Origin of the sequence: Bacillus zhangzhouensis (assembly GCF_000715205.1) — a bacterium.
In the GTDB taxonomy this organism is placed as follows: Bacteria; Bacillota; Bacilli; order Bacillales; family Bacillaceae; genus Bacillus; species Bacillus zhangzhouensis.
Genome location: NZ_JOTP01000017.1, coordinates 1 through 54901, shown reverse-complemented (window position 1 = coordinate 54901; position 54901 = coordinate 1). Strand labels below are relative to the sequence as shown.

Here is a 54901-nt window from a genome sequence, read left to right as displayed (position 1 = left end):
GGGTATATTAATGATGCTTTTTGTTTTCTGTTGATCATGATAGAAAACTTAAACATATATCAATGTTAGATGAAGGTGGATTGACAGATGAAAAATAAAGGAGGTGAAGGTATGTTAAAAAGAATCGTTCAGGCGTTTTTTATCATTTTTGGTGCAGTTGTAGGGATTTTTATCATTCCAGAGTTATTTCTGCTGTTAAATGTAAAGGACATACCTCTCATAACAAATGCTTACTCTTCAGCACTAATAGGAGCCGCTGTGTTCTTTATCATCGGCCAATGGTGCACAGGCTATGTTGTTAATTGGGTGAAATGGATCGAGGATTCTCTATTAAAGGCGCCTCTTCCTGATCTTATATCTGGAAGTTTCGGTTTAGTATTTGGACTTATTCTAGCATATCTTATTGTAAACGTGATCCCGCTAAACAATATCCCATATCATATTTTTGGTACCATTATTCCGATTTTTCTGGCTTTCTTTTTAGGATACCTTGGATTTCAGGTAGGGTTTAAGAAGAAGGATGAAATGATGGGGCTGTTCTCTCGATCTGCAAAGGTCAGCAAGAAAAAAGGCGCAGCTGATGATGAACCTGAAATAGAAGATAAAAAGCTGAAAATTTTAGACACAAGTGTTATCATTGATGGAAGAATCGCAGATATTTGTCAAACTGGATTTTTAGAAGGAATTATGGTAATTCCTCAATTTGTTCTCGAGGAACTACAGCATATTGCAGACTCTTCTGATGTATTAAAGAGAAATAGAGGCCGAAGAGGTCTTGATATTTTAAATCGTATCCAAAAAGAATTGGATATCAAAGTTGAAATTTACGAAGGTGACTTCGAAGACATTCAAGAGGTTGATAGCAAGCTTGTGAAGCTCGCTAAATTAACTTCAGGTGTTGTTGTGACAAATGATTTTAATTTAAATAAAGTATGCGAACTTCAAAAAGTAGCAGTGTTAAACATCAATGATCTAGCCAATGCGGTCAAACCGGTTGTACTGCCTGGGGAAGAAATGAAGGTACAGGTCATTAAAGATGGGAAAGAGCATAACCAAGGTGTTGCCTACTTAGATGACGGTACGATGATTGTGGTCGAAGAAGGACGCAATTACATTGGAAAAGATATTGATGTGCTTGTCACAAGTGTGCTGCAGACTGCTGCTGGAAGAATGATTTTTGCGAAGCCAAAACTTCTGGAGAAGGCGCTCTAAAGGGAGAACGAACATGTATTATGAAGTAGTTATTCCGGCTGCGGGGCAGGGGAAACGAATGAAGGCCGGTCGCAATAAGCTTTTTATTGAATTGAAAAGAATGCCGGTCATCATTCACACACTAAAGGTGTTTGACGCCCATTCACAATGCAAACGCATGATCTTAGCGATCAATGAAGAGGAGCGTCGTGACTTTGAAAGGCTACTAAAGGTACACGCTTTTCAAACGCCTGTTTCACTTGTCACTGGCGGTGAAGAACGTCAGCAAAGTGTATACGAAGGATTGAAGGCTGTGAAAGATGCGGACATCGTGCTTGTTCATGATGGAGCAAGGCCTTTTATTAAGCATACACAGATCGACTTGCTCGTTAAAGCAGCGATTGAAAAAGGCTCCGCAGTCGTAGCGGTACCAGTGAAAGACACAATCAAACGCGTTCAAGAAGGCAAAGTGGAGCAAACCATTGAACGTCAAAGCTTGTGGGCAGTCCAGACCCCACAAGCTTTTCGTCATTCTATTTTAAAAGAGGCGCATGAATATGCGGAGCGGACAGGCTTCCTTGGAACAGACGACGCCAGCCTTGTGGAACAATTACATGGTAAGAGTGTGTATATTGTCCAGGGAGACTATACCAATATTAAACTGACAACACCAGATGATTTACTGGTTGCCAAGGCAATTATGGATGCGGAAAGAGGGTACTAGATCATGTTGAGAATAGGACAAGGCTTTGATGTACATCAATTAACAGAGGGAAGACCTCTTATTATCGGCGGGGTTACCATTCCCTATGAAAAGGGCCTGCTTGGGCATTCAGACGCTGACGTACTGCTTCACACGGTGGCAGATGCCTGTCTAGGTGCGATTGGTGAAGGAGATATCGGCAGACATTTCCCAGATACTGATCCCGAGTTTAAGGATGCAGATTCTTTTAAATTACTTCAGCATGTGTGGGCACTTGTGAAAGACAAAGGCTATACACTGGTGAATATTGACTGCACCATCATGGCGCAAAAGCCAAAAATGGCACCTTACATTCAACCAATGTGCGAGAAAATCGCAGAAGCGCTTGAGGCAGATGTCACACAGGTAAATGTCAAAGCAACAACAACTGAGAAACTCGGATTTACAGGTAGAGGCGAAGGAATTGCTTCTCAGGCGACGGTGCTTCTTCAGAAAAAGTAAAATCCATTTTGATGAGAATGGTATTTGATGATAAAATACGTTTATAAAAAAATGGTGTCAGACAACATGATGCAGATGAAAGGAAGTTAAACTCATGGGAAATGAAGTGCGTGTTCGTTATGCACCGAGTCCAACTGGGCATTTACATATTGGGAATGCTAGAACGGCTCTTTTCAACTATTTGTTCGCCCGCAGCCAAGGCGGCAAATTTATTATTCGAATCGAAGATACGGATCAAAAGCGTAATGTAGAAGGTGGAGAAGAAAGCCAGCTTCGCCATTTGCAGTGGCTCGGCATTGATTGGGACGAGAGTATTGATAAAGATGGCGGCTACGGCCCTTACAGACAATCAGAGCGTAATGATATTTACAAAAAATATTATGACGAGCTGCTAGAAAAGGACTTGGCTTATAAGTGCTATTGTACGGCTGAAGAATTAGAAGAAGAGCGTGAAGCACAAATCGCCCGCAGTGAAATGCCTCGATATTCTGGTAAATGCAGTCATTTATCAAAAGAAGAAGAGGATAAGCTCATTGCTGAAGGAAGAGAGCCAAGTATTCGCTTCCGTGTTCCAAAGGGAGAAATCATCAAATTTGGCGATATGGTCAAGGGTGATATTTCGTTTGAAACAGACGGCATCGGTGACTTTGTTATTGTGAAGAAAGATGGTACACCAACTTATAACTTCGCTGTAGCAGTGGATGATCATTTGATGAAAATGACTCACATTCTTCGCGGAGAGGATCACATTTCGAATACACCTAAACAAATCATGATTTTCAATGCATTCGGCTGGGATGTTCCGCTGTTCGGACATATGACGTTGATTGTGAACGAGAACCGTAAGAAATTAAGTAAGCGTGATGAATCGATTATTCAATTCATCGAGCAATATAAGAACTTGGGCTATTTACCAGAAGCCCTGTTTAATTTCATTGCATTACTTGGATGGTCTCCAGTTGGCGAAGAAGAACTATTTACAAAAGAGCAATTCATCGATATTTTCGATGTAAACCGACTTTCTAAGTCACCAGCTCTATTCGATATGCATAAACTAAAATGGGTGAATAACCAATACGTGAAAGCACTTGATCTTGATCAAGTCATTGCATTAACACTTCCACATCTTCAAAAGGCTGGCAAGGTAAGCGAGCAACTGACAGAAGAAGAAAACACGTGGGTACGCAAACTTATTTCTCTATATCACGAACAATTGAGCTACGGAGCAGAAATTGTTGAGTTAACAGAGTTGTTCTTTAAGGAGCAAATTGAGTATAATCAAGAGGCAAGGGAAGTTCTAGCAGAGGAGCAAGTACCAGAAGTCATGGCCTCTTTTGCAAGTCAGCTCGAACGTCTTGAGTCTTTCACACCTGATGAAATCAAGGCTGCCATTAAAGCGGTACAAAAAGAAACAGGGCATAAAGGCAAGAAACTATTCATGCCAATTCGTGTGGCTGTCACAGGACAAACGCATGGCCCAGAACTTCCGCAAAGTATTGAACTACTAGGTAAAGAAACGGTATTAAACCGCATTAAACAAATATAAGGAAAATCGTTGCGAGGGAGAAGTACAATGTTTTCGTCCATCACAGAAAGAGTCTTCACCGGCTGAAAGAGACTTATGGGCAGACGTTGGAAATGCACCCTCAAGACCCTTGAGGAACACGTACGTTAGTATGCAAGGGCGGTACCCTCCGTTACGGGATTAAGTTGAGAAAGCTTGCAAGATAAGGAGCTTTCTAAACAGAGTGGAACCGCGTTTTCAAAACGTCTCTGTCATATGGCAGAGGCGTTTTTTATTTGTCCAAAAAAGAGAGCAAGTCCTAAGAGAGATTCATGGGGAAGAACGGGGGGAGCATGTGTTTTTCAAAATGCTGAAAGAAGATATTGATACTGTGTTTGATCAAGATCCTGCTGCTAGAAGCTATATTGAAGTAGTGCTAACCTATTCAGGGCTTCATGCGATTTGGGCTCATCGTATCGCGCACGCATTTTATAAACGTAAGCTATATTTTCTTGCGCGGATCATTTCTCAGGTCAGCCGATTTTTCACAGGGGTTGAAATTCACCCAGCGGCAACCATTGGCAGGCGATTCTTCATTGATCACGGCATGGGTGTCGTGATTGGGGAAACATGTGAAATTGGAGACAACGTCACTGTTTTCCAAGGCGTGACATTAGGGGGAACAGGGAAAGAAAAGGGAAAGCGGCATCCGACCATTTTAGACGATGCCCTCATTGCGACAGGTGCAAAGGTGCTTGGTTCCATTACAGTGGGAAAAGGGTCCAAGATTGGTGCAGGGTCGGTTGTGTTAAAGGACGTCCCAGACCATTCCACCGTTGTAGGTATACCAGGGCGCGTGGTCGTTCAAAATGGAAAGAAAATCAATCGCGATCTCAATCATCAAGATTTGCCAGATCCAGTTTCCGATCGTTTTAAAGAATTGGAACGAGAAATGGAAAAGCTAAAACGTGAGCTAGCTTCATTGAGCAGAAAGGAAGAACAATCATGACGATCAATATTTATAATACATTAACGCGTAAGAAGGAAGAATTTGTCCCGCTTGAACCAGGAAAGGTCAAGATGTATGTGTGCGGACCGACCGTTTATAACTACATTCATATCGGGAATGCAAGACCGGCGATTGTATATGACACCGTACGTAAGTATTTAGAATACAGCGGTTATGATGTAAATTTTGTATCAAACTTTACAGATGTAGATGATAAACTCATCAAAGCAGCCAATGAGCTCGGAGAAGATGTCCCGACCATTGCTGATCGGTTTATCCAAGCCTACTTCGAAGACGTCAGTGCACTAGGTTGCAAAAAAGCAGACCTTCACCCGCGAGTAACAGAAAATATGAATGACATCATTGCGTTTATTGCCACATTGATTGAAAAAGGCTACGCCTATGAAGCGGATGGTGACGTGTATTACAGCACGCGTTCTTTTGAAGGCTACGGAAAGCTTTCTCACCAATCGATTGATGAACTGAAGACAGGTGCTCGTATTCGTGTAGGTGAAAAGAAACGAGATGCACTGGACTTTGCTTTATGGAAGGCTGCAAAGGATCAGGAAATCTCATGGGATAGCCCGTGGGGCGAAGGACGTCCAGGCTGGCACATCGAGTGCTCGGCAATGGTCAAAAAATATTTAGGTGATACGATCGACATTCATGCTGGCGGACAGGATTTAACGTTCCCTCACCATGAGAATGAGATCGCCCAATCTGAGGCTTTGACAGGGAAACCTTTTGCGAAGTATTGGATGCATAACGGGTATATTAATATTGAGAATGAAAAAATGTCAAAATCACTTGGTAATTTTGTGCTGGTGCATGACATTATTAAAGAACAAGATCCAGATGTACTTCGATTCTTTATGTTATCTGTTCATTACCGTCACCCTATTAATTACTCAATTGATTTATTGGACAGTACAAATAGTGCTTTTAACAGACTCAAAACATCATATGCCAATTTACATCATCGTCTTGAGAGCAGCACCAATCTAACAGACAATAATACCGAATGGCTGACGAAGATTGAAGAGCAGCGCGCGACATTTATTTCTGAAATGAATGATGACTTCAATACTGCGAATGCCATCTCTGTCTTATTTGAACTAGCGAAGCAGGCAAATTACTATATGGAGAATGATCATACTTCTAAGGAAGTGATCAATGCATTTATCAGCTTGTTCCAAGAAATCACAACTGTTCTTGGCTTCTCATTAGAAGAAAAGCACACGCTTGACGAAGAAGTAGAAGCGTTAATTGAGAAACGAAATGAAGCTAGGAGAAATCGTGACTTCGCACTGTCTGATCAAATTCGTGACCAGTTAAAGAGCATGAATATTGTATTAGAGGACACTCCTCAAGGTACTCGCTGGAAAAGAGGAGAATAGGCATGTTGAATTTTGAAAAGCTGAAAGACGGTAAACAGTTGAACGGACTTGCGCTTGCTTATATGGGTGATGCCATATTTGAAGTATATGTGAGGCATCACCTCCTCCAAACGGGGGCGACAAAACCAAATGAGCTGCATAAACGAGCAAGCAAGATTGTTTCAGCTAAATCTCAGGCCGCTATTTTATTTACTCTTCAGCAGCAGGGCTTTTTCACTGAGGCGGAAGAAGCGGTGCTGAAAAGAGGAAGAAATGCAAAATCAGGCACAGTGCCTAAAAACACAGACGTTCAAACGTATCGTTATAGTACGGCGCTTGAAGCGCTTATGGGTTATTTATTTATTGAACAGCAGGACGAACGCTTAGAAGAGCTGATTAGTCAGGCGATTGAAATCGGAACGTCAGGGAGGAAGACAAATGAGTCAGCAACATGATTATGTGATTGGGAAAAATGCAGTGATTGAGACACTGAAGTCAGATCGAGAGTTATACAAGCTCTGGATGGCTGAAAACACTGTAAAAGGACAAGCCCAGCAGGTCATTGAACTCGCTAAAAAGCAAAATATCACCATTCAGTATGTTCCGAGGAAAAAGCTTGATCAAATGGTATCAGGTCAGCACCAGGGAATCGTTGCACAAGTAGCGGCATATGAATATGCGGAATTGGACGATCTGTATCAAATCGCTGAAAAGCGGAATGAACAGCCATTTTTCCTTATTTTAGATGAAATCGAAGATCCTCATAATTTAGGGTCCATTATGCGTACGGCAGATGCTGTAGGTGCGCACGGGATAGTCATTCCAAAAAGGCGAGCAGTCGGCTTGACGACAACCGTTGCCAAGGCATCTACCGGGGCTATCGAGCATATTCCTGTCGCAAAAGTGACCAATCTCTCAAGAGCTCTTGATGAGATGAAAGAAAGAGGAATCTGGGTCGCAGGAACAGATGCGTCTGCTAAGCAGGATTACAGACAATTTGATGGAACAATGCCTCTAGCTCTTGTGATCGGCAGTGAAGGAAAAGGAATCGGTCGATTGATCAGGGAAAAATGTGATTTCCTGATTAAACTGCCAATGGCCGGGAAGGTCACTTCATTAAACGCATCAGTTGCCGCTAGTCTATTGATGTATGAAGTGTATCGAAAACGTTATCCGTTAGGAGAATAGAGATGGACATCCTCTTAGTCGATGGATACAACATGATAGGTGCATGGCCTCGTTTGCAGCACTTAAAGGAAAACAGCTTTGAAGAAGCCAGAGACGTATTGATTCAAAATTTAGCAGAATATCAAGCATACACAGGGTATCGAGTCATTGTCGTATTCGATGCCCATATGGTTAAAGGAATCGAGAAAAAGCGGACAAACCACCGAGTAGAGGTCATCTTTACGAGAGAGAATGAAACGGCTGATGAGCGGATTGAAAAGCTGGCGCAAGATTTAAATAATATTCGGACGCAAATTCATGTAGCGACCTCTGATTTTACGGAACAGTGGGCGATCTTTGGACAAGGTGCTCTTCGCAAGTCGGCTAGAGAGCTTTTAAGAGAGATTGAAGTGATTGAACGAAAGATTGAAACACGGGTCAAAAAGATTACTTCTGATAAACCAGCATCCAAAATTGAATTGTCAGAAGATGTATTGAAAACGTTTGAAAAATGGCGGCGTGGGAATTTGGAATAGCTTGACGATATTTCAACCATTAATGTATAATATTTCTATCTAGGTGCGGTCGGGGGGATCGAAGTGAATCTAAACAACAGCAAGGGTAAGTCCATCAGAGAGCAATTTTGCCAGTTGGAAGATGAACAAGTCATTGAAAGGGTTCATGTCGGAGATAGTGATGCGCTAGATTATTTAATTACGAAATACCGCAATTTTGTACGTGCGAAAGCAAGATCTTATTTCTTGATTGGAGCGGATCGAGAGGACATTGTCCAAGAGGGGATGATCGGACTTTATAAGTCTATCCGCGATTTCAGAGAGGACAAGCTTACTTCATTTAAGGCTTTTGCAGAATTATGTATTACCCGCCAAATTATCACCGCAATTAAAACAGCTACTCGCCAAAAACATATCCCGTTAAATTCCTATGTATCATTAGACAAGCCGATATACGATGAAGAATCGGACAGAACATTGTTGGATGTCATTTCCGGTGCTAAAGCGCTTAACCCAGAAGATTTAATCATTAGCAAAGAAGAATTTGATGATATTGAAATGAAAATGGGTGAACTATTAAGCGAGCTGGAAAGAAAGGTACTTGTGCTTTATCTTGATGGTAGATCCTATCAGGAGATTTCTGAAGATTTAAACCGTCATGTGAAATCAATTGATAATGCACTCCAAAGAGTAAAGAGAAAATTAGAGAAATATTTAGAGCTGCGCGAGATCAGTCTCTAGTCAAACCTATATTGACAGCTTTTTCGACACTGTGATAAGGTACTAAGGAAATGATGTCGAGAAAATAGGTGTAAATATGAGGAAAAAAATCACTCTAGCCTGTAAAGACTGCGGAAGCCGCAATTATACGACAATGAAAAGTGTTGCTTCAGCAGCTGAAAGATTAGAAGTTAAGAAATATTGCAAGAATTGTAATTCACATAAAACACATTTAGAAACGAAGTAAGATTTGCGTTCTTTAATCTGTGGAGGTCTTTTACATGCGTATTATCAGTTTCTTAAAAAGTGTCGGGAAAGAAATGAAAAAGGTCAGCTGGCCAAAGAAAAACGAAATGGTCCGCTACACAATCACTGTTATTTTAACAGTTGTATTCTTTGCAATCTTTTTCTCTTTTCTTGATATAGGAATCTCACAATTAATCGAATTAATTCATTAATACTTGAATAATGATCTGCTGAACGTGCTATAATAGATCATAATATGACTTGCCAAAAAACCCGTTTTACGGGTTTTTTCAATTGCTTGAAAATATTTACGGTACTCGATATTCGTCAAATAGACATTATGAAATGTGGGGAGGGAAGGACTGAATAGTCCTGATCTAAAATGGAAAAGAATTGGTATGTTGTGCATACGTACTCTGGTTATGAAAACAAAGTAAAAGCGAACTTGGAAAAGCGTGTTGAATCAATGGGCATGCAGGATAAAATCTTCCGCGTAGTCGTACCAGAAGAAGAAGAAACTGATTTTAAAAACGGTAAGAAAAAAGTGGTCAAAAAGAAAGTATTCCCTGGCTATGTCCTAGTGGAAATCGTCATGACTGACGATTCTTGGTATGTTGTTCGTAATACACCAGGTGTGACAGGGTTCGTTGGATCAGCTGGATCAGGCTCTAAGCCAACAGCTCTATTACCAGGCGAAGCGGAAACCATTCTGAAGAGAATGGGCCTTGAAGAGCGTAAAACAGAAATCGACTTTGAACTGAAAGAAACAGTCAAGGTCATCGATGGACCATTTGCTAACTTCACAGGATCTATCGAAGAGATTGATTACGATAAAAGCAAAGTCAAAGTATTCGTTAATATGTTTGGTAGAGAAACACCTGTGGAACTTGAGTTCACGCAGATCGATAAATTGTAATTTAAAAGAGCTTGAAATGAGTGTATAGAAGTGGTAATATAGCAAAGGTACGTCTTGAGTTCACTCAAGATCGCTAGCTAGTTATTTCGTCATTCATATAAAGAATGAAGTTGTTGAGTGGGAGGGGGATTCCCCTATTACCACATCACGGACTTTAAGGAGGTGTGTCTCGTGGCTAAAAAAGTAGTAAAAGTTGTTAAATTGCAAATTCCTGCTGGAAAAGCTAACCCAGCTCCACCAGTTGGACCTGCACTAGGTCAAGCCGGTGTTAATATCATGGGATTCTGTAAGGAGTTTAACGCTCGTACAGCTGACCAAGCTGGTCTTATCATTCCTGTTGAAATTTCGGTTTTTGAAGACCGTTCATTTACATTTATTACTAAAACTCCACCTGCTGCAGTATTACTTAAAAAAGCAGCTGGTATTGAGTCTGGTTCTGGTGAACCTAACCGTAATAAAGTGGCAACTGTTAAGCGTGATAAAGTACGCGAAATCGCGGAAACAAAAATGCCTGACTTAAACGCTGCTAGCGTTGAATCAGCTATGCGCATGGTTGAAGGTACTGCACGCAGTATGGGTATTGTCATCGAAGATTAATTTTTTGTCTTGTTGGGTTGCGAGTTTGGTTTTGACAAGTTCGCAACCCTTATTCGTGGGAGGTTATTCCGCTAAAACCACATAAGGAGGATTTTTATAATGGCTAAAAAAGGTAAAAAGTATGTAGAAGCTGCGAAGCTAATCGAACGTACTAAAGCGTATGATGTAGCTGAAGCTGTTTCTCTTACAAAAAAAGCAAATACAGCGAAATTTGATGCGACTGTAGAAGTTGCTTTTCGTTTGGGCGTAGACCCTCGTAAAAACGATCAACAAATCCGCGGTGCAGTTGTACTTCCTAACGGAACTGGTAAAACTCAACGCGTTCTTGTGTTCGCTAAAGGCGAAAAAGCAAAAGAAGCAGAAGCTGCTGGAGCAGACTACGTTGGAGATTCTGATTACATCACAAAAATCCAACAAGGTTGGTTCGATTTCGATGTAATCGTTGCGACACCTGACATGATGGGTGAAGTTGGTAAGATCGGTCGTGTACTTGGACCAAAAGGTCTTATGCCAAACCCTAAAACAGGAACTGTTACATTCGAAGTAGAAAAAGCAATCAATGAAATCAAAGCTGGTAAAGTAGAATACCGCGTTGATAAAGCTGGTAACATCCACGCGCCAATCGGAAAGGTTTCTTTCGAGGACGAAAAGCTTGTTGAGAACTTTGCAACAATCTATGAGACAATCCTTAAAGCAAAACCTGCAGCGGCTAAAGGTGTATACGTGAAAAACGTTTCTGTTACATCTACTATGGGCCCTGGCGTGAAAGTGGATCCATCTTCTTTCTCTGCAAAATAATTCTTGACTTATCACAATCGTTTTGATAATATCAAAATGTTGTAAAATAGAATAATGTCCATTTATACCGTAGACAGCAGGGGCCTTATGGCTTAATTAACCCGCCGAGGTGTATATGTCACAGTCTTACGTTAACGTATGCTTGTATATACAGCCTCCATGTCTTAATGGAGGCTTTTTATATGGAGAACCGTTCGCTAGGAACGTGATGGCCTGATCGGTATAAGTGTTACACAAAGAATGTACAGGAGGTGTAACCATGAGCAATGCAATCGATACTAAAAAAGTAGTCGTTGATGAAATTACTTCTAAATTTAAAGACAGTATGTCTACTGTAATTGTAGATTACCGTGGTCTTTCAGTTTCTGAAGTGACTGAACTTCGTAAGCAACTTCGTGATGCTGGCGTAGAATTCAAAGTTTACAAAAACACTTTGACTCGCCGTGCAGTTGAACAAGTTGAACTAACTGGTTTAAACGATTTCTTAACAGGTCCAAACGCTATCGCATTCAGTAACGAAGATGTTATCGCACCTGCGAAAATCATCAACGAATTTGCGAAAAGCCACGAAGCTTTAGAAATCAAAGCTGGTGTCATCGAAGGAAACGTAGCGACTGTAGAAGAAGTGAAGGCTCTTGCGGAACTTCCGTCTCGCGAAGGCTTACTATCTATGTTGCTTAGCGTTCTTCAAGCTCCAGTTCGTAACCTTGCTCTTGCTACTAAAGCAGTTGCAGATCAAAAAGAAGAACAAGGCGCTTAATGCGTACTTTACGTAAAATAACTTTAAATGGAGGAATTACAAATGGCTTTAAATATCGAAGAAATCATTGCTTCAGTTAAAGAAGCAACTGTACTTGAGTTAAACGACTTAGTAAAAGCAATCGAAGAAGAATTTGGCGTAACTGCTGCTGCTCCTGTAGCTGTAGCTGCTGCTGGTGGTGCTGCTGCTGAAGAAAAAACTGATTTTGATCTAGTACTTTCTGGTGCTGGAGACCAAAAAATCAAAGTTATCAAAGTGGTTCGTGAAATCACTGGTCTTGGCTTGAAAGAAGCTAAAGAACTTGTTGACAACACTCCAAAACCACTTAAAGAAGGTATTGCTAAAGAAGAAGCTGAAGAACTTAAAGCTAAGCTTGAAGAAGTTGGCGCTTCTGTAGAAGTTAAGTAATCTTCGCCTAATCTTTTGGGAAAGCTCGCTTTTACTGGCGGGCTTTTTCTTTTCTAATCTCCTGAAACGATTGAACCCAGAGGAGGTCCATTCATCGTGAGTGACCACTATTATACGGAAAAGCCATCAGTGAAAAGCAATAAACAGACATGGGACTTCACCTTGAGAAACCGTACCTTTACTTTTACAAGTGACAGTGGAGTGTTTTCTAAGAAAGAAGTCGACTACGGTTCAAGGCTATTAATTGAAGCTTTTGAAGAACCTGAATTGGATGGCGATGTCTTAGATGTCGGTTGCGGTTATGGACCGATCGGCTTATCGTTAGCAAACGAAATGACTAGCCGCACCATTCATATGATTGATGTGAACGAAAGAGCAGTCGAACTTTCAAAGGAAAACGCTAAGCATAATCGCATCGATAATGTCCGCATCTATCAAAGTGATTTATTCTCGAATGTTCATTCATCAGCTGCTTTTGCCTCTATACTGACCAATCCCCCAATACGGGCAGGGAAGAAAGTTGTACATGCGATCTTTGAAAAAAGTGCTGATCATTTATTGCCAGAAGGTGAGTTGTGGGTGGTTATTCAGAAAAAGCAAGGTGGACCATCTGCGATTGAAAAATTAGAGCAGCTCTTTGGAGAAGTCGCGGTCGTTATGAAAAAAAGGGGCTACTATATTATCAAAGCTAAAAAAGTTTGACGCAGTTTCCTAGCTGTGTTAACATTATAAAATGCCAATGTGTATATTTTGCTTGATAGGCTTAAAAAACAACTATTTTGTATAAATTATGCATACTTGGGAAAACTAATAAAATCGGTATTTGTTTTTGGATGTGGTTTTCTTATTTTAGAAACCCTTTTTTCTTTTGTCTTGTAAAAGTATTTCTTTACTGACATTTGAAAGACAGAAATACTTTTTACACATATAATACGCATGATTTGAGGGGTGAATCAGTTGACAGGTCAACTAGTTCAGTATGGACGACACCGCCAGCGCAGAAGCTACGCACGCATAAGCGAAGTGTTAGAATTACCAAATCTCATTGAAATTCAAACCTCTTCTTATCAGTGGTTTCTTGATGAGGGTCTTAGAGAGATGTTTCAAGATATATCCCCAATTGAGGATTTTACTGGTAACCTTTCTCTTGAATTCATTGATTACAGCCTAGGGGATCCTAAGTATCCTGTAGCAGAATCAAAAGAACGTGATGTAACTTACTCTGCTCCACTAAGAGTGAAAGTTCGTTTAATTAACAAAGAAACTGGAGAAGTAAAAGACCAAGATGTGTTCATGGGTGATTTCCCAATCATGACAGACACAGGTACTTTTATCATTAATGGTGCGGAACGTGTAATCGTTTCTCAATTAGTGCGTTCTCCGAGTGTATATTTCAGTGGTAAAGTAGACAAAAACGGTAAAAAAGGTTTTACTGCGACTGTCATTCCAAACCGTGGCGCATGGTTAGAATACGAAACTGATGCGAAGGATGTAGTTTATGTACGCATCGATCGCACACGTAAGTTGCCGGTTACGGTTCTTTTGCGTGCTCTCGGCTTCAGCTCTGATCAAGAGATTCTTGACCTCATTGGCGAGAATGAATACTTACGCAACACGCTGGAAAAAGACAATACAGAGAATGCGGATAAAGCACTTCTCGAAATCTACGAGCGCCTCCGTCCTGGAGAGCCGCCAACTGTTGAAAATGCGAAAAGCTTGCTAGACTCTCGCTTCTTTGATCCGAAGAGATATGACCTAGCAAATGTTGGACGCTACAAGATTAATAAGAAGCTTCATATTAAAAATAGACTGTTCAATCAAAAGTTGGCTGAAACACTAGTTGATCCTGAAACAGGTGAAATTCTAGCAGAAAAAGGTCAAATTTTAGACAGAAGAGTTCTTGATAAAGTTCTTCCATACTTAGAAAACGGCATCGGATTTAGAAAACTTTATCCGAACGGTGGCGTAGTAGAAGATGAAGTAGAACTTCAATCTATTAAGATTTATGCACCAACTGATCAAGAAGGCGAGCAAGTGATCAACGTGATTGGTAATGCATATGTAGAGGAAGCTGTGAAAAATATCACTCCTTCTGACATCATTGCATCGATCAGTTATTTCTTCAACCTGCTTCATGGTGTAGGTGACACAGATGATATCGATCACCTTGGTAACCGTCGTCTACGTTCTGTAGGTGAACTTCTGCAAAACCAATTCCGCATTGGTTTAAGCAGAATGGAGCGTGTTGTTCGTGAAAGAATGTCGATTCAAGACACAAACACGATCACACCTCAGCAGCTGATTAACATTCGTCCTGTGATCGCTTCTATCAAAGAGTTCTTTGGTAGCTCTCAGCTTTCTCAGTTCATGGATCAAACAAACCCGCTTGCTGAATTGACGCACAAACGCCGTCTGTCGGCGCTTGGACCGGGTGGTTTGACACGTGAGCGTGCAGGAATGGAAGTTCGTGACGTTCACTACTCTCACTATGGCCGTATGTGTCCAATTGAAACACCAGAGGGTCCAAACATCGGTTTGATCAACTCTCTATCTTCATTTGCAAAAGTGAATCGCTTCGGATTTATTGAAACACCTTACCGCCGGGTTGACCCTGAAACAGGTAAAGTGACACCGAGAATCGATTACTTAACTGCTGATGAAGAGGATAACTACGTTGTAGCACAAGCGAACGCTATATTAGGTGAAGATGGTTCGTTTATCGATGATAATATCATTGCTCGTTTCAGAGGGGAAAACACAGTTGTTCCTCGAAACCGCGTTGACTACATGGACGTTTCGCCAAAGCAAGTTGTTTCTGCGGCGACAGCATGTATCCCATTCTTAGAAAACGATGACTCTAACCGTGCTCTAATGGGAGCGAACATGCAACGTCAGGCTGTGCCTTTGATGCAGCCGGAATCACCGATTGTTGGTACAGGTATGGAGTATGTATCAGGGAAAGACTCTGGTGCTGCTGTTATCTGCCGCTATCCAGGTGTTGTAGAACGTGTTGAAGCGAAAAACATTTGGGTTCGTCGCTATGAAGACGTTGACGGACAACAAGTCAAAGGAAACCTAGACAAATACAGCTTGCTGAAATTTGTCCGCTCTAACCAAGGGACTTGCTACAACCAGCGTCCAATCGTAAGTGTTGGAGATGAAGTCGTTAAAGGAGAAATCCTTGCAGACGGTCCTTCTATGGAAAAAGGTGAATTGGCTCTAGGACGTAACGTAATGGTTGGCTTCATGACATGGGACGGTTACAACTACGAGGATGCGATCATTATGAGTGAGCGCCTTGTAAAAGATGACGTCTATACTTCTATCCATATTGAAGAATATGAATCAGAAGCTCGTGATACAAAGCTTGGACCAGAAGAAATCACACGTGATATTCCAAACGTTGGGGAAGATGCTTTACGCAACCTTGACGAACGTGGAATCATCCGTATTGGTGCAGAAGTAAAAGACGGAGACCTTCTTGTAGGGAAAGTAACGCCTAAAGGTGTAACAGAACTGACAGCTGAAGAACGTCTATTACATGCAATCTTCGGTGAAAAGGCTCGTGAAGTTCGTGATACGTCTCTACGTGTTCCACACGGCGGCGGCGGAATTATCCACGATGTAAAAGTCTTTAACCGTGAAGATGGAGATGAATTACCACCAGGTGTGAACCAGTTAGTCCGCGTATACATCGTTCAGAAGCGTAAAATTTCTGAAGGTGACAAAATGGCCGGACGACATGGGAACAAAGGGGTTATCTCTAAAATCCTTCCAGAAGAAGATATGCCGTATCTTCCAGATGGAACGCCGATTGATATCATGTTAAACCCTCTAGGGGTACCATCTCGTATGAACATCGGTCAGGTGCTTGAGCTTCATATGGGTATGGCTGCACGTTACCTTGGCATCCACATTGCGTCACCGGTATTTGATGGTGCTCGTGAGGAAGATGTTTGGGAAACGCTTGAAGAAGCAGGTATGTCCCGTGATGCGAAAACAGTCCTTTATGATGGTCGAACTGGTGAACCTTTCGACAACCGTGTATCTGTTGGAATCATGTATATGATCAAACTGGCTCACATGGTTGACGATAAACTTCACGCACGTTCAACTGGACCATACTCACTTGTTACGCAGCAGCCACTTGGCGGTAAAGCACAGTTTGGTGGTCAGCGTTTCGGAGAGATGGAAGTATGGGCACTTGAAGCTTACGGTGCTGCATACACACTTCAAGAGATCTTAACTGTTAAATCGGATGACGTTGTGGGTCGTGTGAAAACATACGAAGCCATCGTCAAAGGGGATAACGTACCTGAACCAGGTGTCCCTGAATCATTCAAAGTGTTAATCAAAGAACTTCAAAGTTTAGGTATGGATGTCAAAATCCTATCTGGTGATGAAGAAGAGATAGAAATGAGAGATTTAGAAGACGATGAGGAAACGAAGAAAGCAGACGGATTAGCGTTATCTAATGACGAAGATGCTGCAGACCTCGCACCTGTCGATCTTGAACGTGACGCAGTCACAAAAGAATAGCAGAAACGATTAGAGCAAGTGACTAGGGTATAACCCGAAGATTAAAAGGGAGGTAGGCCCCTTGCTAGATGTGAACAATTTTGAGTATATGAACATCGGTCTCGCATCACCTGATAAAATCCGTTCTTGGTCTTTTGGTGAAGTGAAAAAGCCTGAAACGATTAACTATCGTACACTGAAACCTGAAAAAGATGGTCTCTTTTGTGAACGTATCTTCGGACCACAAAAAGACTGGGAATGTCATTGTGGAAAGTATAAACGCGTTCGTTATAAGGGTGTTGTATGTGACCGTTGTGGTGTAGAAGTAACACGGGCAAAAGTCCGTCGTGAGAGAATGGGGCATATCGAACTGGCTGCCCCAGTTTCCCACATTTGGTATTTCAAAGGTATCCCAAGCCGTATGGGTCTTGTTCTTGATATGTCACCACGTGCGTTAGAAGAAGTGATCTACTTCGCTTCTTACGTCGTGACAGATCCGGGCAACACACCGCTTGAGAAGAAACAACTTCTTTCTGAGAAAGAATTCCGTGCTTATTTAGATAAATACGGGAATACGTTCCAAGCAGCTATGGGTGCTGAAGCAATCAACAAACTTCTTCAAGATATCGATCTTGTAAAAGAAGTGGATACACTAAAAGAAGAGCTGAAAACTGCCCAAGGACAGCGTCGTACTCGTGCGATCAAACGCCTTGAAGTGTTAGAAGCCTTCCGTAACTCAGGAAACAAACCGTCTTGGATGATTCTTGATGTACTTCCGGTAATTCCACCAGAATTACGTCCAATGGTTCAGCTTGATGGTGGACGTTTTGCTACTTCTGACTTGAACGACCTTTATCGTCGTGTCATCAACCGTAACAATCGTCTGAAACGTTTATTAGATCTTGGCGCGCCAAGCATCATCGTTCAGAACGAGAAGCGTATGCTTCAGGAAGCTGTTGATGCCTTGATTGATAATGGACGTAGAGGTCGACCAGTAACAGGACCTGGAAATAGACCGTTGAAATCTCTTTCTCACATGCTGAAAGGGAAACAAGGACGTTTCCGTCAAAACTTGCTTGGTAAACGTGTTGACTATTCTGGACGTTCCGTTATCGTCGTAGGCCCACATTTGAAAATGTATCAGTGTGGACTACCGAAAGAAATGGCTCTTGAATTATTCAAACCATTTGTGATGAAGGAGCTTGTTGAAAAAGGATTAGCTCACAACATTAAGAGTGCGAAGCGTAAAATTGAGCGTGTGCAGCCGGAAGTATGGGATGTTTTAGAATCAGTTATTCGTGAGCACCCAGTCTTACTAAACCGCGCACCAACTCTTCACAGACTTGGTATTCAAGCGTTTGAACCTACACTTGTGGAAGGGCGTGCGATTCGTCTGCATCCACTTGTATGTACAGCCTACAACGCTGACTTTGACGGTGACCAAATGGCGGTTCACGTACCATTATCTGCTGAAGCTCAAGCTGAAGCTCGTATCTTAATGCTTGCTGCTCAAAACATTTTGAACCCGAAAGATGGAAAACCAGTTGTTACGCCATCTCAGGATATGGTGCTTGGTAACTACTACCTAACACTCGAGCGTAAAGGTGCTATCGGAGAAGGTATGGTCTTCAAAGATACGAATGAAGCCCTTTTAGCTTATCAAAATGGTTATGTGCATCTTCATACACGTGTAGCTGTTGCAGCTAGCTCGTTGAAGAATGTGACATTCACTGATGAACAGCGTTCTAAATTGTTGATCACAACAGTTGGAAAACTGATCTTTAACGAAATCTTACCGGAATCATTCCCATACATGAATGAACCGACTAAGAGTAATATTGAAGAAAAAACACCTGATCGTTTCTTCCTTGAAAAAGGTGAGGATGTCAAAGCTGCGATCGAGAAACAAGAAATCAATGCGCCGTTCAAAAAAGGTATTTTAGGAAAAATCATTGCGGAAATCTTTAAGAGATTCCACATCACTGAGACTTCTAAAATGCTTGACCGCATGAAAAATCTTGGGTTCAAATATTCTACTAAAGCCGGTATTACCGTTGGTGTATCTGATATCGTCGTATTAGATGATAAGCAGAAAATCCTTGAAGAAGCACAAGCAAAAGTAGATAACGTCCTTAAGCAATTCAGACGTGGTTTGATTACAGAAGAAGAGCGTTATGAGAGAGTAATTTCAATCTGGAGTTCTTCTAAAGATGTCATCCAAGGTAAACTGATGAAGTCCCTTGATGAAGTCAACCCGATCTACATGATGAGTGACTCTGGAGCGCGTGGTAACGCATCTAACTTCACTCAGCTGGCTGGTATGCGTGGTCTGATGGCCAACCCGGCTGGACGTATCATTGAACTTCCGATTAAATCTAGTTTCCGTGAAGGTTTAACCGTATTAGAATACTTTATTTCCACTCACGGAGCGCGTAAAGGTCTTGCCGATACAGCCCTTAAAACAGCTGACTCAGGTTACCTCACGCGTCGTCTCGTTGACGTTGCACAGGATGTCATCATCCGTGAAACAGATTGCGGTACAGACCGTGGAATCTTGGCGAAGTCCATTAAAGAAGGAAATGAAATTATTGAGAAACTTGAAGAACGTCTTATCGGACGTTTTGCAAGAAAACCAATTGTTCATCCTGAAACGGGCGAAGTCATGGTCGACGAAAACGAGCTAATTGATGAAGATAAAGCACTTGAAGTAGTCGAAGCAGGTATTGAGGAAGTATGGATCCGTTCTGCATTTACATGTAACACGCCTCATGGTGTATGTAAACGATGCTACGGCCGTAACCTTGCAACTGGTACTGACGTTGAAGTTGGTGAAGCAGTTGGAATCATCGCTGCACAATCGATTGGTGAGCCAGGAACACAGCTTACAATGCGTACGTTCCACACCGGTGGGGTAGCAGGAGACGATATCACACAAGGTTTACCTCGTATCCAAGAGCTATTTGAAGCACGTAATCCGAAAGGGCAAGCGACCATCTCTGAAATTGATGGTGTCGTTGCTGAAATCAACGATGTTCGTGACAAGCAGCAGGAAATTGTGGTTCAAGGCGAAGTTGAAACTCGTTCTTACACAGCTCCTTATAATGCACGCCTGAAAGTTGTTGAAGGTGACAAAGTCACTCGTGGTCAAGTGCTGACAGAAGGTTCTATTGATCCGAAAGAGCTTCTAAAAGTGACTGACATGACAGCTGTTCAAGAATATCTGCTTCATGAAGTACAAAAAGTATACCGTATGCAAGGGGTAGAAATCGGAGATAAGCACGTAGAGGTAATGGTTCGCCAAATGCTTCGTAAAGTGCGTGTCGCTGATGCAGGGGATACAGATGTATTGCCAGGCACACTTCTTGATGTACATCAATTCACTGAAGCGAACAAAAAAGTACTATTCGAAGGCAAGCGTCCTGCAACAGGCCGTCCAGTTCTTCTTGGTATTACAAAAGCATCACTTGAAACAGACTCATTCTTGTCTGCTGCATCCTTCCAAGAAACGACTCGTGTCCTAACAGATGCGGCGATTAAAGGAAAACGTGATGAGCTTCTTGGCTTGAAAGAGAATGTGATCATTGGTAAACTTGTTCCTGCTGGAACGGGAATGCCAAACTACCGTAAAGTTAAGCCGATTTCACAAGTGCAACCGACTGACGATATGGTTCCTGTAGAGTAATCTTTCTCATAAGATTTCCATAAAAATCATCAAAAAATGGTGAAGGATGTCAAGATAATCTGTCATACGATATTGACATCCTTCTGCCATGATGATAATATAACCAAGGTGCTCAAAATAAAACCTGTTACTTTGGAGGATATTCGATGTCTTATGATAAAGTATCACAGGCTCAGTCCATTATTATTGGTACGAAGCAAACAGTAAAAGCTCTGAAACGAGATTCAGTAAAGGAAATCGTCGTAGCGAAAGATGCTGATCCTACTTTAACAGCTAGTGTAATGAAACTAGCGCAAGAGAAGGGTGTAGACATTTTAGTGGTAGATTCCATGAAAAAGCTCGGCAAGGCCTGCGGAATTGAAGTTGGGGCAGCAGCTGTTGCCATTATGTTATAACGTACTTGTTTGTTTTTGCATGCTTTAATTGCAAAAGCATTGTTTTTTGCCTTTTGATGAACCACCTGGGTATGTGGGTTATAAAAAAAGTAATGAAGGGAGGAATAACAACATGCCTACAATTAATCAGCTAATACGCAAAGGACGCGTGAGTAAAGTTGAAAACTCAAAGTCTCCTGCACTTAACAAAGGATACAACAGTTTCAAAAAAGAGCACACTAACGTAACATCTCCACAGAAGCGCGGGGTTTGTACTCGTGTCGGTACAATGACACCGAAAAAACCAAACTCAGCACTACGTAAATATGCTCGTGTACGTTTGTCTAACCTGATTGAAGTAACAGCTTACATTCCTGGTATCGGTCATAACCTACAAGAGCACAGTGTAGTACTTATCCGTGGCGGACGTGTAAAAGACTTACCGGGTGTACGTTACCACATCGTTCGTGGTGCGCTTGATACTGCCGGAGTTGACGGTCGTATGCAAGGACGTTCTAAATACGGAACAAAACGCCCTAAACAAAGCAAATAATATAAACAAACATAAGGGTTTTTAGAAGTTGATATCAGATCAGTGGAGTCAGGTATCTGACAATGAAATTGAGATGAGAGACAGATAGAAATCCTTTTAAAAGAGAAGGGAGGCTATTCAGATGCCACGTAAAGGTCCTGTTGCAAAAAGAGACGTTTTGCCAGATCCAATTTACAATTCTAAACTTGTATCTCGTTTGATTAACAAAATGATGATCGACGGTAAAAGAGGAAAGTCACAAACAATTCTCTACAAGTCATTTGATATCATCAAAGAACGTACTGGTAATGAAGCGATGGAGGTTTTCGAACAAGCCTTGAAAAACATCATGCCAGTTCTTGAAGTTAAAGCACGTCGTGTAGGTGGAGCTAACTACCAAGTACCTGTAGAAGTTCGCCCAGACCGTCGTACGACTTTAGGTCTTCGCTGGTTAGTTAACTACGCTCGTCTTCGTGGAGAAAAAACGATGGAAGAGCGTCTTGCTAACGAAATCCTTGACGCAGCTAACAACACTGGTGCTGCTGTGAAGAAACGTGAAGATACACACAAAATGGCAGAAGCGAACAAAGCATTCGCTCACTACCGCTGGTAGGATTTATACCAAACTAAAAAAACTATTTCCTAATAAGGAAGGAGAAATTACCCAATGGCAAGAGAGTTCTCCTTAGACAAAACTCGTAATATTGGTATCATGGCTCACATCGATGCCGGTAAAACGACAACGACTGAGCGTATCTTGTACTACACTGGTCGTATCCATAAAATTGGTGAAACTCACGAAGGAGCTTCACAAATGGACTGGATGGAGCAGGAGCAAGAACGTGGTATTACAATCACTTCTGCTGCTACTACAGCACAATGGAAAGGTTACCGTGTAAACATCATCGATACACCAGGACACGTAGACTTCACTGTTGAAGTTGAACGTTCTTTACGTGTACTTGATGGTGCGGTTGCTGTTCTTGATGCACAATCAGGTGTAGAGCCACAAACTGAAACAGTTTGGCGCCAAGCAACAACTTACGGGGTACCTCGTATCGTATTCGTTAACAAAATGGATAAAACAGGTGCGGACTTCCTTTACTCTGTAGGCACATTAAGAGATCGTCTTCAAGCAAACGCTCATGCAATCCAATTGCCGATCGGTGCTGAAGACCAATTCGAAGGAATCATCGACCTTGTAGAAAACGTAGCATACTTCTACGAAGATGACCTTGGAACTCGCTCTGATGCACAAGAAATCCCTGCTGAGTATAAAGACAAAGCTGAAGAGCTTCGCAGCAGCTTAATTGAAGCTGTGGCTGAGCTTGATGAAGAGCTTATGGAAAAATACCTTGAGGGTGAAGAAATTACAATTCCTGAATTGAAAGCTGCAATCCGTAAAGGAACATTGAATGTTGAATTCTATCCAGTTCTTGTTGGATCTGCTTTCAAAAACAAAGGTGTTCAGCTTGTACTTGACGCTGTGCTTGATTACCTTCCTGCACCAACTGATGTTGCTGCAATCAAAGGTACCTTGCCAGATACAAATGAAGAGGTTGTACGTGAGTCTACTGATGACGCACCATTCGCAGCCCTTGCATTTAAAGTAATGACTGACCCTTATGTTGGGAAACTAACTTTCTTCCGCGTATACTCTGGAACACTTGATTCTGGTTCTTACGTGAAGAACTCTTCTAAGAACAAGCGTGAACGTGTTGGACGTATCCTTCAAATGCACGCAAACAGCCGTGAAGAAATCTCTACTGTTTACGCAGGGGATATCGCTGCAGCTGTAGGTCTTAAAGATACATCAACTGGTGACACTCTTTGTGACGAGAAAAGTCTTGTTATCCTTGAGTCTATGGATTTCCCAGAGCCAGTTATCGATGTAGCAATCGAGCCTAAGTCTAAGGCTGACCAAGATAAAATGGGTATCGCTTTAGCTAAACTAGCTGAAGAGGATCCAACATTCCGTACACAAACAAACACTGAAACTGGTCAAACGATCATCTCTGGTATGGGTGAGCTTCACCTTGATATCATTGTTGACCGTATGAAGCGTGAGTTCAAGGTTGAAGCTAACGTAGGAGCTCCTCAAGTTGCGTACCGTGAAACATTCCGTTCTAGTGCAAAAGTTGAAGGTAAATTCGTACGTCAGTCTGGTGGACGTGGTCAGTTCGGACACGTTTGGATCGAATTCGAACCAAACGAAGAAGGCGCAGGCTTCGAATTCCAAAATGCAATCGTCGGTGGGGTTGTTCCTCGTGAATACATTCCAGCTATTCAAGCAGGTCTTGAAGATTCACTTGAAAATGGTGTATTAGCTGGATTCCCATTAATCGACATCAAAGCTAAATTATTTGATGGATCATACCACGATGTTGACTCTAACGAAATGGCGTTTAAAATTGCTGCATCTATGGCATTGAAAAATGCTGTCAGCAAATGTAACCCAGTTCTACTTGAGCCAATGATGAAAGTAGAAGTCGTTATCCCAGAAGAATACATGGGAGACATCATGGGTGATATCACATCTCGTCGTGGACGTGTAGAAGGTATGGAAGCTCGCGGTAACGCTCAAGTTGTTCGCGCTATGGTTCCACTTTCTGAAATGTTCGGATATGCAACTTCACTCCGTTCTAACACACAAGGACGCGGTACTTTCACTATGCACATGGATCACTACGAAGAAGTGCCTAAGAGCATTAGTGAAGAAATCATCAAAAAAAATAAAGGTGAATAATTGATTTTGCCTTTAAACTAAAGTATAACTACTATTGAAGATCAGAAAGTGAGAGGTAACTCTTCACTTTCTATCACTCTATACCAAATACAATGAACCTTTTAAGGAGGATTTTTAGAATGGCTAAAGAAAAATTCGACCGTTCCAAATCGCATGCTAACATTGGTACAATTGGACACGTTGACCATGGTAAAACAACTCTAACTGCTGCTATCTCAACAGTTCTTCATAAGAAATCTGGTAAAGGTACAGCTATGGCTTATGACCAAATCGATGGTGCTCCAGAAGAGCGCGAGCGTGGGATCACAATCTCAACTGCACACGTTGAGTATGAAACTGAATCTCGTCACTATGCACACGTAGACTGCCCAGGACACGCTGACTACGTTAAAAACATGATCACTGGTGCTGCTCAAATGGACGGCGCGATCTTAGTAGTATCTGCTGCTGATGGTCCAATGCCACAAACACGTGAGCACATCCTACTTTCTCGTAACGTAGGTGTACCATACATCGTAGTATTCCTTAACAAATGTGACATGGTTGACGATGAAGAGTTACTTGAACTTGTTGAAATGGAAGTTCGTGACCTTCTTTCTGACTATGACTTCCCTGGTGATGATGTACCAGTTATCAAAGGTTCTGCTCTTAAAGCTCTTGAAGGAGATGCTGATTACGAAGCAAAAATCTTTGAACTTATGGATGCGGTTGATGAGTACATCCCAACTCCAGAGCGTGACACTGAGAAGCCATTCATGATGCCAGTTGAGGACGTATTCTCAATCACTGGTCGTGGAACAGTTGCTACTGGTCGTGTTGAGCGTGGACAAGTTAAAGTCGGTGACGAAGTTGAAATCATCGGTCTTCAAGAAGAAAACGGTAAAACAACTGTTACAGGTGTTGAAATGTTCCGTAAACTTCTTGACTATGCTGAAGCTGGTGACAACATCGGTGCACTACTTCGTGGTGTATCTCGTGAAGATATCCAACGTGGTCAAGTACTTGCTAAACCAGGTACAATCACTCCACATAGCCGTTTCAAAGCTGAAGTTTATGTACTTTCTAAAGAAGAGGGTGGACGTCATACTCCATTCTTCGCTAACTACCGTCCGCAGTTCTACTTCCGTACAACTGACGTAACTGGTATCGTACATCTTCCAGAAGGTACTGAAATGGTAATGCCTGGCGATAACACTGAGATGGAAGTTGAACTTATCTCTACTATCGCTATCGAAGAAGGAACTCGTTTCTCTATCCGTGAGGGTGGACGTACTGTAGGTTCTGGCGTCGTTTCAAATATCATTAAGTAATAAAACTTATAAAAGAGACTCCTTGCAAAAGGGTCTCTTTTTTTGCTTTTCCAGATCAGAACGGCTACTATAAGCTATAGAATCTAAATGGAACCGAGAGGAACACTGGAATGGCGAAGACATATTTGAAAAAATGGTTGATCGGCGGAGTTGACCAATGGATTATGATGAAAGAAGATCACCCAAAAGAAACGAAACCCGTACTGTTATTTTTACACGGTGGGCCTGGCTCAGCTCAAATCAGTTATATCGATTCCTTTCATGAGGAACTTGACCAAGATTTTACAGTCGTCCACTGGGATCAACGCGGTGCAGGGCTTTCTTATTATAAAGATATTCCTGCTGCATCAATGACCATTCAGCAGTTTATTGAGGATACAGTTGAACTGACAGAAAAGCTCCTTTCATATCTAGGTCATTCAAAACTGTACATCGCTGGATACTCATGGGGATCCTTAATTGCGATACAAGCAGTACATCAGCGTCCGGATTTATATCATGCATATTATGGAATTAGTCAGGTAGTAGATGTATTGAAAGAAGATATCGTGTCGTACGAGCTTCTTTTGAAGAAATACCATCACAATCGTCTGTTCTCAAGCTGTCTGCGATTACTGACACCTCCCCCGTGGAAACGAACCTCTGCTCATGCTTTATTCTCTCTATATAAGGAGTTCGTAAATGCAGGTCTCACGTACAGATGGAAGCCGCTTTTTCAAATGCTGCGCGGGATTCTTCATAGTAAGCATTATCAGCTAATAGATAAATGGAGATTTCTTAAGGGGCAGAAGTTTAGCCAGGACATGCTGTGGAGTGAGCTGATGAATGAGAGCATTCAATACCGAGTTTCTACTATATTAATACCGTGCTACTTTATTATTGGTGAACATGACATGATTACACCAGCTGCTGTATCAAAACCATATGTTGATCAATTAACAGCACCAATAAAGGAATGGTTCACCTTTAAAGAATCTGCACATTCCCCGCATATTGAAGAGCCAGCTGAATTTATTCGTATCGTAAGAAAGACTGCTATACATCATCTTCAGGGAAAGCTTGATTTATAGGTTGAACCCCTGTATAATATGAAAAGTGTGCAAATCATAAATTTATCCGATTTATTATTGCAACACGCAGACCAATTTGGTACAATAGTGCATGTTGGTCTTTGACTGCGATGAAGTGAGAGGTTGCTGACACACCCGGCCGCTTTGCCATGGCAAGGTGATCAGGTTTTTCTCACGGAGAACTGTCTAACGTAAGTAGGCGAAAAGGAGGGAAAATAATGGCAAAACAAAAAATTCGTATTCGTTTAAAAGCATATGATCATAGAATTCTTGATCAATCTGCTGAGAAGATTGTTGAAACGGCTAAGCGTTCTGGTGCTAGTGTATCTGGTCCAATCCCGCTTCCAACTGAAAAATCAGTTTACACAATCCTTCGTGCGGTGCATAAGTACAAAGATTCTCGTGAGCAATTCGAGATGCGTACTCACAAACGTCTAATCGACATCGTGAATCCAACTCCGCAAACAGTTGATGCACTTATGCGTTTAGATTTACCATCTGGTGTAGATATCGAAATCAAACTTTAATTCAAATAGAAAACACATATTATAGGAGGTGTGACGAATGACCAAAGGAATCTTAGGTAGAAAAATTGGTATGACGCAAGTATTCGCAGAAAACGGTGATCTTATCCCTGTAACTGTTGTTGAGGCTGCTGCTAACGTTGTTCTTCAAAAGAAGACTGCTGACACGGATGGCTATGAAGCAATCCAAATCGGTTTTGACGACAAACGTGAAAAGCTTTCTAACAAACCAGAGAAAGGCCACGTTGCTAAAGCGGAAACTGCTCCTAAGCGCTTCGTAAAAGAATTACGCGGTGTGGAGTTAGATGCGTATGAAGTTGGTCAGGAAGTCAAGGTTGATATTTTCGCAAATGGAGATATCGTAGATGTAACAGGAACATCAAAAGGTAAAGGATTCCAAGGGGCTATCAAGCGCCACGGACAATCACGCGGACCAATGACTCACGGTTCACGTTATCACCGTCGTCCTGGTTCAATGGGACCTGTTGATCCAAACCGCGTATTCAAAGGTAAACTTCTTCCAGGACGTATGGGCGGAGAGCAAATCACTGTCCAAAACCTTGAGATCGTTAAAGTTGATGCAGAACGCAATCTTCTATTGATCAAAGGAAACGTACCAGGAGCTAAAAAATCTCTAGTAACTGTAAAGAGTGCAGTTAAAACTAAATAACTCTCTTAGGAAAGGAGGAAACAAGTCATGCCAAAAGTAGCATTATTTAACCAAAACGGTTCTACTAACGGTGAAATCGAATTAAACGCTTCTGTGTTTGGAATCGAGCCAAACGAAAGCGTAGTATTCGATGCTATTCTTATGCAAAGAGCTTCCTTACGTCAAGGAACTCACAAAGTAAAAACTCGTTCTGAAGTACGTGGCGGAGGTCGTAAACCTTGGAGACAGAAGGGTACAGGTCGTGCTCGTCAAGGTTCTATCCGTTCACCACAATGGCGCGGAGGCGGTATCGTATTCGGTCCATCACCACGCAGTTATTCTTATAAATTACCTAAAAAAGTTCGCCGCTTGGCTATCAAGTCAGTATTGTCTTCTAAAGTAATCGACAACAACATCATCGTTCTTGAAGATCTAACTCTTGATGCAGTGAAAACGAAAGAATTCGCAGGCATCCTTAAAGGATTATCTGTTGAGAAGAAAGCGTTGATCGTCACTGCGGATGCAAACGAAACAGTAGCTTTATCTGCTCGTAACATCCCTGGAGTAACAGTTGTTGAAGCTAAAGGTATCAACGTTCTTGACGTTGTCAACCACGACAAACTTCTGATCACTAAAGCAGCGGTTGAAAAAGTAGAGGAGGGACTTGCATAATGAAAGATCCTCGTGATGTTCTAAAGCGCCCTATCATTACTGAACGTTCTGCTGATCTAATGACAGAGAAGAAGTACACGTTCGAAGTTGATGTCAGAGCTAACAAAACAGAAGTGAAAGACGCTGTTGAAGAAATCTTTGGAGTGAAAGTTGAGAAAGTCAACGTTCAAAACTACAAAGGAAAATCTAAACGCGTTGGACGCTACACTGGTATGACTAGCCGTCGCAGAAAAGCGATCGTGAAATTAACTGCTGACAGCAAAGAAATCGAAATTTTTGAAGCGTAAATCTTAAAAAGAAGGAGGGAAATTCAAAATGGCGATTAAAAAGTATAAACCAACCAGTAATGGTCGTCGTGGCATGACTACTTCAGATTTTGCTGAAATCACGACTGACAAACCAGAAAAATCGTTGCTTGCACCGCTACACAAAAAAGGCGGACGTAACAACCAAGGTAGATTGACTGTTCGTCATCAAGGTGGCGGTCATAAACGTCAATACCGTATCATCGACTTTAAGCGTGATAAAGACGGTATACCTGGACGCGTTGCTACAATCGAGTATGATCCAAACCGTTCAGCGAACATCGCTCTTATAAACTATGCAGATGGTGAGAAACGTTACATTCTTGCTCCAAAAGGAATTCAAGTTGGTATTGAAGTTACTTCTGGACCAGAAGCTGACATCAAACCAGGTAATGCTCTTCCACTTATCAACATCCCAGTTGGTACAGTTGTGCATAACATTGAATTAAAACCAGGTAAAGGTGGACAATTAGTTCGTTCTGCTGGTACTTCTGCTCAAGTTCTTGGTAAAGAAGGTAAATACGTTCTTGTACGTTTGAACTCAGGAGAAGTTCGCATGATTCTTTCTGCTTGCCGTGCGACTATCGGTCAAGTAGGAAACGAGCAACACGAATTAATTAACATCGGTAAAGCTGGACGTTCTCGCTGGAAAGGCGTACGCCCAACAGTTCGTGGTTCTGTAATGAACCCTAACGATCACCCACACGGTGGTGGTGAAGGACGCGCTCCAATCGGACGTAAATCACCAATGTCTCCATGGGGTAAACCGACTCTTGGATTCAAGACTCGTAAGAAAACCAACAAGTCTGATAAATTCATTGTACGTCGTCGTAAAAACAAGTAACGGGGTTGTCTACGGTTCATTTAGGACCGTAGTTCAATCACGAAGGGAGGTTCCACAATGGCTCGCAGCTTAAAAAAAGGACCATTTGTTGATGATCATTTGATTGCTAAAGTCGAGAAATTGAATGAAACTGACAAAAAGCAAGTCGTAAAAACTTGGTCTCGTCGTTCTACAATTTTCCCACAATTCATCGGTCACACAATCGCTGTCTATGACGGACGCAAACATGTACCTGTTTTCATTTCTGAAGATATGGTAGGTCACAAATTGGGCGAATTCGCACCAAGCCGTACTTACAAAGGTCATGCTAGTGACGATAAAAAAACAAGACGCTAATGAGAGGAGGCTTTTAAATGCAAGCTAAAGCTGTCGCAAGAACAGTCCGTATTGCTCCTCGTAAAGCACGTCTAGTAATGGACCTGATCCGAGGTAAGCAAGTAGGAGAAGCAGTTTCTATCTTAAACCTTACACCTAAGGCTGCTTCACCAATTATTGAAAAAGTATTAAAATCTGCTATCGCAAACGCTGAGCACAACTACGAGTTGGACGCTAACAGCCTAGTGATTACTCAAGCATTCGTTGACGAAGGTCCAACACTTAAGAGATTCCGTCCACGTGCTATGGGTCGTGCGAGCGCAATTAACAAACGTACTAGCCACATTACAATCGTTGTATCAGAAAAGAAGGAGGGATAATCCGTGGGTCAAAAGGTAAATCCAGTAGGTCTTCGTATTGGCGTCATTCGTGATTGGGAATCTAAATGGTTCGCAGGTAAAGATTACGCTGACTTCTTACATGAAGACTTGAAAATCCGTGAATTCATCAGCAAGCGTTTGTCTGACGCGTCTGTTTCTAAAGTAGAAATCGAACGTGCTGCAAACCGCGTAAATATCACAATCCACACGGCTAAACCAGGTATGGTAATTGGTAAAGGCGGATCTGAAGTTGAAGCACTTCGTAAAGCTCTTAACAGCCTAACTGGCAAACGTGTACACATCAACATTCTTGAAATCAAGAGAGCAGATCTTGATGCTCAGCTAGTTGCTGAAAACATCGCTCGTCAACTTGAAAATCGTATTTCATTCCGTCGTGCACAAAAACAAACAATCCAACGCACAATGCGTGCTGGAGCACAAGGAATCAAAACAATGGTTTCTGGTCGTCTTGGCGGTGCAGATATTGCTCGTTCTGAATATTACAGTGAAGGTACTGTTCCGTTGCACACACTTCGTGCTGACATCGACTATGCTACTGCTGAAGCTGACACTACTTATGGTAAGCTTGGCGTAAAAGTATGGATCTATCGTGGAGAAGTCCTTCCAACTAAGAAGAATACTGCGGAAGGAGGAAAATAATATGTTATTGCCAAAACGCGTGAAGTATCGCAGAGAACATCGTGGAAAAATGCGTGGTCGTGCAAAAGGTGGCACTGAAGTACATTTCGGTGAGTTCGGTATCCAAGCTCTAGAAGCTTCATGGATCACTAACCGTCAAATCGAAGCTGCTCGTATTGCTATGACTCGTTACATGAAACGTGGCGGTAAAGTTTGGATTAAAATTTTCCCTTCTAAGCCATACACAGCAAAACCTCTAGAAGTCCGCATGGGTTCCGGTAAAGGTGCTCCAGAAGGATGGGTAGCTGTAGTAAAACCGGGCAAAGTTTTATTTGAAATTTCTGGTGTGTCTGAAGAAGTTGCTCGTGAAGCTCTTCGTCTTGCATCTCACAAATTGCCAATTAAAACGAAGTTCGTAAAACGTGAAGAAATTGGTGGTGAATCAAATGAAAGCTAATGAAATTCGTGACCTTACCACTGCTGAAATTGAACAAAAAGTAAAGTCTCTTAAAGAAGAACTTTTCAATCTTCGTTTCCAATTAGCGACTGGGCAGCTTGAAAACACTGCTCGCATTCGTGAAGTGCGTAAATCAATCGCACGCATGAAAACTGTGATTCGTCAAAGAGAAATCGCTGCTAATAAATAATAATTAGAGGGGAGGCCCCGCAAACATGAGCGAACGTAACCAACGTAAAGTGTATCAAGGTCGTGTTGTTTCTGACAAAATGGATAAAACCATCACTGTTGTTGTTGAAACATACAAAAAGCATTCACTTTATGGCAAACGTGTAAGATACTCTAAAAAGTTAAAAGCACATGATGAAAACAACCAAGCAAAAATCGGAGACATCGTAAAGGTCATGGAAACTCGTCCTTTATCTGCGACTAAACGCTTTCGTCTAGTTGAAGTTGTCGAAGAAGCTGTTATTATCTAATAAAGTTCGGATTTCTTTTTCCGAAGGGAGGTAACATTAATGATTCAACAGGAGACTCGTTTAAAAGTAGCTGACAACTCTGGCGCACGTGAAGTACTAACGATTAAAGTTCTTGGTGGCTCTGGACGTAAGACGGCTAACATCGGTGATGTGATTGTTTGTACGGTTAAACAAGCAACACCAGGAGGCGTTGTCAAAAAAGGTGAAGTTGTGAAAGCAGTTATCGTTCGTACAAAGAGCGGAGCTCGCAGAAACGATGGATCTTACATCAGTTTTGATGAAAATGCATGTGTCATCATCCGTGACGACAAGAGCCCGCGTGGAACTCGTATCTTCGGACCAGTAGCACGTGAGCTTCGTGAAAATAACTATATGAAAATTGTTTCTCTAGCACCAGAAGTACTTTAATGAATACAATCCCCGACTCAAGGAGGTGCGATTAAATGCATGTTAAAAAGGGCGATAAAGTAGTGGTTATCTCTGGTAAAGATAAAGGTAAACAAGGAGTCATCCTTGCTGCTTTCCCTAAGAGTGACCGTGTTTTAGTAGAAGGTATTAACCTTGTGAAAAAACACTCTAAACCAACCCAAGCTAACCCTCAAGGCGGAATTTCTGAACAGGAAGCGTCGATTCACGTATCAAACGTAATGCCGCTTGATCCTAAAACGGGTGAAGTGACACGTGTTGGATATAAAGTTGAGGACGGAAAGAAAGTCCGTGTAGCGAAAAAATCTGGGCAAGTTCTAGATAAATAGTAAATAAGGAAGGGAGGTCTTTCTCATGAACCGCCTTAAAGAAAAGTATGTAAAAGAAATTACACCTGCATTAGTTTCTAAGTTTGAATACAATTCAGTAATGCAAGTGCCAAAAATCGAAAAAATCGTGATCAACATGGGTGTTGGTGACGCAGTTCAAAACGCTAAAGCAATCGATACTGCTGTTGAAGAATTAACGTTTATCGCTGGTCAAAAACCTGTCGTTACTCGTGCGAAGAAGTCTATTGCTGGATTCCGTCTACGTGAAGGAATGCCAATCGGTGCGAAAGTAACACTTCGCGGAGAGCGCATGTATGATTTCCTTGATAAACTTATTTCTGTATCTTTACCACGTGTACGTGACTTCCGTGGGATTTCTAAGAAATCTTTCGACGGACGTGGAAACTACACACTTGGTATTAAAGAACAGTTAATCTTCCCAGAAATTGATTACGATAAAGTATCAAAGGTCCGCGGTATGGATATCGTTATCGTTACTACTGCCAATACGGACGAAGAAGCACGTGAGTTATTAACTCAAGTAGGTATGCCGTTCCAGAAATAATCAATGAAAGGGAGGCGAAATCGTGGCTAAAAAGTCTATGATTGCGAAGCAACAACGCAAACAAAAGTTTAAAGTTCAAGAGTATACGCGCTGCGAACGTTGTGGACGTCCACATTCAGTTATTCGTAAGTTTAAACTTTGCCGTATTTGTTTCCGCGAACTTGCATATAAAGGACAAATTCCTGGCGTTAAAAAAGCCAGCTGGTAATCCCCATAAATGGGAAGGAGGTTATTAAATAATGGTTATGACAGATCCGATTGCAGATTTGCTGACTCGTATTCGCAATGCGAACATGGTACGTCATGAGAAGCTAGAAGTACCGGCTTCAAAAATCAAAAGAGAAATTGCTGAAATCTTAAAGCGTGAAGGTTTTATCCGTGACGTTGAATACGTTGAAGACAGCAAACAAGGAATTATCCGTATGTTCCTTAAATACGGTCAAAACAACGAGCGTGTTATCACTGGTCTTAAAAGAATCAGTAAACCTGGTTTACGCGTATATGCGAAATCAAATGAAGTGCCACGTGTACTTAACGGACTTGGAATCGCAATTATTTCTACATCACAAGGTGTTTTATCGGACAAAGAAGCCCGTGCTAAACAAGCTGGTGGAGAAGTACTTGCTTACGTATGGTAAAAAAAGCTTAAGATGAATGGAGGTGCTTGGTATGTCTCGCATAGGTAAAAAACTAATTGAGATCCCTTCAGCTGTTACTGTGACAAACAACGATAACACAGTGACAGTAAAGGGACCAAAAGGTGAACTAACTCGTACGTTTCACCCTGATATGGAAATTAAAATTGAGGACAACGTCTTAACTGTAAGCCGTCCGTCTGAAAATAAAGAACACCGTGCATTACATGGTACAACACGTAGCTTGCTTGCAAACATGGTTGAAGGTGTATCTAAAGGTTTCGAAAGAGGTTTAGAACTTATCGGTGTCGGTTACCGTGCAGCTAAATCTGGAAACAAACTTGTTCTTAACGTTGGATACTCTCATCCAGTTGAAATCGTTCCTGAGGCTGGAGTTGAAGTCGAAGTTCCATCTCAAACGAAAGTAATCGTTAAAGGTATCGATAAAGAGCGTGTAGGAGCTCTTGCTTCTAACATCCGCGCTGTCCGTTCTCCAGAGCCTTACAAAGGTAAAGGAATTCGTTACGAAGGTGAATTCGTTCGCCGTAAAGAAGGAAAAACTGGTAAGTAAGATCGCTTAATGTGAAGAAAGGAGTGACTCGGATGATTACGAAAACTAGCAAAAACGCTACTCGTCTTAAAAGACACGCTCGTGTTCGTGCGAAACTTTCAGGTACTGCTGAAAGACCTCGCCTTAACGTTTTCCGTTCTAACAAGAATATCTACGCTCAAGTAATTGATGATGTTAACGGTGTAACACTTGTAAGTGCTTCTACTCTTGATAAAGAGTTAAAGATCGAGAATAGTTCTGACACTGCAGCTGCTACTAAAGTTGGCGAAGTTGTTGCAAAACGCGCTGTTGAAAAAGGAATCTCTAACGTGGTATTTGACCGCGGAGGATACCTATATCATGGACGTGTAAAAGCTCTAGCTGAAGCTGCTCGTGAGGCTGGACTTAAATTTTAATAAAAGAAGGAGGGACACATCCGAATGAGTCGTATTGACCCAAGCAAATTAGAGTTAGAAGAACGCTTAGTTACGGTTAACCGCGTAGCGAAAGTTGTTAAAGGTGGACGTCGTTTCCGTTTTGCAGCTTTAGTTGTTGTCGGTGACAAAAACGGTCATGTTGGTTTCGGTACTGGTAAAGCACAAGAAGTACCAGAAGCAATCCGCAAAGCTGTTGAAGATGCGAAAAAGAATTTAATTGAAGTACCAATGGTTGGAACTACAATTCCACATGAAATCATCGGTCGATTCGGTGCAGGAAACGTTCTATTGAAGCCTGCTTCAGAAGGTACAGGAGTTATCGCTGGAGGCCCAGTGCGTGCGGTACTTGAGCTTGCTGGTCTAGCTGATATCCTTTCTAAATCTCTAGGTTCTAATACACCGATCAACATGATCCGCGCAACACTTCAAGGTTTAAGTGAACTTAAACGTGCTGAAGATGTAGCGAAGCTTCGTGGAAAATCTGTAGAAGACCTGTTAGGATAAGGAGGGAACAATAATGGCAAATAAATTAGAAATTACCCTCAAACGCAGTGTAATCGGTCGCCCTGAAGATCAGCGTGTCACTGTTCGTACTCTTGGTTTAAAGAAAACAAACCAAACAGTCGTACATGAAGACAATGCAGCGATCCGCGGCATGATTAACAAGGTGTCTCATTTAGTTTCTGTTAAAGAACAATAAAACAATTTTTAATCGATAAGGAGGTGCCCAAATGAAACTTCATGAATTGAAGCCTTCAGAAGGTTCACGTAAAGTACGCAACCGTGTTGGTCGTGGTATTGGATCAGGTAACGGTAAAACTTCTGGTAAAGGTCATAAAGGTCAAAACGCTCGTTCTGGCGGCGGTGTACGCCCTGGATTCGAAGGTGGACAAATGCCTTTATTCCAACGCCTTCCAAAACGTGGTTTTACAAACATCAACCGTAAAGATTACGCGGTAATCAACTTAGACAGATTAAACAGTTTTGACGAAGGAACGGAAGTCACTCCTGAACTTCTTCTAGAGACTGGTGCATTAAGCAAGTTAAAAGCAGGAGTAAAAATTCTTGGCAACGGTAAATTAGAAAAAAAATTAACTGTAAAAGCCAATAAATTCTCTGCTTCTGCGAAAGAAGCGATTGAAGCTGCTGGCGGTACAGCCGAGGTGATCTAACTTGTTTAAGACAATCTCCAATTTTATGCGCGTGAAAGATATACGGAATAAGATTATATTCACACTTTTAATGTTAGTCGTCTTTCGTATAGGTGCTTTCATCCCTGTGCCTAATGTGAACGCTGAAGTTCTCCAGGCACAGGATCAAATGAGTGTTTTCGGGATCCTCAATACATTTGGGGGCGGGGCACTTTTCCAATTCTCCATTCTTGCAATGGGGATTATGCCGTATATCACTGCTTCGATTATCATCCAGCTCTTGCAGATGGATGTTGTGCCGAAGTTTACTGAGTGGTCAAAGCAAGGAGAGGTTGGCCGCCGAAAATTAGCACAATTCACAAGGTATTTTACAATTGTTCTAGGATTTATCCAGGCGTTAGGAATGTCATATGGATTCAACAATATGGCAGGAGGCATGCTGATTGAAAACCCTGGGGTGTCAACGTATCTCTTAATTGCGGTCGTACTCACTGCGGGAACAGCATTTTTAATGTGGCTGGGTGAGCAAATTACTGCTCACGGTGTTGGTAACGGTATATCGATTATTATCTTTTCCGGTATCATCGCAGGTATCCCTCAAACATTAAAACAAGTGTACGCTCAGCAGTTTGTAGGTGGAGATGGACAGCTGTTCATGCAAATCCTTAAAATTGCCCTTATTGTTATTGCTATCCTTATCATTGTTATAGGTGTTATTTACATTCAAATGGCAGTGAGAAAGATTGCAATTCAATATTCAAAAGGAACTGGCCGTGCACAAATGTCTGCTAGTCAAGCAACGCATCTACCATTGAAAGTGAATCCAGCAGGGGTGATTCCAGTCATCTTTGCCGTTTCGTTCATTATTACTCCGCAGACGGTCGCATCCTTCTTCGGAACGAATAATGTCACAACTTGGATAACCAACAACTTTGACTATACTAAGCCAATCGGTATGACGATTTATGTAGCACTGATTGTTGCTTTCACATATTTTTATGCCTTTGTCCAAGTAAATCCTGAACAAATGGCTGAAAATCTGCAAAAGCAGGGTGGCTATATCCCGGGAGTTCGTCCAGGGAAAATGACTCAAGATAGAATTACGAGTATTTTGTACCGACTCACGTTTGTGGGCGCCATTTTCTTAGCCGTGATTTCAATACTTCCTATCTTTTTCATTCAATTCGCTGGATTACCTTCCGCTGCACAAATTGGCGGCACAAGTCTTCTCATTGTTGTAGGTGTTGCACTTGAAACAATGAAACAACTTGAAAGCCAATTAGTGAAACGAAACTACCGTGGATTTATGAAATAAAACAGAGGGCTGGGCTCCTGCCCAACCTCTCTAAGTAAGGAAGGGGAAATCCGAAATGAACTTAGTCTTAATGGGGCTTCCGGGTGCTGGTAAAGGCACTCAGGCAGAACGAATTGTTGATGATTATGGGATCCCTCATATCTCAACAGGAGATATGTTCCGCGCTGCTATGAAAGAGGAGACACAACTTGGGCTCGAAGCAAAATCCTTTATCGATAAAGGAGAGCTTGTTCCTGATGAGGTCACAATCGGTATTGTTAGAGAAAGACTTGGCAAGAATGATTGTGAACAAGGTTTTCTTCTGGACGGATTTCCGCGAACAGTCGCTCAGGCTGAAGCTTTAGAAGAAATTCTAAAGGACCTTGGCAGAACGATTGATTATGTCATTAATATTAAAGTCGATAAAGATGCTTTGATGGAGCGTCTGACTGGCCGAAGAATTTGCAAAAATTGCGGAGCGACATATCATTTAGTATTCAATCCACCTGCGAAAGAAAATGTTTGCGACAAATGTGGAGGCGAGCTTTATCAACGTGCAGATGATAATGCAGAAACCGTTTCGACTAGACTTGAAGTAAACTTAAAGCAGACTGAACCTTTACTGAACTTCTATTCAGAAAAAGGATATCTTGTAAACATTGATGGAGCAAAGCACATTAACGATGTATACGCAGATATCAAGGGCCTGCTTGGGGGATTAAATAAATGATTATCTGTAAAACTCCTCGCGAGCTTGAGATTATGAGAGAAGCTGGACGCATTGTCGCACTGACTCATGAAGAGCTGAAGAAACACATAAAACCAGGTATTTCGACAAAAGAATTGGATCAAATTGCCGAACGTTTTATTACAAAGCAGGGTGCAATCCCATCTTTTAAAGGGTATAATGGTTTTCGCGGGAGCATTTGCGTTTCGGTGAATGAAGAACTCGTTCACGGTATTCCTGGTAAACGGGTTTTACGTGATGGAGACATCATTAGTATCGATATCGGCGCAAAGTTAAATGGCTATCATGGTGACTCTGCTTGGACTTATCCAGTTGGGGTAATCAGTGATGAAGACCGCAAACTACTGGAAGTCACAGAGGAATCTCTATATAAAGGCTTACAGGAAGCAAAGCCAGGCGAACGTCTGTCGAACATTTCCCATGCCATACAAACGTATGTTGAAGGTGAGAATTTCTCAGTTGTTAGAGAATATGTTGGACATGGGGTCGGACAGGATCTTCATGAGGACCCTCAAATTCCTCATTATGGTCCGCCAAACAAAGGCCCACGGTTAAAACCTGGAATGGTGTTGGCCATCGAACCGATGGTGAACGCAGGCAGCCGATATGTGAAAACATTGGCTGATAACTGGACGGTTGTAACGGTTGATGGGAAAAAGTGTGCTCACTTTGAGCATACGATTGCGATTACAGATACAGGTTTTGATATACTGACTAAGATTTAGGTCTTCACCGAAGCCTTTCAGGCCCAAATCGGGCAGGTTGTCTGTATAGTCCAAGGAAAGAACAAGATCAGTATACAGTTGTCATCGACATGTTCGATGGCTGCCATGTACTAATCGCAGACGGAGAAAAAGCGTAAATTTCATTCTCCTAAGAAAAATATCAATCATTTAACCTTTTATGATTGCGTATCTCCGGAAGTTCAGAACAGTATATTCAAAACAGGTCGGGTGATAGATGGACAATTGAGATGATCTCATTTGAACATTTGTCAGAGAGCAAATTACTGATTTGAAGAAGGGAGAACACTTGAATGGCGAAAGACGATGTAATTGAAGTGGAAGGTACTGTAGCAGAAACTTTGCCAAATGCAATGTTCAAAGTTGAACTAGAGAATGGTCATACAGTTTTGGCTCATGTATCAGGAAAAATCCGTATGCACTTCATTCGCATTTTACCTGGAGACAAAGTTACGGTAGAATTATCTCCATATGACTTAACTCGTGGTAGAATTACGTACCGTTACAAATAAAGCAACTCCGGAAGAAGGAGGTTGGAAACACATGAAAGTGAGACCATCTGTTAAACCTATCTGTGAAAAATGTAAAGTGATTCGCAGAAAAGGAAAAGTAATGGTGATCTGTGAAAACCCAAAACATAAACAAAAACAAGGCTAATAACAAGGAGGTGCCCAAATCATGGCTCGTATTGCTGGTGTAGATATTCCACGTGATAAGCGTGTTGTCATTTCTTTAACATATGTTTTTGGAATTGGTCGTACGACGGCTCAACAAGTCCTTAAAGAAGCAGGTGTTTCTGAAGACACTCGCGTTCGCGATCTAACTGAAGACGAACTTGGTAAAATCCGTGATAACATTGACAAACTTAAAGTAGAAGGTGACCTTCGTCGTGAAGTTTCACTTAACATTAAGCGTCTAATTGAAATCGGAAGCTACCGCGGAATCCGTCATCGCAGAGGACTTCCTGTTCGTGGACAAAACACAAAAAACAATGCGCGTACTCGTAAAGGTCCGCGTCGTACTGTAGCTAACAAGAAAAAATAAGTAAAGGAGGTAGTTAAAGAATGGCTGCTGCTCGTAAATCAAATACGCGTAAACGTCGCGTGAAAAAGAATATTGAAGCTGGAATCGCTCATATCCGTTCCACTTTCAACAACACGATTGTAACGATTACTGATGTTCATGGTAACGCAATTTCTTGGTCAAGTGCTGGTGCATTAGGATTCAGAGGTTCTCGTAAATCTACTCCTTTCGCTGCACAAATGGCTGCTGAAACTGCTGCTAAAGGTTCTATCGAACATGGTCTTAAAACACTTGAAGTAACTGTTAAAGGTCCTGGTTCTGGTCGTGAAGCTGCAATTCGTGCGCTTCAAGCTGCAGGTCTTGAAGTTACTGCAATCAGAGACGTAACTCCAGTTCCTCATAACGGATGCCGTCCACCAAAACGTCGCCGCGTGTAATTTGTTTGTATAGATTTTGTGTCCCTGTCAATAATGGGTTATGATACAGTGATTTATGAGACGAATACACGACTCGTTGCCTGAGCACATACGGGACTAAACAATGAGGAATTTCGGATGGAATCTCATATGATTCTATTCGAGGTTTCGACGTTTTGAAGGAGGGTTTTATTAGATGATCGAAATTGAAAAACCAAAAATCGAAACGGTTGAAATCAGCGACGATGCCAAGTATGGCAAGTTTGTCGTAGAGCCACTTGAGCGTGGATATGGTACCACTTTAGGGAACTCCCTTCGTCGTATCCTTTTATCCTCACTTCCTGGTGCAGCTGTAACATCGATCCAGATAGATGGTGTCTTACACGAATTCTCAACGATCGAAGGCGTGGTTGAAGATGTTACAACGATTATCTTAAACATTAAAAAGCTTGCACTCAAAATCTACTCTGAAGAAGAGAAGACGCTTGAAATTGATGTACAAGATGAAGGTACTGTAACAGCTGCTGATATTACACACGACAGCGATATTGAAATCTTAAATCCAGATCTTCACATCGCAACTCTTGGTAAGAATGCGAGCTTCCGTGTTCGCTTAACTGCACAAAGAGGTCGCGGGTATAGTCCTGCTGATACAAACAAAAGAGACGATCAGCCTATCGGTGTGATTCCGATCGACTCAATCTATACACCTGTATCTCGTGTGACTTATCAAGTGGAGAACACCCGTGTTGGGCAAATCACAAACTATGATAAACTAACACTAGATGTATGGACTGATGGAAGCACAGGACCGAAAGAAGCGATCGCTCTAGGTTCTAAGATTTTAACTGAACACCTTAATATTTTCGTTGGGTTAACTGACGAAGCTCAGCATGCAGAAATCATGGTTGAAAAAGAAGAAGACCAAAAAGAAAAAGTGCTTGAAATGACAATTGAAGAGCTTGATCTTTCTGTTCGTTCTTACAACTGTTTGAAGCGTGCGGGTATTAACACTGTTCAAGAGCTTGCTAACAAGACAGAAGAGGATATGATGAAAGTTCGTAACCTTGGACGTAAATCTCTTGAAGAAGTGAAAGCGAAACTAGAAGAACTTGGACTGGGTCTTCGTAAAGACGATTGACTAGTTTCATTGTGAACTAGGATTTTCGTGTGTTTTTTATTCATACAGCATCTCTAATTAAGGAGGGGACATCACATGGCATACAGAAAGCTAGGACGCACTAGTGCACAACGTAAAGCAATGCTTCGTGACCTAACGACTGATTTGATCATCAACGAACGCATCGAAACAACTGAAACACGTGCGAAAGAACTTCGCTCTGTAGTTGAAAAAATGATCACTCTTGGCAAACGCGGAGATCTTCATGCTCGCCGTCAAGCTGCAGCTTACATTCGAAACGAAGTAGCTAACGCTGAAACAAACCAAGATGCACTTCAAAAATTATTCGCTGACGTTGCAACTCGCTACGAAGATCGCCAAGGTGGATACACTCGTATCATGAAGCTTGGACCTCGTCGCGGCGATGGCGCACCAATGGCTGTCATTGAATTAGTTTAATCACATATCGTGTATCTAAGAAAGGGCGGGACAGTTCATAACTGGATCTATGCCCTTTTTTAGATACTACGGCTTTTTAGGAATAAGCAAAGAAGAGGTTGAGCTGAGAGGAGGTCCGGTAGAGATGGGGAAGACATTAATTGACGTAAAGGACATTGTATTTCGTTATCACAAAGATGCGGACAAGCCCGCTTTAGATCAAGTGTCATTGCATGTGAATCAAAACGAATGGCTCGCCATTGTTGGTCATAACGGTTCAGGTAAATCCACACTTGCCCGTGTGCTGAATGGGCTCATTTTACCGGATGCTGGAACGGTCAAAGTTGGTGAGATTGAGCTGAAAGAAGAGAGTGTCTGGGATATTCGTAAAAAGGTCGGAATGGTCTTTCAAAACCCAGATAACCAATTCGTTGGCTCGACGGTTCGTGATGATGTGGCTTTTGGTTTAGAAAATAACGGGGTTGAGCGGGAATTGATGATAGAACGTGTAGATTGGGCTGTTAAACAGGTCAATATGCAGGAGTTTCTTGATCAAGAGCCGCACCATCTATCAGGCGGGCAAAAGCAGAGAGTAGCCATTGCAGGTGTGCTTGCCGCAAGCCCTGACATCATGATCTTGGATGAAGCAACATCAATGCTTGATCCGATTGGCCGGGAAGAAGTCTTAGAGACCGTCAGACTGCTGAAGGAACAAGGAACGGTTACGGTCATTTCCATCACACATGATTTAGACGAGGCTGCAAAGGCAGATCGCGTCATTGTGCTGAATGGTGGAAAGAAATTTGCCGAGGGAACACCAGAAGAAGTATTTGAACTAGATGAACAGCTGGTTCAGATTGGACTTGATCTGCCATTTTCCTACCGGTTGAGCAAGCAATTGAAGCAGCAAGGTGTGCCACTTGCAAATGCCCATTTGACACAAGAAGGATTGGTGAAAGAGCTATGGACATTACGATCAAAGAATTAGAGCATCGTTATCAAATGAAAACGCCGTTTGAGCGTCTCGCTTTGTATGATGTCAATGCTTCCATCAAAGAGGGCAGCTATGTCGCTGTCATTGGTCATACGGGCTCTGGCAAGTCCACATTACTGCAGCACTTAAATGGATTGCTCAAACCAACAAAAGGGAGCATTACGCTTGGAGATGCAGTCTTACAAGCCAACAAAAAGCAGAAGGATTTGAAATCCCTCCGGAAAAAAGTAGGTATCGTGTTCCAGTTTCCTGAGCATCAGCTCTTTGAGGAGACCATCCTTAAGGATATCTGCTTTGGTCCGATGAATTTCGGTGTTCCTCAGGAGAAGGCAGAAACGAAGGCGAAAGAGATGCTGAAGCTGGTCGGCCTTTCTGAATCCTTATTATCTCGATCACCCTTTGAATTAAGCGGTGGTCAAATGAGACGTGTGGCGATTGCAGGTGTTCTAGCGATGGAGCCAGAAGTGCTTGTACTTGATGAGCCGACTGCAGGGTTAGATCCACGCGGACGGAAAGAAATCATGGACATGTTTTATGAACTCCATCAAAAAGCTAATCTCACCACGATCCTGGTTACACACAGTATGGAGGATGCAGCCCATTATGCGGATCAAATGATTGTAATGCATAAAGGGACAGTGAAGGCGACAGGTACGCCGAGAGAATTGTTTGCCAATCGTACAGACATGTCTTCTTTTGGTCTCGACCTCCCAGAAACAATTAAATTCCAGCAGGCTGTAGAAGAAAAGCTGGGCATCTCGTTTCCAAGGCCGCTTCTAACTATGGATGAAATGGCAGAAGCCTTAACAGCTCTTTATCAGGAGGACACGACATCATGATGGATAGTATGATTATCGGCAAATATGTGCCAGGTTCATCCTTTGTCCATCGTCTTGATCCAAGGACAAAGCTGTTATCAATTTTCTTTTTCGTTTTTATTGTCTTTTTTGCTAATAACTACATTACTTATGGGCTTTTAGGTGTATTTACGATCCTTGTGGTGATGGTTTCACAGGTGCCTCTTTACTTTATTCTCAAGGGAATGAAGCCGATCCTATGGATTGTCCTGTTTACCTTTATTCTTCATATTTTCATGACAAAGGATGGCGCCTTGCTATTTCACTTTGGTTTTCTGAATATTTATGAAGAGGGGTTAAAGCAGGGGATCTTCATTTCACTGCGTTTTGTGTATCTTATTATGATGACGACACTTCTTACGTTAACCACAACGCCAATAGAAGTGACGGACGGTATGGAGAAGCTGCTGCATCCGTTCCGTAAAATCAAACTACCTGTTCATGAGCTTGCCCTCATGATGTCAATCTCTCTTCGATTTATTCCAACTTTACTAGAAGAGACAGACAAAATCATGAAAGCACAAATGGCAAGAGGTGTTGATTTTACAAGCGGGCCTCTAAAGGATCGTTTGAAAGCGATCGTTCCTTTGCTTGTGCCGCTTTTCGTCAGTGCGTTTAAGCGTGCGGAGGAACTGGCCACCGCCATGGAAGCGAGAGGCTACCGCGGGGGAGAAGGGCGGACAAAATACCGACAGCTTGTCTGGGGCATGAAAGACACGTTTACGCTGCTTATATTCATCTTATTAACGGCACTTCTTGTACTTTTGAGAAATTAGGTGATTCCTAGATGAAGGTGAAATGTACCGTATCATACGATGGGACACAATTTAAGGGCTACCAGGTGCAGCCTGGGCAGCGAACCGTTCAGACGGAGATTGAGTCAGCTCTTGCAAGAATGCATAAACAGGATGAACTGATTCCGATTGTGGCTTCTGGCCGTACAGATAGCGGTGTCCATGCAAAGGGACAGGTCATCCATTTTGACACCCCGCTTGCGATCCCGGTGGAGAGATGGCCTTTTGCCCTCAACAGCTTGCTGCCGGATGACATCCGTGTTCTAAAGGCTGAGGAAGTGGATGAGTCGTTTCATGCACGGTTTCATGTCGTTTCGAAGGAGTACCGTTATAAGGTCTCAACGGAAACGCATCAAAATGTGTTCACGAGACAATATGCCTGCCACTATCCTTACCAGCTGGATGTCGAAAAAATGAAAGAAGCTGCTGCTCACCTTATTGGCACACATGATTTCACGAGCTTTTGTGCGGCCAATACGGAGGTTCAGGACAAGGTGAGGGATATTTACACCCTTGAGTGGGAAAACGTCTCAGACGGGCTTGAAATGCGTGTGAGAGGAAATGGCTTTTTATACAACATGGTGCGAATTATCGCTGGAACGTTACTTGAAATCGGATCTGGTAAATTTCACCCTGAGGAGATAAAAGCCATGCTTGCCGCCCGAAATCGCGAAGCGGCAGGCAAGACTGCGCCTAGTCACGGACTGTATTTATGGGAAGTTTTCTATGACAACTAAACCAGGTGTAACATGTTCTTGACACAGGAAGCAGAAAGTTATAAGATATCATATGGTATGTATTTCAACCCCACAAATAAGCCCCGGAAGACTTATCTTGTGTTTTGAAATAGAACGTAGCATTTGATTCAAGGAAAAATCATTGATTTATTTAGGAGGGAAACTCATGCGTACAACACCAATGGCGAACGCAAGCACAATTGAGCGCAAATGGCTAGTTGTTGATGCGGCAGGCAAGACTCTAGGTCGTCTTTCTACTGAAGTAGCATCACTTTTGCGCGGTAAGCACAAACCAACTTATACACCACACGTTGATACAGGTGATCACGTTATCATCATCAACGCTGAGAAAATTGAATTAACAGGTAAGAAATTGACGGACAAAATTTACTACCGTCACACGATGCACCCAGGTGGTTTGAAACAAAGAACTGCTCTTGAGATGCGTACAAACTACCCTGAAAAAATGTTGGAGCTTGCTATCAAAGGTATGCTTCCAAAGGGTCCACTAGGTCGTCAAATGTTCAAAAAATTAAATGTGTACCGTGGTTCTGAGCATCCACATCAAGCACAACAACCTGAAGTTTACGAACTTCGCGGTTAATTATAAGGGAGGTTAACAATTTGGCACAGGTTCAATATTACGGTACAGGTCGTCGTAAAAGTTCTGTAGCGCGCGTTCGCTTAGTTCCAGGTGAAGGCCGTATCGTCGTTAATAATCGTGAAATTACTGAATACATTCCATTCGCTGCTTTAATCGAAGACGTGAAACAGCCTTTGAACATCACAGAAACAGCTAACAGCTACGATGTTCTTGTAAATGTTCACGGTGGTGGATTCTCTGGTCAAGCTGGAGCAATTCGTCACGGTATCTCTCGTGCTCTTCTAGAAGTAGATCCTGAGTACCGTACACCGCTTAAACGCGCTGGACTTCTTACTCGTGACCCTCGTATGAAAGAGCGTAAAAAATACGGTCTTAAAGGCGCACGTAGAGCTCCTCAGTTCTCAAAACGTTAATCAATTTTATATTGTATGGACGTTTTACAAAGGTTTGTTACAGACAAACCATATAAAAAAAGCATCAGCATTCTGCTGGTGCTTTTTTATTTGTGTTTTTTTCTGTTTAGAAACATATAAAATAGGATCATAGCAAGGTTTCTGTTTAAAAAACGAAGTCTATGGAGGGGTGTCATATGAATCTAACAACAGAAAGGTGTATCGTTCGATCATTTGCTGAGGATGATTGGCGGGATGTCTATGCATATACATCTGATCCGGCGGTAATGAAGTATATTCCGGAAGGTGTTTTTTCTAAAGAAAATGCGCAGGAATTTGTTAAAAATAATAGTCTTAAAACAGCCAAGAATTTTGCTGTTCTATTAAAAGAAGACCAGATATGCATCGGGCATATCGTGTTCCATCCATACTTTGATGATCACACATATGAAATTGGGTGGGTCTTTAATCCTTCCTATCAAAACAAAGGCTATGCATCTGAAGCAGCTTATGCTGTACTACATCATGGTTTTAACACACTAAATTTACATAGGATCATCGCCACTTGTCAGCCTGAAAATATCCCTTCGTGGAGAGTGATGGAAAAATTGGGGATGAGAAGAGAGGGTTATTTTAAAAAGTGTATACCCCAAGGAAATGAGTGGTGGGATGAGTTTTACTATGCCATCTTACAAGAGGAATGGCATAGTAAAGAAGGATTGATAAGTTTTCATAATATGAAGTGATTCATCATCCTAAATATTCTCTGGCTTTTTTAATTGATATAATCAGGTCAATAAGCGGAAGAGGGGCATGAGCATGAGGATCTTTGATGCACATTTTCATATCATTGATTTTGATTTTCCCATCCAAGAAAACCAAGGGTACACACCGCCGAGTTATGTGGTGAATGATTATAGGAGAGAGACGGCTGATTTGGGGATTTTAGGTGGAGCAATCGTCTCAGGGTCATTTCAAGGCTTTGACCAAGGCTATTTGTTGAAGGCACTAGATGAAATGGGGCCGTCTTTTTGTGGCGTGACTCAATTGCCTTTTACGGCAACTGATGAGGAAATTGTCCATTTGAATGAACATGGGGTAAAGGCTTTACGTTTTAATGTGAAGCGGGGAGGTTCGGAGGATATTTCGAAGCTCGATTATTTTGCGAGAAGGGTGTATGAGCTTGCGGGATGGCATAGTGAGATTTACATAGACGCTAAGCATCTCCCTGACATTTCATCTACGCTTGAAAAGCTGCCGGCCGTTTCGATTGATCATTTAGGCTTATCGGAAGAAGGCTTGCCGCATTTGCTCAAGCTGGTTGATAAAGGAGTTCGGGTAAAAGCAACTGGTTTTGGACGAGTCGATTTAAACGTTGAACATGCATTGACATCAATTTATCAAACGAATCCTGATGCACTGATGTTTGGTACAGACCTTCCATCCACAAGAGCAAAGCGCCCATTTGAATACGGTGATGTTGAGTTGATTCAACAGCTATTTGAGGAAAAAGCAGCTGATCACATCTTATATAAGAACGCACATCAATGGTATTTTGGTCAATAATTTCATAGGAGGTGTGTTCAATGGGGTTCAGTCAACTGACGTTCAGAGAAGCCAAGCTGGATGATCTCGATAAAATCGTCTTCATGCTCGCGGATGATATGTTAGGTCAAAAAAGAGAGCGTTACACGCAACCATTGTTAGAAAGCTATATCGAAGTCTTTCATTCAATAGATGCTGATCCAAATATTGAACTCATTGTTGCGTGTGATCAGGAAGAAGCTGTCGGTGTTCTCCAATTAACCATGACGCCATTTCTTACACATCAAGGAGGATGGAGAGCTTCAATAGAAGGAGTTCGTACGGCCTCGACTCATAGAGGAAAAGGAATTGGCACGATGTTGATAAAAAGGGCTATTCAACACGCAAGCGACCGAGGCTGTCATATGGTTCAGCTAACAACAGACAAACAGAGGCCGGATGCACGCCGTTTTTATGAAAAATTAGGGTTTGAAGCCACACATGAAGGAATGAAGCTGCATCTCTCCCCATGAATAAGAACACCAAGAAGCGAGGGGTTCACTTGCCTTTGCTTTTTTGTGACTTTATTTGAAATATTTGTTATATTAAATATAGAAATCCTTAGTTATTTGGAAAGGAGAAACATGTTACTCAAAATCGGGCTAGTTGTCTTAGGTGTGGTCATACTTTACTTGGTGGTTGATGTCCTGTTGTATAAAAGAGATATGAAGAAAACGAAGGAAGATCTTTTGACATTTGTCACAAAAAACAAAAAGGACGTATCAGTGACAATCATTGAAAATGAAGATGTGGTATTAGATTGGAATGGTAATCAAAAAACACCACTTGCAAGTACGGTGAAATTAATGGTTTTGTTTCATTTTGTTAAAACCGTCTCTAGCGGTGACATCAAGCTAGATGAAAAAGTGGCATTGGCGGACATAGAGCGGTTTTATATTGATAGAACAGATGGCGGTGCTCACACATACTGGCTGGAGGTCAACGATTTTTCTGAGCATGCAACTTTATTAGATGTTGCCAAAGGGATGATGCAAGTCAGTTCGAATGCTTGTACTGATTATTTGATTGACCGGCTCGGCTTAGATAAGATCAATGATCGGATGAAACAAGCGGGTCTTACAGAACATGATGAACTGATGCCAATCACCCCAAAGCTTTTGTGGTCATCCTATGTATCTGATCATCGGCGGGATGCATTCAAGCAAATGAGCGGTATAACTGATGAGCAATACAAATCTCTGATGATTGAGATTTTTAATATCATGAAAAATGACCCAGAGCAAAAAAAGGCGTTAGAAGAAAAAATGATGAAAAAGAACTTATTAAGCTTGCGTATTCAATCATTACTGACGCAAAAGATAACAAAGTCTACAACCAATGAATATGCACATTTTATGAAACGTCTGCAGGATGAGCTGTTAACAAAAGAAGAAAAGAGTCTTTTTAGCCAAATTGTGCTGGGAGAAACATTGAAGACGGAAAAAGATCAATATATTTGGTATAAAGGCGGTTCAACATTGTTTGTTTTCACAGCTGCTTTATATCGAAAAACGGATACATCATCGATATCCATTTCTCTTTTTATCAATGATCCGAAAGCAAACAATTCTCACTGGATTGGGGGAGCATTCAATGAATTTATGCTTACTGCAGCAGTGGATCAAAGTTTTCGACAACGATTGATTCAAGCTTTCACTACATAATCATCAAAAAAACAGAGGGAGACACCCCTCTGTTTTATTATTTCTGCATGGGAAACGCGTTGTATACATCTTGGCGTTTTTCTTTTGACTCCACAACTCCATCAACCAGTTCCTTTTGCCAAAGTGCTGTATCGTCTTTGTACTCTTTAAAAGAGTGAGGGAACATTTTTTCTAGCTGCTGTCTTTTGAACGTGACAGACGGCTCGTCGTTTGAGTTCATCTTGAGTGTCACTTGCTGTACATTATCGATAAGAATAAAAAGTGCTAATGCATTATATAAGTAGTTTTTCTCAATGGTATCCTTTTCATTAAACCAAAATGCATCAAATTGTTCTTCTGTATAAGTGGTATTTTCCTTCACGCCATATGTCACTTTTAGCGCTTTTTCATCTACGATTTCATACTCACGAATCACGTTACCTGGAAGATCTGATAAAATAGCGCCGATTGCTCCGTTGTCTCCAATATAAGAATTTTTGTGCTTAGAAAGTTGCTTTAAGGACATGTCTTCTATTCCTTTAATGTCGCTCTCTTTTTCAGTAGCTTGACTGCTGCATGCAGATAGGACGACTGTAAGTAGCAGCAGGATATACATCCATTTCTTCATTTATTATGCCCCTTTACCATTCTTTCTATATTCAAATGTCCATTTTATCACAATTTTCCATTCCGATAGACCACTGACTTTTCCATTTCCATTTACTGAACTGCATGTTTTGTTCAAAGCAACGAACAATACAAAGAAAAAAGGAGTTCAGTCCATGGCAGAAGTGCTTTCATTTTATCAATTGAAAACAAAACGAGATGTCACGCTTGAAAAGAAGCTCTTGCGTACATTGTCTCTTCAAAAAGTGACGGTCGCTTCGGAGAAATTCACGAAGAAGCTCTTTCCGTTTGCAGATGATCCAGCCGGTATGATGAGTGATGGCTGTATCGATTTCGCAATTGAAGCTTTTTTAGCCGGCGGGAGATACGGTGAGTCGAGTAAGTACGGTGAATCGTTCGATGATATCAAAAAGCGGTCATCCCAAGAGGAGGATGAGCTGATTGAAGAGCTGGCAGGGTGTTTGCAATCGTGGGGGAATATGTTCCGGATGGAGCGTGAGACGTCATGTCTGTATCCATTTGCAAAGGATTTTTTAAACATGTGGTGGCAGGAAGGCTTTCGTGAATCAGAAAAAAGACATAAGCTTCGGCTGCACTAAGCATATTTCGAGCCCTTGTCCCATATCTATAAAATAATGGCGTATGGGAGGGACAGGGATGAAAAGAAAGCTGAAGTGGACAGGGTTTTTAATTGGGTTTATTGTCCTCTTATTCTTATTCAGATTTCAATTTCTAAATGATGATTCATGGAAATCATGGAATTTGCCTCTAAGTGGGAAGATCATCTATTTAGATCCGGGTCACGGTGGTCCAGATGGCGGGGCTGTAGGTGGAGAGCTGCTTGAAAAAGAGATTGCACTGGATGTGTCCATGAAGATACGAGACTATTTGCAGGAGCAGGGAGCGCTTGTTCTCATGACCCGAGAGGATGATTCCGATCTATCATCAAAGAATACAAAGGGATATGCCCGTAAAAAAGCGGAGGACTTGAGAAACCGCGTGAAAGTCATCAATGAGTCTGAAGCGGATCTCTATTTAAGCATCCATTTAAATGCGATTCCATCGAACAAATGGAGCGGGGCGCAAACGTTTTTTTACGGAAAGTATGAAGAGAATGAAAAGGCAGCGAAGTTCATTCAGGATGAATTACGCAGGAACTTGGAAAACACAGATCGGAAGGCGAAGCGGATCAATGGCATTTATTTAATGCAAAATGTGACGAAGCCAGGAGCCCTTGTGGAAATCGGATTTCTCTCCAACCCGAAAGAGGCCGGTCAGCTGGCAACACCGAAGTATCAGGATCAAATTGCTGCCTCCATTTATAAAGGCATTCTGAGATACTTAACAGAGCAAAAAGAGCCGCCTGAATAAGCGGCTTTTTCCTTTTGATCGCAGGCAAACAGGACAGACATTGTAAGGATATGTATGATATACTTGGATTGTAAACGAATTCAATAAAGGGTGAGGTTCTGCTATGATCGGACAAGATGATGTGAGAAAACTAGTTGGGAAGATGGACGAACCTTTCCTTCATATACCGCTTGGAGAGCTGGATGCCATTAAGGAAATCAGCCTAAAACCTGAAAAAGAGCATGTGAGCTTAAAGGTGGCCATTGCCAAAACAGGCACTGCTGAGCAGATGAAGCTACAGCAAGACATCGTACAAGCCTTAAAAGCAGAAGGCGCTAAAACAGTAGGGCTTCGTTTTGAAGAACTGCCTCAGGAAACGCTAGAAAAGTTTATGCTATCACAAGATGAGGAAGAAAACCTGCTTAACTCTAAAAATCCGCCTGAGTTCTTAGCGATTGCGAGTGGAAAGGGTGGCGTTGGGAAATCAACGGTTTCCGTTAACCTTGCTGTGGCACTTGCTCGTCTAGGGAAAAAAGTCGGACTGATTGATGCTGATATTTACGGCTTTAGTGTACCGGATATGATGGGGATCACCGTCAGACCAACGGTTAAAGGGGAAAAAATTATACCTGTGGAACGCTTTGGCGTCAAAGTGATTTCAATGGGCTTTTTTGTTGAAGAAAATGCACCGGTCATTTGGAGAGGACCGATGCTTGGTAAAATGTTAAATAACTTCTTCCACGAAGTCGAGTGGGGAGAATTAGATTACTTACTATTAGACCTCCCACCTGGAACGGGAGATGTGGCGCTTGATATTCATACAATGCTTCCTAGCTGTAAAGAAATCATTGTCACAACACCGCATCCAACGGCTGCCTTCGTTGCTGCTAGAGCAGGTGCAATGGCACTGCAAACAGATCACGAGGTGCTTGGGGTCGTTGAGAATATGAGCTATTACGAAAGCAAAAAAACAGGTGAAAAAGAATACGTCTTTGGAAAAGGCGGCGGTGACAAGTTGGCTGAAGAGCTGCGTGTATCGGTCCTTGGCCAAATTCCTTTAAGACAGCCTGATTGGAATGAGGATGATTTTGCGCCGTCTGTCTATGAAGCGAGTCATCCGACAGGAGAAGTGTACCAACACATCGCCAATAAAGTGATTGAACAATTAGCAGTAAAAGCATAATGAAAACCCGAGTGGACCCTTATGCCACTCGGGTGATGTTTAACTGCTGCTTCCTTGGTCTTGTGAACCGGAATCACTGCTGCTCTCAGTTGCTGCCTTTTTCAGCTCATCTTCGAATTTCTTCTTATAAAGAGGGCTGCTTAATGTTTCTGTAATGACTTTTTCTAAGTGTTTTCTAAACTCTTTGCTTTTAACCAGTTCACCGTATTTCTTTTCCATCTCAGGATCCTTGAGAATATCCATCATCAGCTGTTGATAGTCAGGGTCCTTCATTAACTGTTTTAACATCTTTTCATGCTGTTGCTGCATGGATTTTGCGAAAGTCTCGGCAAATTTAGAATCCTCAAAGACCTTCTTCCAGAACTCTTTGCCTTTATCAGAAGTTAGTGTTTTCTCTATCGTTTTTTTCACAGTTTGTTCATCCATTACCAAAGCTTCATTCATTGCCTCGTCATTTAATAACTGTTGAATGGCCTTTTTACCGTCATCTGTCTTCAAAATATCGACGACCATTTTCTTTGTTTCGTCATAGTCCATATTAGATGAGGATTGGGTTTTGGGAGCACAAGCTGTTAGAGATAAAAGAAGAAAACAGCTCATTATACGCAAGATGCCTTTTGACATACTGTGGCTCCTTTCGTTACATGTCTTACTTTTAATATGAATGTTTCACGTGAATTTATACATAACAAAAATAGGGGTTGGGTCAATTCAATGAAAAGTCGGGATTTAGTTCGTTTTTTCTTCTCTGTGCTAGCTGTTGGAGCGGTCATGACAAGCGTGGTAGGCTTTGCGCTGGAGTGGGGGAAATATCAGAAGCTTTTTATATCGTTTGAAATTCTAGAGATCGCATCTGTGTTATTTTGGTTCATTGGTGTGGGGATGATCTTTAGTGTGATTAGCCAGATGGGATTTGTCGTCTTCTTAACTGTGCACCGGTTTGCACTTGAAATTTTCCGGTCACATTCTTTATGGAATACGATTCAGCTGTTTCTTGTGATTTTTGTACTGTTTGACTTAGCTTATTTGCGATTTTTGTTTTTCGGGGAGAATGAATCATTTCTTCCATACTTATGGCTGCCTGTCTTTATCGGTATGTTTGCATTGATCGTGGCTTATTTTAAACAGAAGCAGTCCTCTAAGAAAACATTTATCTCCGCAATGTTTCTCATGGTCGTCATCACGTCGTTAGAGTGGTTCCCGGCGCTCAGAGTCAATGAAGAGGACTGGCTGTATTTAATGCTTTTCCCGCTATTAGGCTGTAATGCGTTTCAGCTGTTAGCTATGCCGCACTTTTCAAAGGCGAAAGCTACTTAACTTCGGTTGATTTTGTTTTTGTATTAGAGATAAGCTCCCCAACCGTGACATTTTTTAAGTTCTTTTCTTTTAAGTGTTTCAAAATAGCTGGTAAGGCTTGAGCGGTTTGGGTTGCTGAATCCGAGGCGTGAAGGAGAATGATGTCTCCGCTTTTCATTCGATCATTTACGTTTTGAACAATCTGGTCGACGCCCGGGTTCAGCCAGTCCTGTGAGTTGATGCTGTAATGTACAACGGTATAGCCGTACTGTGTTGCAATTTTCAGTACTGTTTCGTTAAATTGTCCAGTTGGCGGTCTTAATAGTTGAATATCATCTAGTCCCAGCTTTTGAAAGGTATTTTGTGCCCTGACAAGATCTCGCTTGATTTCGCTTTCTTCAAGCTGGCTATAATTTTTATAAGCATAGCCAAGGCTGCCGATTTGATGCCCGTCCTCTCTAATACGCTTCACAATATCAGGATGACGCTCAGCCCAGGAAGCGGACAGAAAGAAAGTGGCGTTCTTTATACCGTACTCTCGAAGGACATTCAAAATAGGAACGGCCTTCTCATCTCCCCAGCCAATATTAAAAGTAAGAGAGGTATGTTTTGATGAAGTCTCTCCTTTATAAATCGCCCGGGGGCCATGTTCTGTTTTAAATACCGACAGCGGCGGTGCCTTTTGTACATAAAAAAAGGTTGCAGCTGCAAGGGCTGCTACAAGAATAATGACAACTTGCTTCAGCCGTTTAATAGGCAACACATATAATCGACTCAATTCAAACACTCCTGCCTTGTCCAAGATTGTTACTTGATTGTATGCAGGACAAGGATTTGACATGCACAATAAAACTATTTCAAAAAAAGTTTTGAAAAGGCGTTGACCAACAGAATGTTTTCGTGATATATTATTAATCGTCGCTGACACACAGTGACAAACATAAAACGCTTCGGGAAATAAACTTGAAAAAAGTTGTTGACATAAGATGAAGCGAAATGTTATATTATTAAAGCCGCTAAGAACGGCGAAGATGATCTTTGAAAACTAAACAAGACAA

General features: G+C 41.8%; 73 protein-coding genes and 2 other annotated features. Of the genes, 70 read left to right on the top strand and 3 right to left on the bottom strand.

Annotated features, from left to right (window positions below; genetic code table 11):
• Positions 1-111 precede the first annotated feature (111 nt).
• The 66 genes from BA70_RS13725 (at position 112) to BA70_RS13405 (ending at position 49408) form a co-directional block, all read left to right on the top strand.
• The gene (locus BA70_RS13725) at positions 112-1212 is read left to right on the top strand and encodes a PIN/TRAM domain-containing protein (RefSeq protein ID WP_034323285.1); all 1101 of its coding nucleotides are present in this window, start codon (positions 112-114) and stop codon (positions 1210-1212) included.
• A gap of 13 nt (positions 1213-1225) precedes the next feature.
• Positions 1226-1915 carry a 2-C-methyl-D-erythritol 4-phosphate cytidylyltransferase gene (ispD, locus tag BA70_RS13720; protein WP_034323263.1) on the top strand — a complete coding sequence of 230 codons (690 nt, stop codon included), beginning with the start codon at positions 1226-1228 and terminating at the stop codon, positions 1913-1915.
• 3 nt (positions 1916-1918) lie between these two features.
• Positions 1919-2395 carry a 2-C-methyl-D-erythritol 2,4-cyclodiphosphate synthase gene (gene ispF / locus BA70_RS13715; protein WP_034323261.1) on the top strand — a complete coding sequence of 159 codons (477 nt, stop codon included), beginning with the start codon at positions 1919-1921 and terminating at the stop codon, positions 2393-2395.
• A 94-nt stretch (positions 2396-2489) separates the two neighbouring features.
• Positions 2490-3941 (top strand): glutamate--tRNA ligase, encoded by a 1452-nt coding sequence (gene gltX / locus BA70_RS13710; protein WP_034323258.1) that lies wholly within the window; start codon positions 2490-2492, stop codon positions 3939-3941.
• Positions 3942-4173 (top strand) — a binding site (T-box leader).
• 81 nt (positions 4174-4254) lie between these two features.
• Entirely contained in the window at positions 4255-4908 is a 654-nt protein-coding gene (gene cysE / locus BA70_RS13705; RefSeq protein WP_034323283.1) for a serine O-acetyltransferase, read from the top strand.
• The gene (gene cysS, locus BA70_RS13700) at positions 4905-6305 is read left to right on the top strand and encodes a cysteine--tRNA ligase (RefSeq protein WP_034323256.1); all 1401 of its coding nucleotides are present in this window, start codon (positions 4905-4907) and stop codon (positions 6303-6305) included. Before cysE ends, cysS begins: the two co-directional genes overlap by 4 nt.
• 2 nt (positions 6306-6307) lie before the next feature.
• Positions 6308-6739, top strand: coding sequence for a Mini-ribonuclease 3 (locus tag BA70_RS13695; RefSeq protein WP_034323254.1), 432 nt, complete (start codon positions 6308-6310; stop codon positions 6737-6739).
• The gene (gene rlmB / locus BA70_RS13690; RefSeq protein ID WP_034323251.1) at positions 6723-7472 is read left to right on the top strand and encodes a 23S rRNA (guanosine(2251)-2'-O)-methyltransferase RlmB; all 750 of its coding nucleotides are present in this window, start codon (positions 6723-6725) and stop codon (positions 7470-7472) included. The genes BA70_RS13695 and rlmB overlap by 17 nt, the downstream gene beginning before the upstream one ends.
• 2 nt (positions 7473-7474) lie before the next feature.
• Entirely contained in the window at positions 7475-7987 is a 513-nt protein-coding gene (gene rae1 / locus BA70_RS13685) for a ribosome-dependent mRNA decay endonuclease Rae1/YacP (RefSeq protein WP_034323248.1), read from the top strand.
• Between the two features lie 63 nt (positions 7988-8050).
• The gene (gene sigH / locus BA70_RS13680; protein WP_008345424.1) at positions 8051-8707 is read left to right on the top strand and encodes an RNA polymerase sporulation sigma factor SigH; all 657 of its coding nucleotides are present in this window, start codon (positions 8051-8053) and stop codon (positions 8705-8707) included.
• A gap of 76 nt (positions 8708-8783) precedes the next feature.
• On the top strand, positions 8784-8933 hold the full coding sequence (rpmG, locus tag BA70_RS19605) for a 50S ribosomal protein L33 (RefSeq protein ID WP_078061730.1): 150 nt from the start codon (positions 8784-8786) through the stop codon (positions 8931-8933).
• Between the two features lie 34 nt (positions 8934-8967).
• A complete protein-coding gene (gene secE, locus BA70_RS13675; protein ID WP_008345422.1) occupies positions 8968-9144 on the top strand; it encodes a preprotein translocase subunit SecE in 177 nt (58 codons plus the stop codon).
• Positions 9145-9314: 170 nt separating this feature from the next.
• On the top strand, positions 9315-9848 hold the full coding sequence (gene nusG / locus BA70_RS13670; RefSeq protein ID WP_034323246.1) for a transcription termination/antitermination protein NusG: 534 nt from the start codon (positions 9315-9317) through the stop codon (positions 9846-9848).
• A gap of 171 nt (positions 9849-10019) precedes the next feature.
• Positions 10020-10445, top strand: a complete 426-nt coding sequence (rplK, locus tag BA70_RS13665) for a 50S ribosomal protein L11 (RefSeq protein ID WP_003216956.1) — start codon at positions 10020-10022, stop codon at positions 10443-10445.
• Between the two features lie 99 nt (positions 10446-10544).
• Positions 10545-11243: a 50S ribosomal protein L1 gene (gene rplA, locus BA70_RS13660; protein ID WP_034323243.1), complete on the top strand. Its 699-nt coding sequence runs from the start codon at positions 10545-10547 to the stop codon at positions 11241-11243.
• A 49-nt stretch (positions 11244-11292) separates the two neighbouring features.
• Positions 11293-11433: a sequence feature (ribosomal protein L10 leader region), on the top strand.
• 69 nt (positions 11434-11502) lie between these two features.
• A complete protein-coding gene (gene rplJ, locus BA70_RS13655) occupies positions 11503-12003 on the top strand; it encodes a 50S ribosomal protein L10 (RefSeq protein WP_003217048.1) in 501 nt (166 codons plus the stop codon).
• 42 nt (positions 12004-12045) lie between these two features.
• Positions 12046-12411 (top strand): 50S ribosomal protein L7/L12, encoded by a 366-nt coding sequence (gene rplL / locus BA70_RS13650; protein ID WP_034323240.1) that lies wholly within the window; start codon positions 12046-12048, stop codon positions 12409-12411.
• 96 nt (positions 12412-12507) lie between these two features.
• Positions 12508-13113: a class I SAM-dependent methyltransferase gene (locus BA70_RS13645; protein WP_034323237.1), complete on the top strand. Its 606-nt coding sequence runs from the start codon at positions 12508-12510 to the stop codon at positions 13111-13113.
• Between the two features lie 255 nt (positions 13114-13368).
• Positions 13369-16950, top strand: a complete 3582-nt coding sequence (gene rpoB, locus BA70_RS13640) for a DNA-directed RNA polymerase subunit beta (protein ID WP_007496297.1) — start codon at positions 13369-13371, stop codon at positions 16948-16950.
• A gap of 61 nt (positions 16951-17011) precedes the next feature.
• Positions 17012-20611, top strand: a complete 3600-nt coding sequence (gene rpoC / locus BA70_RS13635) for a DNA-directed RNA polymerase subunit beta' (RefSeq protein WP_034323234.1) — start codon at positions 17012-17014, stop codon at positions 20609-20611.
• Positions 20612-20757: 146 nt separating this feature from the next.
• Positions 20758-21006: a 50S ribosomal protein L7ae-like protein gene (locus BA70_RS13630; RefSeq protein WP_034323232.1), complete on the top strand. Its 249-nt coding sequence runs from the start codon at positions 20758-20760 to the stop codon at positions 21004-21006.
• A gap of 112 nt (positions 21007-21118) precedes the next feature.
• Positions 21119-21538, top strand: coding sequence for a 30S ribosomal protein S12 (rpsL, locus tag BA70_RS13625; RefSeq protein WP_003216962.1), 420 nt, complete (start codon positions 21119-21121; stop codon positions 21536-21538).
• Between the two features lie 121 nt (positions 21539-21659).
• On the top strand, positions 21660-22130 hold the full coding sequence (rpsG, locus tag BA70_RS13620; RefSeq protein WP_003216884.1) for a 30S ribosomal protein S7: 471 nt from the start codon (positions 21660-21662) through the stop codon (positions 22128-22130).
• 54 nt (positions 22131-22184) lie between these two features.
• Positions 22185-24263 (top strand): elongation factor G, encoded by a 2079-nt coding sequence (gene fusA / locus BA70_RS13615; RefSeq protein ID WP_034323229.1) that lies wholly within the window; start codon positions 22185-22187, stop codon positions 24261-24263.
• A 119-nt stretch (positions 24264-24382) separates the two neighbouring features.
• Positions 24383-25573 carry an elongation factor Tu gene (tuf, locus tag BA70_RS13610; RefSeq protein ID WP_034323226.1) on the top strand — a complete coding sequence of 397 codons (1191 nt, stop codon included), beginning with the start codon at positions 24383-24385 and terminating at the stop codon, positions 25571-25573.
• Between the two features lie 110 nt (positions 25574-25683).
• On the top strand, positions 25684-26643 hold the full coding sequence (locus BA70_RS13605) for an alpha/beta fold hydrolase (protein WP_034323224.1): 960 nt from the start codon (positions 25684-25686) through the stop codon (positions 26641-26643).
• 218 nt (positions 26644-26861) lie between these two features.
• Entirely contained in the window at positions 26862-27170 is a 309-nt protein-coding gene (gene rpsJ / locus BA70_RS13600; protein ID WP_003156464.1) for a 30S ribosomal protein S10, read from the top strand.
• A gap of 37 nt (positions 27171-27207) precedes the next feature.
• The gene (rplC, locus tag BA70_RS13595) at positions 27208-27837 is read left to right on the top strand and encodes a 50S ribosomal protein L3 (protein ID WP_034323221.1); all 630 of its coding nucleotides are present in this window, start codon (positions 27208-27210) and stop codon (positions 27835-27837) included.
• Between the two features lie 27 nt (positions 27838-27864).
• Positions 27865-28488, top strand: coding sequence for a 50S ribosomal protein L4 (gene rplD, locus BA70_RS13590; RefSeq protein WP_034323219.1), 624 nt, complete (start codon positions 27865-27867; stop codon positions 28486-28488).
• Entirely contained in the window at positions 28488-28775 is a 288-nt protein-coding gene (gene rplW / locus BA70_RS13585; RefSeq protein WP_003217016.1) for a 50S ribosomal protein L23, read from the top strand. Before rplD ends, rplW begins: the two co-directional genes overlap by 1 nt.
• A 28-nt stretch (positions 28776-28803) precedes the next feature.
• Entirely contained in the window at positions 28804-29637 is an 834-nt protein-coding gene (gene rplB, locus BA70_RS13580; RefSeq protein WP_034323217.1) for a 50S ribosomal protein L2, read from the top strand.
• A gap of 57 nt (positions 29638-29694) precedes the next feature.
• The gene (rpsS, locus tag BA70_RS13575) at positions 29695-29973 is read left to right on the top strand and encodes a 30S ribosomal protein S19 (RefSeq protein ID WP_034323215.1); all 279 of its coding nucleotides are present in this window, start codon (positions 29695-29697) and stop codon (positions 29971-29973) included.
• 17 nt (positions 29974-29990) lie between these two features.
• The gene (gene rplV / locus BA70_RS13570) at positions 29991-30332 is read left to right on the top strand and encodes a 50S ribosomal protein L22 (RefSeq protein ID WP_007496316.1); all 342 of its coding nucleotides are present in this window, start codon (positions 29991-29993) and stop codon (positions 30330-30332) included.
• Between the two features lie 3 nt (positions 30333-30335).
• Positions 30336-30992 carry a 30S ribosomal protein S3 gene (rpsC, locus tag BA70_RS13565; RefSeq protein WP_003217241.1) on the top strand — a complete coding sequence of 219 codons (657 nt, stop codon included), beginning with the start codon at positions 30336-30338 and terminating at the stop codon, positions 30990-30992.
• A 1-nt stretch (position 30993) separates the two neighbouring features.
• Positions 30994-31428 carry a 50S ribosomal protein L16 gene (gene rplP / locus BA70_RS13560; RefSeq protein ID WP_003225801.1) on the top strand — a complete coding sequence of 145 codons (435 nt, stop codon included), beginning with the start codon at positions 30994-30996 and terminating at the stop codon, positions 31426-31428.
• Positions 31418-31618 carry a 50S ribosomal protein L29 gene (rpmC, locus tag BA70_RS13555; RefSeq protein WP_003217155.1) on the top strand — a complete coding sequence of 67 codons (201 nt, stop codon included), beginning with the start codon at positions 31418-31420 and terminating at the stop codon, positions 31616-31618. The genes rplP and rpmC overlap by 11 nt, the downstream gene beginning before the upstream one ends.
• Positions 31619-31643: 25 nt before the next feature.
• Positions 31644-31907, top strand: coding sequence for a 30S ribosomal protein S17 (gene rpsQ, locus BA70_RS13550; protein WP_012008705.1), 264 nt, complete (start codon positions 31644-31646; stop codon positions 31905-31907).
• Between the two features lie 39 nt (positions 31908-31946).
• On the top strand, positions 31947-32315 hold the full coding sequence (gene rplN, locus BA70_RS13545; RefSeq protein ID WP_003216882.1) for a 50S ribosomal protein L14: 369 nt from the start codon (positions 31947-31949) through the stop codon (positions 32313-32315).
• A gap of 35 nt (positions 32316-32350) precedes the next feature.
• Positions 32351-32662 (top strand): 50S ribosomal protein L24, encoded by a 312-nt coding sequence (gene rplX / locus BA70_RS13540; RefSeq protein WP_034323211.1) that lies wholly within the window; start codon positions 32351-32353, stop codon positions 32660-32662.
• A gap of 25 nt (positions 32663-32687) precedes the next feature.
• Positions 32688-33227, top strand: a complete 540-nt coding sequence (gene rplE / locus BA70_RS13535; protein ID WP_034323208.1) for a 50S ribosomal protein L5 — start codon at positions 32688-32690, stop codon at positions 33225-33227.
• A 22-nt stretch (positions 33228-33249) separates the two neighbouring features.
• Complete coding sequence (gene rpsN / locus BA70_RS13530) at positions 33250-33435, top strand: 30S ribosomal protein S14 (protein WP_008356542.1); 186 nt, start codon at positions 33250-33252, stop codon at positions 33433-33435.
• Between the two features lie 31 nt (positions 33436-33466).
• A complete protein-coding gene (gene rpsH / locus BA70_RS13525) occupies positions 33467-33865 on the top strand; it encodes a 30S ribosomal protein S8 (protein WP_003217040.1) in 399 nt (132 codons plus the stop codon).
• A gap of 31 nt (positions 33866-33896) precedes the next feature.
• The gene (gene rplF, locus BA70_RS13520) at positions 33897-34433 is read left to right on the top strand and encodes a 50S ribosomal protein L6 (RefSeq protein ID WP_034323206.1); all 537 of its coding nucleotides are present in this window, start codon (positions 33897-33899) and stop codon (positions 34431-34433) included.
• A gap of 32 nt (positions 34434-34465) precedes the next feature.
• Positions 34466-34828 (top strand): 50S ribosomal protein L18, encoded by a 363-nt coding sequence (rplR, locus tag BA70_RS13515; RefSeq protein WP_034323204.1) that lies wholly within the window; start codon positions 34466-34468, stop codon positions 34826-34828.
• Between the two features lie 24 nt (positions 34829-34852).
• On the top strand, positions 34853-35353 hold the full coding sequence (gene rpsE / locus BA70_RS13510; RefSeq protein WP_007496332.1) for a 30S ribosomal protein S5: 501 nt from the start codon (positions 34853-34855) through the stop codon (positions 35351-35353).
• A 13-nt stretch (positions 35354-35366) separates the two neighbouring features.
• Positions 35367-35549, top strand: a complete 183-nt coding sequence (gene rpmD / locus BA70_RS13505) for a 50S ribosomal protein L30 (RefSeq protein ID WP_003217067.1) — start codon at positions 35367-35369, stop codon at positions 35547-35549.
• Between the two features lie 31 nt (positions 35550-35580).
• Positions 35581-36021: a 50S ribosomal protein L15 gene (gene rplO / locus BA70_RS13500; RefSeq protein WP_034323201.1), complete on the top strand. Its 441-nt coding sequence runs from the start codon at positions 35581-35583 to the stop codon at positions 36019-36021.
• 1 nt (position 36022) lies between these two features.
• Positions 36023-37315: a preprotein translocase subunit SecY gene (gene secY / locus BA70_RS13495; protein WP_034323198.1), complete on the top strand. Its 1293-nt coding sequence runs from the start codon at positions 36023-36025 to the stop codon at positions 37313-37315.
• Between the two features lie 55 nt (positions 37316-37370).
• Positions 37371-38024 carry an adenylate kinase gene (locus tag BA70_RS13490; protein ID WP_034323195.1) on the top strand — a complete coding sequence of 218 codons (654 nt, stop codon included), beginning with the start codon at positions 37371-37373 and terminating at the stop codon, positions 38022-38024.
• Positions 38021-38767, top strand: coding sequence for a type I methionyl aminopeptidase (gene map / locus BA70_RS13485; protein WP_007496338.1), 747 nt, complete (start codon positions 38021-38023; stop codon positions 38765-38767). The genes BA70_RS13490 and map overlap by 4 nt, the downstream gene beginning before the upstream one ends.
• A 311-nt stretch (positions 38768-39078) precedes the next feature.
• The gene (gene infA / locus BA70_RS13480; RefSeq protein ID WP_003217190.1) at positions 39079-39297 is read left to right on the top strand and encodes a translation initiation factor IF-1; all 219 of its coding nucleotides are present in this window, start codon (positions 39079-39081) and stop codon (positions 39295-39297) included.
• A gap of 31 nt (positions 39298-39328) precedes the next feature.
• Positions 39329-39442: a 50S ribosomal protein L36 gene (rpmJ, locus tag BA70_RS13475; RefSeq protein WP_003156543.1), complete on the top strand. Its 114-nt coding sequence runs from the start codon at positions 39329-39331 to the stop codon at positions 39440-39442.
• A 21-nt stretch (positions 39443-39463) separates the two neighbouring features.
• The gene (gene rpsM / locus BA70_RS13470) at positions 39464-39829 is read left to right on the top strand and encodes a 30S ribosomal protein S13 (protein WP_034323193.1); all 366 of its coding nucleotides are present in this window, start codon (positions 39464-39466) and stop codon (positions 39827-39829) included.
• Positions 39830-39849: 20 nt separating this feature from the next.
• Positions 39850-40245 carry a 30S ribosomal protein S11 gene (gene rpsK, locus BA70_RS13465; RefSeq protein WP_008356548.1) on the top strand — a complete coding sequence of 132 codons (396 nt, stop codon included), beginning with the start codon at positions 39850-39852 and terminating at the stop codon, positions 40243-40245.
• A 175-nt stretch (positions 40246-40420) separates the two neighbouring features.
• Positions 40421-41365: a DNA-directed RNA polymerase subunit alpha gene (locus tag BA70_RS13460; protein WP_034323191.1), complete on the top strand. Its 945-nt coding sequence runs from the start codon at positions 40421-40423 to the stop codon at positions 41363-41365.
• Positions 41366-41440: 75 nt separating this feature from the next.
• Positions 41441-41803, top strand: a complete 363-nt coding sequence (rplQ, locus tag BA70_RS13455) for a 50S ribosomal protein L17 (RefSeq protein WP_003216944.1) — start codon at positions 41441-41443, stop codon at positions 41801-41803.
• A gap of 124 nt (positions 41804-41927) precedes the next feature.
• Positions 41928-42770: an energy-coupling factor ABC transporter ATP-binding protein gene (locus BA70_RS13450; RefSeq protein ID WP_034323190.1), complete on the top strand. Its 843-nt coding sequence runs from the start codon at positions 41928-41930 to the stop codon at positions 42768-42770.
• Positions 42746-43615, top strand: coding sequence for an energy-coupling factor ABC transporter ATP-binding protein (locus BA70_RS13445; protein ID WP_034323187.1), 870 nt, complete (start codon positions 42746-42748; stop codon positions 43613-43615). Before BA70_RS13450 ends, BA70_RS13445 begins: the two co-directional genes overlap by 25 nt.
• On the top strand, positions 43612-44409 hold the full coding sequence (locus tag BA70_RS13440) for an energy-coupling factor transporter transmembrane component T family protein (protein ID WP_034323185.1): 798 nt from the start codon (positions 43612-43614) through the stop codon (positions 44407-44409). Before BA70_RS13445 ends, BA70_RS13440 begins: the two co-directional genes overlap by 4 nt.
• 11 nt (positions 44410-44420) lie before the next feature.
• Positions 44421-45164 (top strand): tRNA pseudouridine(38-40) synthase TruA, encoded by a 744-nt coding sequence (truA, locus tag BA70_RS13435; protein ID WP_034323183.1) that lies wholly within the window; start codon positions 44421-44423, stop codon positions 45162-45164.
• Positions 45165-45330: 166 nt separating this feature from the next.
• The gene (gene rplM, locus BA70_RS13430; RefSeq protein ID WP_003217042.1) at positions 45331-45768 is read left to right on the top strand and encodes a 50S ribosomal protein L13; all 438 of its coding nucleotides are present in this window, start codon (positions 45331-45333) and stop codon (positions 45766-45768) included.
• Between the two features lie 20 nt (positions 45769-45788).
• Positions 45789-46181: a 30S ribosomal protein S9 gene (rpsI, locus tag BA70_RS13425; RefSeq protein ID WP_034283876.1), complete on the top strand. Its 393-nt coding sequence runs from the start codon at positions 45789-45791 to the stop codon at positions 46179-46181.
• Positions 46182-46357: 176 nt separating this feature from the next.
• Positions 46358-46906: a GNAT family N-acetyltransferase gene (locus BA70_RS13420; RefSeq protein ID WP_034323180.1), complete on the top strand. Its 549-nt coding sequence runs from the start codon at positions 46358-46360 to the stop codon at positions 46904-46906.
• A 73-nt stretch (positions 46907-46979) separates the two neighbouring features.
• Positions 46980-47726: an amidohydrolase family protein gene (locus BA70_RS13415; protein ID WP_034323177.1), complete on the top strand. Its 747-nt coding sequence runs from the start codon at positions 46980-46982 to the stop codon at positions 47724-47726.
• A 20-nt stretch (positions 47727-47746) separates the two neighbouring features.
• Positions 47747-48217 (top strand): GNAT family N-acetyltransferase, encoded by a 471-nt coding sequence (locus BA70_RS13410; protein ID WP_034323176.1) that lies wholly within the window; start codon positions 47747-47749, stop codon positions 48215-48217.
• Positions 48218-48328: 111 nt separating this feature from the next.
• Entirely contained in the window at positions 48329-49408 is a 1080-nt protein-coding gene (locus tag BA70_RS13405; protein WP_239646671.1) for a serine hydrolase, read from the top strand.
• A gap of 37 nt (positions 49409-49445) precedes the next feature.
• Here the strand turns inward: BA70_RS13405 and BA70_RS13400 are convergent, their stop codons facing one another.
• Positions 49446-50015 (bottom strand): DUF4825 domain-containing protein, encoded by a 570-nt coding sequence (locus BA70_RS13400; protein ID WP_034323173.1) that lies wholly within the window; start codon positions 50013-50015, stop codon positions 49446-49448.
• Between the two features lie 154 nt (positions 50016-50169).
• Here BA70_RS13400 and BA70_RS13395 point away from each other — a divergent pair, with 154 nt between their 5' ends.
• The 3 genes from BA70_RS13395 (at position 50170) to BA70_RS13385 (ending at position 52547) form a co-directional block, all read left to right on the top strand.
• Complete coding sequence (locus BA70_RS13395; protein ID WP_034323170.1) at positions 50170-50613, top strand: YbaK family protein; 444 nt, start codon at positions 50170-50172, stop codon at positions 50611-50613.
• Positions 50614-50671: 58 nt separating this feature from the next.
• A complete protein-coding gene (gene cwlD / locus BA70_RS13390; protein WP_024425615.1) occupies positions 50672-51385 on the top strand; it encodes an N-acetylmuramoyl-L-alanine amidase CwlD in 714 nt (237 codons plus the stop codon).
• 103 nt (positions 51386-51488) lie between these two features.
• Positions 51489-52547 (top strand): Mrp/NBP35 family ATP-binding protein, encoded by a 1059-nt coding sequence (locus tag BA70_RS13385; RefSeq protein WP_034323167.1) that lies wholly within the window; start codon positions 51489-51491, stop codon positions 52545-52547.
• A gap of 39 nt (positions 52548-52586) precedes the next feature.
• Here BA70_RS13385 and gerD read toward each other — a convergent pair whose 3' ends face one another.
• Positions 52587-53171, bottom strand: a complete 585-nt coding sequence (gene gerD / locus BA70_RS13380) for a spore germination lipoprotein GerD (protein WP_034323165.1) — start codon at positions 53169-53171, stop codon at positions 52587-52589.
• Positions 53172-53261: 90 nt separating this feature from the next.
• On the opposite strand from gerD, the gene BA70_RS13375 reads away from it, so the two are divergent.
• Positions 53262-53864 (top strand): KinB-signaling pathway activation protein, encoded by a 603-nt coding sequence (locus BA70_RS13375; protein ID WP_034323162.1) that lies wholly within the window; start codon positions 53262-53264, stop codon positions 53862-53864.
• On the opposite strand, the gene pdaB is transcribed toward BA70_RS13375, so the two are convergent.
• Positions 53857-54621 carry a polysaccharide deacetylase family sporulation protein PdaB gene (gene pdaB, locus BA70_RS13370; protein WP_034323159.1) on the bottom strand — a complete coding sequence of 255 codons (765 nt, stop codon included), beginning with the start codon at positions 54619-54621 and terminating at the stop codon, positions 53857-53859. The two genes, BA70_RS13375 and pdaB, sit on opposite strands and share 8 nt — an antisense overlap.
• Positions 54622-54901: the final 280 nt, after the last annotated feature.

What these genes read in the sequence shown, in the direction of transcription:
- BA70_RS13725 (WP_034323285.1), top strand. Translation starts at nt 112, where the DNA reads ATGTTAAAAAGAATCGTTCAGGCGTTTTTTATCATTTTTGGTGCAGTT.
- ispD (WP_034323263.1), top strand. Translation starts at nt 1,226, where the DNA reads ATGTATTATGAAGTAGTTATTCCGGCTGCGGGGCAGGGGAAACGAATG.
- ispF (WP_034323261.1), top strand. Translation starts at nt 1,919, where the DNA reads ATGTTGAGAATAGGACAAGGCTTTGATGTACATCAATTAACAGAGGGA.
- gltX (WP_034323258.1), top strand. Translation starts at nt 2,490, where the DNA reads ATGGGAAATGAAGTGCGTGTTCGTTATGCACCGAGTCCAACTGGGCAT.
- cysS (WP_034323256.1), top strand. Translation starts at nt 4,905, where the DNA reads ATGACGATCAATATTTATAATACATTAACGCGTAAGAAGGAAGAATTT.
- BA70_RS13695 (WP_034323254.1), top strand. Translation starts at nt 6,308, where the DNA reads ATGTTGAATTTTGAAAAGCTGAAAGACGGTAAACAGTTGAACGGACTT.
- rlmB (WP_034323251.1), top strand. Translation starts at nt 6,723, where the DNA reads ATGAGTCAGCAACATGATTATGTGATTGGGAAAAATGCAGTGATTGAG.
- rae1 (WP_034323248.1), top strand. Translation starts at nt 7,475, where the DNA reads ATGGACATCCTCTTAGTCGATGGATACAACATGATAGGTGCATGGCCT.
- rpmG (WP_078061730.1), top strand. Translation starts at nt 8,784, where the DNA reads ATGAGGAAAAAAATCACTCTAGCCTGTAAAGACTGCGGAAGCCGCAAT.
- secE (WP_008345422.1), top strand. Translation starts at nt 8,968, where the DNA reads ATGCGTATTATCAGTTTCTTAAAAAGTGTCGGGAAAGAAATGAAAAAG.
- nusG (WP_034323246.1), top strand. Translation starts at nt 9,315, where the DNA reads ATGGAAAAGAATTGGTATGTTGTGCATACGTACTCTGGTTATGAAAAC.
- rplA (WP_034323243.1), top strand. Translation starts at nt 10,545, where the DNA reads ATGGCTAAAAAAGGTAAAAAGTATGTAGAAGCTGCGAAGCTAATCGAA.
- rplJ (WP_003217048.1), top strand. Translation starts at nt 11,503, where the DNA reads ATGAGCAATGCAATCGATACTAAAAAAGTAGTCGTTGATGAAATTACT.
- rplL (WP_034323240.1), top strand. Translation starts at nt 12,046, where the DNA reads ATGGCTTTAAATATCGAAGAAATCATTGCTTCAGTTAAAGAAGCAACT.
- BA70_RS13630 (WP_034323232.1), top strand. Translation starts at nt 20,758, where the DNA reads ATGTCTTATGATAAAGTATCACAGGCTCAGTCCATTATTATTGGTACG.
- rpsL (WP_003216962.1), top strand. Translation starts at nt 21,119, where the DNA reads ATGCCTACAATTAATCAGCTAATACGCAAAGGACGCGTGAGTAAAGTT.
- rpsG (WP_003216884.1), top strand. Translation starts at nt 21,660, where the DNA reads ATGCCACGTAAAGGTCCTGTTGCAAAAAGAGACGTTTTGCCAGATCCA.
- fusA (WP_034323229.1), top strand. Translation starts at nt 22,185, where the DNA reads ATGGCAAGAGAGTTCTCCTTAGACAAAACTCGTAATATTGGTATCATG.
- tuf (WP_034323226.1), top strand. Translation starts at nt 24,383, where the DNA reads ATGGCTAAAGAAAAATTCGACCGTTCCAAATCGCATGCTAACATTGGT.
- BA70_RS13605 (WP_034323224.1), top strand. Translation starts at nt 25,684, where the DNA reads ATGGCGAAGACATATTTGAAAAAATGGTTGATCGGCGGAGTTGACCAA.
- rpsJ (WP_003156464.1), top strand. Translation starts at nt 26,862, where the DNA reads ATGGCAAAACAAAAAATTCGTATTCGTTTAAAAGCATATGATCATAGA.
- rplC (WP_034323221.1), top strand. Translation starts at nt 27,208, where the DNA reads ATGACCAAAGGAATCTTAGGTAGAAAAATTGGTATGACGCAAGTATTC.
- rplD (WP_034323219.1), top strand. Translation starts at nt 27,865, where the DNA reads ATGCCAAAAGTAGCATTATTTAACCAAAACGGTTCTACTAACGGTGAA.
- rplW (WP_003217016.1), top strand. Translation starts at nt 28,488, where the DNA reads ATGAAAGATCCTCGTGATGTTCTAAAGCGCCCTATCATTACTGAACGT.
- rplB (WP_034323217.1), top strand. Translation starts at nt 28,804, where the DNA reads ATGGCGATTAAAAAGTATAAACCAACCAGTAATGGTCGTCGTGGCATG.
- rpsS (WP_034323215.1), top strand. Translation starts at nt 29,695, where the DNA reads ATGGCTCGCAGCTTAAAAAAAGGACCATTTGTTGATGATCATTTGATT.
- rplV (WP_007496316.1), top strand. Translation starts at nt 29,991, where the DNA reads ATGCAAGCTAAAGCTGTCGCAAGAACAGTCCGTATTGCTCCTCGTAAA.
- rplP (WP_003225801.1), top strand. Translation starts at nt 30,994, where the DNA reads ATGTTATTGCCAAAACGCGTGAAGTATCGCAGAGAACATCGTGGAAAA.
- rpmC (WP_003217155.1), top strand. Translation starts at nt 31,418, where the DNA reads ATGAAAGCTAATGAAATTCGTGACCTTACCACTGCTGAAATTGAACAA.
- rpsQ (WP_012008705.1), top strand. Translation starts at nt 31,644, where the DNA reads ATGAGCGAACGTAACCAACGTAAAGTGTATCAAGGTCGTGTTGTTTCT.
- rplN (WP_003216882.1), top strand. Translation starts at nt 31,947, where the DNA reads ATGATTCAACAGGAGACTCGTTTAAAAGTAGCTGACAACTCTGGCGCA.
- rplX (WP_034323211.1), top strand. Translation starts at nt 32,351, where the DNA reads ATGCATGTTAAAAAGGGCGATAAAGTAGTGGTTATCTCTGGTAAAGAT.
- rplE (WP_034323208.1), top strand. Translation starts at nt 32,688, where the DNA reads ATGAACCGCCTTAAAGAAAAGTATGTAAAAGAAATTACACCTGCATTA.
- rpsH (WP_003217040.1), top strand. Translation starts at nt 33,467, where the DNA reads ATGGTTATGACAGATCCGATTGCAGATTTGCTGACTCGTATTCGCAAT.
- rplF (WP_034323206.1), top strand. Translation starts at nt 33,897, where the DNA reads ATGTCTCGCATAGGTAAAAAACTAATTGAGATCCCTTCAGCTGTTACT.
- rplR (WP_034323204.1), top strand. Translation starts at nt 34,466, where the DNA reads ATGATTACGAAAACTAGCAAAAACGCTACTCGTCTTAAAAGACACGCT.
- rpsE (WP_007496332.1), top strand. Translation starts at nt 34,853, where the DNA reads ATGAGTCGTATTGACCCAAGCAAATTAGAGTTAGAAGAACGCTTAGTT.
- rpmD (WP_003217067.1), top strand. Translation starts at nt 35,367, where the DNA reads ATGGCAAATAAATTAGAAATTACCCTCAAACGCAGTGTAATCGGTCGC.
- rplO (WP_034323201.1), top strand. Translation starts at nt 35,581, where the DNA reads ATGAAACTTCATGAATTGAAGCCTTCAGAAGGTTCACGTAAAGTACGC.
- BA70_RS13490 (WP_034323195.1), top strand. Translation starts at nt 37,371, where the DNA reads ATGAACTTAGTCTTAATGGGGCTTCCGGGTGCTGGTAAAGGCACTCAG.
- map (WP_007496338.1), top strand. Translation starts at nt 38,021, where the DNA reads ATGATTATCTGTAAAACTCCTCGCGAGCTTGAGATTATGAGAGAAGCT.
- infA (WP_003217190.1), top strand. Translation starts at nt 39,079, where the DNA reads ATGGCGAAAGACGATGTAATTGAAGTGGAAGGTACTGTAGCAGAAACT.
- rpmJ (WP_003156543.1), top strand. Translation starts at nt 39,329, where the DNA reads ATGAAAGTGAGACCATCTGTTAAACCTATCTGTGAAAAATGTAAAGTG.
- rpsM (WP_034323193.1), top strand. Translation starts at nt 39,464, where the DNA reads ATGGCTCGTATTGCTGGTGTAGATATTCCACGTGATAAGCGTGTTGTC.
- rpsK (WP_008356548.1), top strand. Translation starts at nt 39,850, where the DNA reads ATGGCTGCTGCTCGTAAATCAAATACGCGTAAACGTCGCGTGAAAAAG.
- BA70_RS13460 (WP_034323191.1), top strand. Translation starts at nt 40,421, where the DNA reads ATGATCGAAATTGAAAAACCAAAAATCGAAACGGTTGAAATCAGCGAC.
- rplQ (WP_003216944.1), top strand. Translation starts at nt 41,441, where the DNA reads ATGGCATACAGAAAGCTAGGACGCACTAGTGCACAACGTAAAGCAATG.
- BA70_RS13450 (WP_034323190.1), top strand. Translation starts at nt 41,928, where the DNA reads ATGGGGAAGACATTAATTGACGTAAAGGACATTGTATTTCGTTATCAC.
- BA70_RS13445 (WP_034323187.1), top strand. Translation starts at nt 42,746, where the DNA reads ATGGACATTACGATCAAAGAATTAGAGCATCGTTATCAAATGAAAACG.
- BA70_RS13440 (WP_034323185.1), top strand. Translation starts at nt 43,612, where the DNA reads ATGATGGATAGTATGATTATCGGCAAATATGTGCCAGGTTCATCCTTT.
- truA (WP_034323183.1), top strand. Translation starts at nt 44,421, where the DNA reads ATGAAGGTGAAATGTACCGTATCATACGATGGGACACAATTTAAGGGC.
- rplM (WP_003217042.1), top strand. Translation starts at nt 45,331, where the DNA reads ATGCGTACAACACCAATGGCGAACGCAAGCACAATTGAGCGCAAATGG.
- BA70_RS13420 (WP_034323180.1), top strand. Translation starts at nt 46,358, where the DNA reads ATGAATCTAACAACAGAAAGGTGTATCGTTCGATCATTTGCTGAGGAT.
- BA70_RS13415 (WP_034323177.1), top strand. Translation starts at nt 46,980, where the DNA reads ATGAGGATCTTTGATGCACATTTTCATATCATTGATTTTGATTTTCCC.
- BA70_RS13410 (WP_034323176.1), top strand. Translation starts at nt 47,747, where the DNA reads ATGGGGTTCAGTCAACTGACGTTCAGAGAAGCCAAGCTGGATGATCTC.
- BA70_RS13405 (WP_239646671.1), top strand. Translation starts at nt 48,329, where the DNA reads ATGTTACTCAAAATCGGGCTAGTTGTCTTAGGTGTGGTCATACTTTAC.
- BA70_RS13400 (WP_034323173.1), bottom strand. Translation starts at nt 50,015, where the DNA reads ATGAAGAAATGGATGTATATCCTGCTGCTACTTACAGTCGTCCTATCT.
- BA70_RS13395 (WP_034323170.1), top strand. Translation starts at nt 50,170, where the DNA reads ATGGCAGAAGTGCTTTCATTTTATCAATTGAAAACAAAACGAGATGTC.
- cwlD (WP_024425615.1), top strand. Translation starts at nt 50,672, where the DNA reads ATGAAAAGAAAGCTGAAGTGGACAGGGTTTTTAATTGGGTTTATTGTC.
- BA70_RS13385 (WP_034323167.1), top strand. Translation starts at nt 51,489, where the DNA reads ATGATCGGACAAGATGATGTGAGAAAACTAGTTGGGAAGATGGACGAA.
- gerD (WP_034323165.1), bottom strand. Translation starts at nt 53,171, where the DNA reads ATGTCAAAAGGCATCTTGCGTATAATGAGCTGTTTTCTTCTTTTATCT.
- BA70_RS13375 (WP_034323162.1), top strand. Translation starts at nt 53,262, where the DNA reads ATGAAAAGTCGGGATTTAGTTCGTTTTTTCTTCTCTGTGCTAGCTGTT.